Annotated in this window: 54 protein-coding genes and 7 tRNA genes (2 of these 61 only partly in view); 20 read left to right on the top strand and 41 right to left on the bottom strand. The window is 71.1% G+C overall.

The window, feature by feature from the left end:
* Both ACIQVL_RS24490 and ACIQVL_RS24485 read left to right on the top strand, forming a co-directional pair.
* On the top strand, positions 1-585 hold the final stretch of the coding sequence (locus ACIQVL_RS24490) for an elongation factor G-like protein EF-G2 (protein WP_403476349.1). It extends 1,614 nt beyond the left edge of the window; 585 of the gene's 2,199 nt are visible here — the last part of the coding sequence; the start codon falls outside the window, past its left edge; its stop codon occupies positions 583-585.
* Between the two features lie 151 nt (positions 586-736).
* Positions 737-2,380: a hypothetical protein gene (locus tag ACIQVL_RS24485; protein ID WP_403429585.1), complete on the top strand. Its 1,644-nt coding sequence runs from the start codon at positions 737-739 to the stop codon at positions 2,378-2,380.
* Positions 2,381-2,503: 123 nt separating this feature from the next.
* Here ACIQVL_RS24485 and ACIQVL_RS24480 read toward each other — a convergent pair whose 3' ends face one another.
* On the bottom strand, positions 2,504-3,067 hold the full coding sequence (locus ACIQVL_RS24480; RefSeq protein ID WP_403429583.1) for an HIT family protein: 564 nt from the start codon (positions 3,065-3,067) through the stop codon (positions 2,504-2,506).
* A gap of 67 nt (positions 3,068-3,134) precedes the next feature.
* Between ACIQVL_RS24480 and ACIQVL_RS24475 the strand changes: the two genes are divergently transcribed.
* Positions 3,135-3,794 carry a potassium channel family protein gene (locus ACIQVL_RS24475; protein WP_403476348.1) on the top strand — a complete coding sequence of 220 codons (660 nt, stop codon included), beginning with the start codon at positions 3,135-3,137 and terminating at the stop codon, positions 3,792-3,794.
* A 27-nt stretch (positions 3,795-3,821) separates the two neighbouring features.
* Here ACIQVL_RS24475 and thrS read toward each other — a convergent pair whose 3' ends face one another.
* The 3 genes from thrS to ACIQVL_RS24460 all read right to left on the bottom strand — a co-directional run bounded on the left by thrS (position 3,822) and on the right by ACIQVL_RS24460 (position 7,708).
* Complete coding sequence (gene thrS / locus ACIQVL_RS24470) at positions 3,822-5,798, bottom strand: threonine--tRNA ligase (protein ID WP_403429579.1); 1,977 nt, start codon at positions 5,796-5,798, stop codon at positions 3,822-3,824.
* Positions 5,799-5,909: 111 nt separating this feature from the next.
* Complete coding sequence (locus ACIQVL_RS24465; protein ID WP_403429577.1) at positions 5,910-7,145, bottom strand: hypothetical protein; 1,236 nt, start codon at positions 7,143-7,145, stop codon at positions 5,910-5,912.
* Positions 7,142-7,708 (bottom strand): DUF4365 domain-containing protein, encoded by a 567-nt coding sequence (locus ACIQVL_RS24460; RefSeq protein ID WP_093505297.1) that lies wholly within the window; start codon positions 7,706-7,708, stop codon positions 7,142-7,144. Before ACIQVL_RS24460 ends, ACIQVL_RS24465 begins: the two co-directional genes overlap by 4 nt.
* Positions 7,709-7,877: 169 nt before the next feature.
* On the opposite strand from ACIQVL_RS24460, the gene ACIQVL_RS24455 reads away from it, so the two are divergent.
* Entirely contained in the window at positions 7,878-8,603 is a 726-nt protein-coding gene (locus tag ACIQVL_RS24455) for a 3'-5' exonuclease (protein WP_403429575.1), read from the top strand.
* 33 nt (positions 8,604-8,636) lie between these two features.
* Here the strand turns inward: ACIQVL_RS24455 and ACIQVL_RS24450 are convergent, their stop codons facing one another.
* The 10 genes from ACIQVL_RS24450 to ACIQVL_RS24405 form a co-directional block, all read right to left on the bottom strand.
* Positions 8,637-9,041: a nuclear transport factor 2 family protein gene (locus ACIQVL_RS24450; protein ID WP_403476347.1), complete on the bottom strand. Its 405-nt coding sequence runs from the start codon at positions 9,039-9,041 to the stop codon at positions 8,637-8,639.
* 145 nt (positions 9,042-9,186) lie between these two features.
* Positions 9,187-9,261 (bottom strand) — tRNA-Val (locus ACIQVL_RS24445).
* 39 nt (positions 9,262-9,300) lie between these two features.
* A complete protein-coding gene (locus ACIQVL_RS24440; RefSeq protein WP_403429572.1) occupies positions 9,301-9,747 on the bottom strand; it encodes an SRPBCC family protein in 447 nt (148 codons plus the stop codon).
* 120 nt (positions 9,748-9,867) lie between these two features.
* On the bottom strand, positions 9,868-12,606 hold the full coding sequence (locus ACIQVL_RS24435) for a Tat pathway signal sequence domain protein (RefSeq protein WP_403476346.1): 2,739 nt from the start codon (positions 12,604-12,606) through the stop codon (positions 9,868-9,870).
* 95 nt (positions 12,607-12,701) lie between these two features.
* Positions 12,702-13,283, bottom strand: coding sequence for a hypothetical protein (locus ACIQVL_RS24430; RefSeq protein WP_403429568.1), 582 nt, complete (start codon positions 13,281-13,283; stop codon positions 12,702-12,704).
* A gap of 7 nt (positions 13,284-13,290) precedes the next feature.
* On the bottom strand, positions 13,291-14,148 hold the full coding sequence (locus ACIQVL_RS24425) for a carbohydrate ABC transporter permease (RefSeq protein WP_403429566.1): 858 nt from the start codon (positions 14,146-14,148) through the stop codon (positions 13,291-13,293).
* On the bottom strand, positions 14,145-15,107 hold the full coding sequence (locus tag ACIQVL_RS24420; protein WP_403476345.1) for a carbohydrate ABC transporter permease: 963 nt from the start codon (positions 15,105-15,107) through the stop codon (positions 14,145-14,147). The genes ACIQVL_RS24425 and ACIQVL_RS24420 overlap by 4 nt, the downstream gene beginning before the upstream one ends.
* A gap of 11 nt (positions 15,108-15,118) precedes the next feature.
* Positions 15,119-16,405, bottom strand: coding sequence for an ABC transporter substrate-binding protein (locus ACIQVL_RS24415; RefSeq protein ID WP_403476344.1), 1,287 nt, complete (start codon positions 16,403-16,405; stop codon positions 15,119-15,121).
* Between the two features lie 661 nt (positions 16,406-17,066).
* A tRNA-Val gene (locus ACIQVL_RS24410) sits at positions 17,067-17,138 on the bottom strand.
* A gap of 75 nt (positions 17,139-17,213) precedes the next feature.
* Positions 17,214-17,678, bottom strand: a complete 465-nt coding sequence (locus ACIQVL_RS24405) for a TIGR02611 family protein (RefSeq protein ID WP_403476343.1) — start codon at positions 17,676-17,678, stop codon at positions 17,214-17,216.
* 191 nt (positions 17,679-17,869) lie between these two features.
* Here ACIQVL_RS24405 and ACIQVL_RS24400 point away from each other — a divergent pair, with 191 nt between their 5' ends.
* Positions 17,870-18,283 carry an SsgA family sporulation/cell division regulator gene (locus tag ACIQVL_RS24400; protein ID WP_004002642.1) on the top strand — a complete coding sequence of 138 codons (414 nt, stop codon included), beginning with the start codon at positions 17,870-17,872 and terminating at the stop codon, positions 18,281-18,283.
* Positions 18,284-18,553: 270 nt separating this feature from the next.
* Positions 18,554-19,114 carry a CGNR zinc finger domain-containing protein gene (locus ACIQVL_RS24395; RefSeq protein WP_403429558.1) on the top strand — a complete coding sequence of 187 codons (561 nt, stop codon included), beginning with the start codon at positions 18,554-18,556 and terminating at the stop codon, positions 19,112-19,114.
* A gap of 126 nt (positions 19,115-19,240) precedes the next feature.
* On the opposite strand, the gene ACIQVL_RS24390 is transcribed toward ACIQVL_RS24395, so the two are convergent.
* Positions 19,241-19,393, bottom strand: a complete 153-nt coding sequence (locus tag ACIQVL_RS24390) for a hypothetical protein (RefSeq protein ID WP_167450005.1) — start codon at positions 19,391-19,393, stop codon at positions 19,241-19,243.
* Between the two features lie 257 nt (positions 19,394-19,650).
* Positions 19,651-20,106: a hypothetical protein gene (locus tag ACIQVL_RS24385; RefSeq protein WP_403429556.1), complete on the bottom strand. Its 456-nt coding sequence runs from the start codon at positions 20,104-20,106 to the stop codon at positions 19,651-19,653.
* 231 nt (positions 20,107-20,337) lie between these two features.
* Between ACIQVL_RS24385 and ACIQVL_RS24380 the strand changes: the two genes are divergently transcribed.
* Entirely contained in the window at positions 20,338-20,856 is a 519-nt protein-coding gene (locus tag ACIQVL_RS24380; RefSeq protein WP_403429554.1) for a DsbA family protein, read from the top strand.
* A 21-nt stretch (positions 20,857-20,877) separates the two neighbouring features.
* On the opposite strand, the gene ACIQVL_RS24375 is transcribed toward ACIQVL_RS24380, so the two are convergent.
* The 3 genes from ACIQVL_RS24375 to ACIQVL_RS24365 form a co-directional block, all read right to left on the bottom strand.
* Positions 20,878-21,702, bottom strand: coding sequence for a GNAT family N-acetyltransferase (locus ACIQVL_RS24375; RefSeq protein WP_403429553.1), 825 nt, complete (start codon positions 21,700-21,702; stop codon positions 20,878-20,880).
* Between the two features lie 65 nt (positions 21,703-21,767).
* The gene (locus ACIQVL_RS24370) at positions 21,768-22,589 is read right to left on the bottom strand and encodes an aminotransferase class IV (protein ID WP_403476342.1); all 822 of its coding nucleotides are present in this window, start codon (positions 22,587-22,589) and stop codon (positions 21,768-21,770) included.
* A 101-nt stretch (positions 22,590-22,690) separates the two neighbouring features.
* Positions 22,691-23,755, bottom strand: coding sequence for a chorismate-binding protein (locus ACIQVL_RS24365; RefSeq protein WP_403476341.1), 1,065 nt, complete (start codon positions 23,753-23,755; stop codon positions 22,691-22,693).
* 178 nt (positions 23,756-23,933) lie between these two features.
* Between ACIQVL_RS24365 and ACIQVL_RS24360 the strand changes: the two genes are divergently transcribed.
* From ACIQVL_RS24360 to ACIQVL_RS24340, 5 genes are all read left to right on the top strand, one after another.
* A tRNA-Gly gene (locus tag ACIQVL_RS24360) sits at positions 23,934-24,006 on the top strand.
* 38 nt (positions 24,007-24,044) lie between these two features.
* Positions 24,045-24,118, top strand: a tRNA-Cys gene (locus ACIQVL_RS24355).
* Position 24,119: 1 nt separating this feature from the next.
* Positions 24,120-24,191, top strand: a tRNA-Val gene (locus ACIQVL_RS24350).
* 34 nt (positions 24,192-24,225) lie between these two features.
* Positions 24,226-24,297, top strand: a tRNA-Val gene (locus ACIQVL_RS24345).
* 34 nt (positions 24,298-24,331) lie between these two features.
* Positions 24,332-24,403, top strand: a tRNA-Val gene (locus tag ACIQVL_RS24340).
* Positions 24,404-24,452: 49 nt separating this feature from the next.
* On the opposite strand, the gene ACIQVL_RS24335 is transcribed toward ACIQVL_RS24340, so the two are convergent.
* The 4 genes from ACIQVL_RS24335 to ACIQVL_RS24320 form a co-directional block, all read right to left on the bottom strand.
* Positions 24,453-24,761 (bottom strand): zf-TFIIB domain-containing protein, encoded by a 309-nt coding sequence (locus ACIQVL_RS24335; RefSeq protein ID WP_403429547.1) that lies wholly within the window; start codon positions 24,759-24,761, stop codon positions 24,453-24,455.
* A gap of 121 nt (positions 24,762-24,882) precedes the next feature.
* A complete protein-coding gene (locus ACIQVL_RS24330; RefSeq protein ID WP_403429546.1) occupies positions 24,883-25,815 on the bottom strand; it encodes a phosphotransferase family protein in 933 nt (310 codons plus the stop codon).
* 459 nt (positions 25,816-26,274) lie between these two features.
* Entirely contained in the window at positions 26,275-26,451 is a 177-nt protein-coding gene (locus ACIQVL_RS24325) for a hypothetical protein (RefSeq protein ID WP_403476340.1), read from the bottom strand.
* Between the two features lie 207 nt (positions 26,452-26,658).
* Entirely contained in the window at positions 26,659-26,934 is a 276-nt protein-coding gene (locus tag ACIQVL_RS24320; RefSeq protein WP_093505273.1) for a hypothetical protein, read from the bottom strand.
* Between the two features lie 196 nt (positions 26,935-27,130).
* On the opposite strand from ACIQVL_RS24320, the gene ACIQVL_RS24315 reads away from it, so the two are divergent.
* On the top strand, positions 27,131-28,480 hold the full coding sequence (locus ACIQVL_RS24315) for a protein kinase (protein ID WP_403429816.1): 1,350 nt from the start codon (positions 27,131-27,133) through the stop codon (positions 28,478-28,480).
* Positions 28,481-28,486: 6 nt separating this feature from the next.
* Here the strand turns inward: ACIQVL_RS24315 and ACIQVL_RS24310 are convergent, their stop codons facing one another.
* The 10 genes from ACIQVL_RS24310 to ACIQVL_RS24265 form a co-directional block, all read right to left on the bottom strand.
* Entirely contained in the window at positions 28,487-29,305 is an 819-nt protein-coding gene (locus ACIQVL_RS24310) for an RNA methyltransferase (RefSeq protein WP_093505269.1), read from the bottom strand.
* Positions 29,306-29,384: 79 nt separating this feature from the next.
* Positions 29,385-30,617, bottom strand: coding sequence for a uroporphyrinogen-III C-methyltransferase (cobA, locus tag ACIQVL_RS24305; RefSeq protein WP_403476339.1), 1,233 nt, complete (start codon positions 30,615-30,617; stop codon positions 29,385-29,387).
* Positions 30,618-30,870: 253 nt separating this feature from the next.
* Positions 30,871-31,119, bottom strand: a complete 249-nt coding sequence (locus tag ACIQVL_RS24300; protein WP_403476338.1) for a hypothetical protein — start codon at positions 31,117-31,119, stop codon at positions 30,871-30,873.
* 41 nt (positions 31,120-31,160) lie between these two features.
* Positions 31,161-34,754 carry a nicotinate-nucleotide--dimethylbenzimidazole phosphoribosyltransferase gene (gene cobT / locus ACIQVL_RS24295; protein WP_403476337.1) on the bottom strand — a complete coding sequence of 1,198 codons (3,594 nt, stop codon included), beginning with the start codon at positions 34,752-34,754 and terminating at the stop codon, positions 31,161-31,163.
* A gap of 344 nt (positions 34,755-35,098) precedes the next feature.
* Positions 35,099-36,325 carry a precorrin-6y C5,15-methyltransferase (decarboxylating) subunit CbiE gene (gene cbiE / locus ACIQVL_RS24290; protein ID WP_403476336.1) on the bottom strand — a complete coding sequence of 409 codons (1,227 nt, stop codon included), beginning with the start codon at positions 36,323-36,325 and terminating at the stop codon, positions 35,099-35,101.
* A gap of 105 nt (positions 36,326-36,430) precedes the next feature.
* Positions 36,431-37,069 carry a GNAT family N-acetyltransferase gene (locus tag ACIQVL_RS24285; protein WP_403476335.1) on the bottom strand — a complete coding sequence of 213 codons (639 nt, stop codon included), beginning with the start codon at positions 37,067-37,069 and terminating at the stop codon, positions 36,431-36,433.
* Between the two features lie 199 nt (positions 37,070-37,268).
* Complete coding sequence (locus ACIQVL_RS24280) at positions 37,269-38,099, bottom strand: MetQ/NlpA family ABC transporter substrate-binding protein (protein WP_403476334.1); 831 nt, start codon at positions 38,097-38,099, stop codon at positions 37,269-37,271.
* A 72-nt stretch (positions 38,100-38,171) separates the two neighbouring features.
* Positions 38,172-38,897 (bottom strand): methionine ABC transporter permease, encoded by a 726-nt coding sequence (locus tag ACIQVL_RS24275; protein WP_382724163.1) that lies wholly within the window; start codon positions 38,895-38,897, stop codon positions 38,172-38,174.
* On the bottom strand, positions 38,894-39,928 hold the full coding sequence (locus ACIQVL_RS24270) for a methionine ABC transporter ATP-binding protein (protein ID WP_403429534.1): 1,035 nt from the start codon (positions 39,926-39,928) through the stop codon (positions 38,894-38,896). The genes ACIQVL_RS24275 and ACIQVL_RS24270 overlap by 4 nt, the downstream gene beginning before the upstream one ends.
* Positions 39,929-40,305: 377 nt before the next feature.
* Positions 40,306-40,953, bottom strand: coding sequence for an HAD family hydrolase (locus ACIQVL_RS24265; RefSeq protein ID WP_403476333.1), 648 nt, complete (start codon positions 40,951-40,953; stop codon positions 40,306-40,308).
* A gap of 69 nt (positions 40,954-41,022) precedes the next feature.
* Here ACIQVL_RS24265 and ACIQVL_RS24260 point away from each other — a divergent pair, with 69 nt between their 5' ends.
* The gene (locus ACIQVL_RS24260) at positions 41,023-41,382 is read left to right on the top strand and encodes a hypothetical protein (protein WP_403429530.1); all 360 of its coding nucleotides are present in this window, start codon (positions 41,023-41,025) and stop codon (positions 41,380-41,382) included.
* A gap of 1 nt (position 41,383) precedes the next feature.
* Positions 41,384-41,803 carry a hypothetical protein gene (locus ACIQVL_RS24255; RefSeq protein WP_403429529.1) on the top strand — a complete coding sequence of 140 codons (420 nt, stop codon included), beginning with the start codon at positions 41,384-41,386 and terminating at the stop codon, positions 41,801-41,803.
* Positions 41,804-41,889: 86 nt separating this feature from the next.
* Here ACIQVL_RS24255 and ACIQVL_RS24250 read toward each other — a convergent pair whose 3' ends face one another.
* The 3 genes from ACIQVL_RS24250 to ACIQVL_RS24240 all read right to left on the bottom strand — a co-directional run bounded on the left by ACIQVL_RS24250 (position 41,890) and on the right by ACIQVL_RS24240 (position 44,194).
* Positions 41,890-42,387 (bottom strand): GNAT family N-acetyltransferase, encoded by a 498-nt coding sequence (locus tag ACIQVL_RS24250; RefSeq protein ID WP_403429527.1) that lies wholly within the window; start codon positions 42,385-42,387, stop codon positions 41,890-41,892.
* Positions 42,388-42,431: 44 nt separating this feature from the next.
* Positions 42,432-42,938 (bottom strand): RNA polymerase sigma factor, encoded by a 507-nt coding sequence (locus tag ACIQVL_RS24245; RefSeq protein ID WP_403429525.1) that lies wholly within the window; start codon positions 42,936-42,938, stop codon positions 42,432-42,434.
* Positions 42,939-43,012: 74 nt separating this feature from the next.
* Positions 43,013-44,194 carry a glycerophosphodiester phosphodiesterase gene (locus ACIQVL_RS24240; protein ID WP_403476332.1) on the bottom strand — a complete coding sequence of 394 codons (1,182 nt, stop codon included), beginning with the start codon at positions 44,192-44,194 and terminating at the stop codon, positions 43,013-43,015.
* A gap of 321 nt (positions 44,195-44,515) precedes the next feature.
* Here ACIQVL_RS24240 and ACIQVL_RS24235 point away from each other — a divergent pair, with 321 nt between their 5' ends.
* Positions 44,516-45,187, top strand: a complete 672-nt coding sequence (locus ACIQVL_RS24235) for a lysophospholipid acyltransferase family protein (RefSeq protein ID WP_351700587.1) — start codon at positions 44,516-44,518, stop codon at positions 45,185-45,187.
* A 181-nt stretch (positions 45,188-45,368) separates the two neighbouring features.
* Entirely contained in the window at positions 45,369-47,045 is a 1,677-nt protein-coding gene (locus ACIQVL_RS24230; protein ID WP_403476331.1) for a multicopper oxidase family protein, read from the top strand.
* 97 nt (positions 47,046-47,142) lie between these two features.
* On the opposite strand, the gene ACIQVL_RS24225 is transcribed toward ACIQVL_RS24230, so the two are convergent.
* From ACIQVL_RS24225 to ACIQVL_RS24205, 5 genes are all read right to left on the bottom strand, one after another.
* On the bottom strand, positions 47,143-48,669 hold the full coding sequence (locus ACIQVL_RS24225; protein WP_403476330.1) for an MFS transporter: 1,527 nt from the start codon (positions 48,667-48,669) through the stop codon (positions 47,143-47,145).
* Entirely contained in the window at positions 48,666-49,217 is a 552-nt protein-coding gene (locus tag ACIQVL_RS24220) for a TetR/AcrR family transcriptional regulator (protein WP_403429518.1), read from the bottom strand. Before ACIQVL_RS24220 ends, ACIQVL_RS24225 begins: the two co-directional genes overlap by 4 nt.
* A gap of 85 nt (positions 49,218-49,302) precedes the next feature.
* Positions 49,303-50,274: an aldo/keto reductase gene (locus ACIQVL_RS24215; RefSeq protein ID WP_403429516.1), complete on the bottom strand. Its 972-nt coding sequence runs from the start codon at positions 50,272-50,274 to the stop codon at positions 49,303-49,305.
* Between the two features lie 184 nt (positions 50,275-50,458).
* Positions 50,459-51,892: an argininosuccinate lyase gene (gene argH, locus ACIQVL_RS24210; protein WP_403476329.1), complete on the bottom strand. Its 1,434-nt coding sequence runs from the start codon at positions 51,890-51,892 to the stop codon at positions 50,459-50,461.
* A 49-nt stretch (positions 51,893-51,941) separates the two neighbouring features.
* The gene (locus ACIQVL_RS24205; RefSeq protein ID WP_403476328.1) at positions 51,942-53,159 is read right to left on the bottom strand and encodes an argininosuccinate synthase; all 1,218 of its coding nucleotides are present in this window, start codon (positions 53,157-53,159) and stop codon (positions 51,942-51,944) included.
* Between the two features lie 189 nt (positions 53,160-53,348).
* On the opposite strand from ACIQVL_RS24205, the gene ACIQVL_RS24200 reads away from it, so the two are divergent.
* From ACIQVL_RS24200 to ACIQVL_RS24190, 3 genes are all read left to right on the top strand, one after another.
* The gene (locus ACIQVL_RS24200) at positions 53,349-54,218 is read left to right on the top strand and encodes a hypothetical protein (RefSeq protein WP_403429511.1); all 870 of its coding nucleotides are present in this window, start codon (positions 53,349-53,351) and stop codon (positions 54,216-54,218) included.
* 63 nt (positions 54,219-54,281) lie between these two features.
* Positions 54,282-54,869 carry a pyridoxamine 5'-phosphate oxidase family protein gene (locus tag ACIQVL_RS24195; RefSeq protein WP_403476327.1) on the top strand — a complete coding sequence of 196 codons (588 nt, stop codon included), beginning with the start codon at positions 54,282-54,284 and terminating at the stop codon, positions 54,867-54,869.
* 3 nt (positions 54,870-54,872) lie between these two features.
* A protein-coding gene (locus tag ACIQVL_RS24190; RefSeq protein ID WP_403476326.1) for a L,D-transpeptidase crosses the window boundary here: on the top strand, positions 54,873-54,910 show its 5' portion. 667 nt of this gene lie beyond the right edge of the window; only the first 38 of its 705 coding nucleotides appear in the window; it begins with the start codon at positions 54,873-54,875; its stop codon lies beyond the right edge, outside the window.

Genomic DNA, 54,910 nt, shown 5'->3' with positions numbered 1-54,910 from the left:
GGGCACGGGCAGTTCGCGATCTGCGAGATCGAGGTGGAGCCCCTGCCGGGCGGCTCCGGCATCGAGTTCGTCGACAAGGTGGTCGGCGGCGCGGTGCCCCGGCAGTTCATCCCGTCGGTCGAGAAGGGCATCAGGGCCCAGGCCGTCAAGGGGGTCGCCGCCGGCTACCAGTTGGTCGACGTGCGGGTCACCCTGCTCGACGGCAAGGCGCACTCGGTGGACTCCTCCGACGCCGCCTTCCAGACGGCGGGCGCACTGGCCCTGCGGGAGGCCGCCGCGGACGCGAAGATCCACCTCCTGGAGCCGGTGGCCGAGGTGTCCGTGCTGGTCGGCGACGACTACGTGGGCGCCGTGATGAGCGACCTGTCCGGCCGGCGCGGCCGGGTGCTCGGCACCGAGCAGACCAGCGGCGGGCGCACCCTGATCAAGGCCGAGGTACCGGAGTTCGAGATCGGCCGGTACGCGGTCGACCTGCGCTCCCTGTCGCACGGCACGGCGCGTTTCAGCCGGTCCTACGCCCGGCACGAGCCGATGCCGCCGCAGATCGCCGAGAGGATTCGCGAACAGGCCCAAGTCGCCTCCTGACCGGGCGGCAGAGAGTGTTCGGCGGACGGCTTCGGCCGTCCGCCGACGGTTGTCGGTGGCTGGAGATACTCTGACTACTTGATCAACAGGTGTGCGGAGTACGGAAGTCGGGAAGGCCGCAGAAGCGGGACGGCGGCAAGTGGGGGCGGGAATGAGCTTCGAGGACTTCTTCGGGCCACAGGTGCCCAGGCCGGGCGGCGAGGCGCAGGCACCGACCTACGCCCTGGCCTCGGCGGCCTACCGGGACACGCCGATGGAGGAGATCAAGAAGGCCGACAACGAGTGGCACCAGTCCACGGTCACCGAGGGCCGCAAGTGGGCGAAGATATTCCGGCCCAACTTCGGTGAGGCGTACTCCCAGGCGGTCATCGACCGCATGCTGGGCGTCGGCCGCAAACCCCTCGTCCAGTCCTTCGGCAGCGAGCCGCAGGTGGTCGTCGAGCACTGCCTCGCCGCCAACCGCATCCGCCGGGAGCGCGACAACCGGCTCACCGCCGTCATGTTCCTGTTCGGCGTGCTCTTCCTGCCCGGACTGCTGGTCTGGCTGGGCGTCTTCCAGCTCCGGGCCACCATGCTGAAGGCCGACAACAAGCGGGTCTCCGGGCTCGGCAGCGCCCTGCTGGCCGCCGTCGGGGTCCTCGCGATCGTCTTCCTGATCCGGATGCCCCTCGCCGGCTTCTGGGGCTGGTACGCGCGCGGCTGCATCGTGCTCCCCGTCGTCGGCTGGTACCTGGCCAAGCGGCTGTGCGAGCGCACCGCACGGGACCTGCGCGAGGCCTGGGACGGCCTGCTCTCCGGCGGCAGCGTCGGCGCGAAGGTCCCCGAGGCGGTGCCGACCAGCCCCGACCAGGCAGCGGCCGAGCAGCTGCGCCAGTCCCTGGCCCGGCTCAGCGCCGAACAGCAGTCCAACTCGGTCTTCTACGCCGGCCCCAAGGGCATACTCGGCATGGGCACCCGCTGGGGCTCCTGGCACCTCGCCGAGGAGCTGGTCCCGCTCGACCCGGTCAAGGGCATCCACGAGTTCCGCGCCTGGACGGTCGTCCGGGAGATCGAGAAGGAGCTGAGCGTGCTGCACCGGCAGCACCTGAAGACCGGCGGCTTCCCGACACCCCAGGTCAAGCACTGGATCGTCACCCATGTCGGCGAGGGCGCCAAGGCGGTGTCCCGGCCCGAGGGCACCGACTACCAGGTGGGGCCCGCCGACGTGGAGCGGATCTGCAACAGCAACCACTTCGGCAAGGGCGAACGGCACTACCTGGGCGTGCAGTGGCCGCACCTGTGGGACGGGGGCCTCATCATCACGATGATGGCCACCGTGACCGTGCTGAAGGAGACGCTGCGGATCGAGGTCACCGGACACGCCCTCGGACCGGTCAACGGCCTGTTCAGCGGCAAGCCCGAGGCTCCCACCAGGACGGTCGCCAAGACCGTCCGGTTCTGGGAGACGCGCACGATCAAGCTGCCCCTGGTCACCCCGGACGAGGTGGTGCGGCTCGCCGCGCGGGCGTCGATCAGCTGGTATCCGCCGCTGCTGAAGTGGCTCGGCGGTTCCATAGGCCTGCCCGAGCCGTTCGGCCTCCGGCACGCCTGGGCCGACCAGCCCTGGAAGCACCGCTTCATGGCCGACGACGCGCTGCGCGCGGCCACGCCGGTGCTCCGGGCGGTGCACCGGGCCGCGTTCACCGTGCTCAAGGAGCACGACGTCAACATGGACAAGTTCAACGCACGGGCGGGAGCGCTCAGCGGGTCGGTCCAGGAGGCGTCACCGAAGAAGGCCGACACGTACGACGCGTGAGCCTCCGGCGGTTCGGCCGAAGTGGGCGGGCGCGGGCACCGGCCCCCGGACCCCCGCCTCGGCTTGGACGGCCCCGACCCCGTCCTCGATCTCCCTCAGAGGGGGCACCCCCGGACGGGCTGCTCAGGGTGACGTCGGCCAGGCCTCGGCCAGCATCTTGCGGGTGTCCGCCAGGAGCTGGGGCAGTACCCGGGTGTGGCCCACCACCGGCATGAAGTTCGTGTCGCCGCCCCAGCGCGGCACGATGTGCTGGTGCAGGTGGGCCGCGATGCCGGCGCCTGCCACCGTGCCCTGGTTCATGCCGATGTTGAAGCCGTGGGCGCCGGACGCCGTGCGCAGCGCGGTCATGGCCTGCTTGGTCAGCTCGGCCAGTTCGACCGTCTCCGGGCCGGTCAGGTCCGTGTAGTCGGCGACGTGGCGGTACGGGACCGTCATCAGGTGGCCGCCGTTGTACGGGTAGAGGTTGAGCACGGCGTAGACGTGCTCGCCGCGCCGGACGATCAGCCCGTCCTCGTCGGACTTGGCCGGGATCGAGCAGAAGGGACAGCCGTCGTCGGCGCCCGGACCGGTCGGCTTGTTCTCACCCTGGATGTAGGCCATCCGGTGGGGCGTCCACAGGCGCTGGAACGCGTCCTGCGTCCCCACTCCGATCTGCTGCTCCGGCTCACTCGTCATGCTACGCAGCATATGGCTTCGCCCGTTCGCGGCGTGTCGCCGGGGCCGCGGGAATGCTCCCGGCGGTGAAGCTGGGCGGATGGACGACGACAGCCGGCTGAACCGCTGGGACCGGAGGACCGACCTGGTGCTCGGCATCGCGTCGCTGGTCTTCCTCGGCTCGTACGCGGTGCACGTGCTGCTGCCCCGGCTGCCGGACGCCGGGCACGTCTTCTTCCTGGCACTGCTGTACACGGCCTGGGCGATGTTCGCCGTCGACTACGCGGTGCGCTGGCGGCTCAGCGGCGAGGGACCGGGGTTCGTCAGACGGCACTGGCTGGACACGCTCGTCCTGGTGCTGCCCCTGCTGCGACCGGTGCGGGTCGTGCGGACCTACGAGTCGATCCAGCGGCGGCGCGGGGAGCCCCGGCTCTCGTTGCACGCGCGCGTGGCGGCCTACTCGACGCTGTCGATCTCGCTGCTCGGCTTCTCCGGCGCCCTCGCCGTCTACCAGGTCGAACGCTCGGCCCCGCACGCCAACATCCGCACCTTCGGCGACTCCCTCTGGTGGACCTGCTCGACCCTCTCCACGGTCGGCTACGGCGACTACGTCCCGGTGACCACCCTGGGGCGGTTCATCGCCGCGGGGATGATGGCCTGCGGTCTGGCCCTTCTGGGTACGGTCACGGGGGCGTTCTCGTCCTGGATGCTGCAGCGGTTCGCACTGAGCGAGAACGGGCGAAGGCCCCCGGAGAGCTGATCTCCGAGGGCCTCCCGAGCAGCCGGATCAGACCTGGGTCCGCTCCTCGACCACCTTCACGATCTTCGCGATGGCCTCGTCGAACGGGATGCCGTTCTCCTGCGAGCCGTCCCGGTAGCGGAAGGAGACCGAGCCGGCCGTCATGTCCTCGTCGCCCGCGATGACCATGAAGGGCACCTTCTGCTTCTGGGCGTTGCGGATCTTCTTCTGCATCCGGTCGGAGGAGGCGTCCACCTCGACCCGCAGGCCCTTCTTCTTCGCCGCGGCGGCGAACTTCTGCAGGTACTCGACGTGTCCGTCGCCGATCGGGATGCCGACCGCCTGGACCGGCGCCAGCCATGCCGGGAAGGCGCCCGCGTAGTGCTCCAGGAGCACCGCGAAGAACCGCTCGATGGAGCCGAACAGGGCGCGGTGGATCATCACCGGGCGCTGCTTGGAGCCGTCGGCGGAGGTGTACTCCAGGTCGAAGCGCTCGGGCAGGTTGAAGTCGAGCTGGACGGTCGACATCTGCCAGGTGCGGCCGATGGCGTCCTTGGTCTGCACGGAGATCTTCGGGCCGTAGAAGGCGGCGCCGCCCGGGTCCGGGACGAGCGGGAGGCCCTGCTTCTCGGCGACCGAGCGGAGCGTCTCGGTGGCCTCCTCCCAGACCTCGTCGGAGCCGACGAACTTCTCCGGGTCCTTGGTGGACAGCTCCAGGTAGAAGTCGGTCAGACCGTAGTCGCGCAGCAGGTTCAGGACGAAGGTGAGCGTCTTGTCGAGCTCCTCCGCCATCTGCTCCTTGGTGCAGTAGATGTGCGCGTCGTCCTGGGTGAAGCCGCGGGCCCGGGTCAGGCCGTGCACGACGCCCGACTTCTCGTAGCGGTACACGGTCCCGAACTCGAAGAGGCGCAGCGGCAGTTCACGGTAGGACCGGCCGCGCGCGTCGAAGATCAGGTTGTGCATCGGGCAGTTCATGGGCTTGAGGTAGTAGTCCACGCCCTCGTCGAGCTGCATGGGCGGGTACATGCCGTCGGCGTACCAGTCCAGGTGCCCGGAGGTCTCGAAGAGCTTCCCCTTCGTGGCGTGCGGGGTGTAGACGAACTCGTAGCCCTCCTCCTCGTGCCGGCGGCGCGAGTAGTCCTCCATCACGCGGCGGACGACGCCGCCCTTGGGGTGGAAGACGGCGAGGCCGGAGCCGATCTGCTCCGGGATGGAGAACAGGTCCAGCTCGCTGCCGAGCTTGCGGTGGTCGCGCTTCTCGGCCTCGGCGAGGAAGTCGAGGTACTCCTTCAGCTCGTCCTTGGACGGCCAGGCGGTGCCGTAGATGCGCTGGAGCATCGGGTTCTTCTCGCTGCCGCGCCAGTAGGCGGCCGCGTTGCGCATCAGCTTGAACGCCGGGATCAGACGGGTGGAGGGCAGGTGGGGACCGCGGCAGAGGTCCTTCCAGCACAGCTCGCCGGTCTTGGCGTCCAGGTTGTCGTAGATCGTCAGCTCGCCGGCGCCGACCTCGACGTCCGCGCCGTCGTCGCTGGACGCGGAGCCCTTGAGGCCGATCAGCTCCAGCTTGTACGGCTCGTCCGCCAGCTCCTCGCGGGCCGCCTCGTCGGTGACGACTCGGCGGGAGAACTTCTGCCCGCGCTTCTGGATCTCCTGCATCTTCTTCTCGATGGCCTTGAGGTCATCGGGGTGGAAGGGCTTCTCGACGTCGAAGTCGTAGTAGAAGCCGTCCTTGACGGGCGGCCCGATGCCGAGCTTGGCCTCGGGGAACAGCTCCTGCACGGCCTGGGCCATGACGTGCGCGGTGGAGTGCCGCAGGATGTTGAGACCGTCCTCGGAGGAGATCTCGACGCCCTCGACGGTCTCGCCGTCCCGCACCTCGTACGCGAGGTCCTTGAGCTCACCGGCCACCCGGGCCGCGATGACCGCGCGCTCGCCGGCGAAGAGCTCGGCGGCCGTAGTGCCCGTCGTCACCACGCGCTCTTCCCGCTCGGAATCGCGTTGGATGATCACACGGACGTCTGACACCGGTCTCTCCTGACTGAAGACGAATGCGGGCGCCGTACCAGGAGCGCACGCCATACCGGATCGTACCGACCCGGCACCGTCGATCGCTAAACGGTTACCCGCCGTCCCCGGTCAGTCGCAGTCGTCGCCGCTGCACGCCTCCTCGAAGAAGTCGAGGTTCTCCTGGAGCGACTTCATCAGCCGGTCCCGTTCGGCCTCGTCCACCTGGACCGGCGCGACCCCGAAGGCGCCGGACAGCCGCCGGAAGCCGCCCCGGCTCTCCAGCCGCCCGTGCACCCGCACCGGAAGACCCACCAGATGGGCCTGCCCGGCGATCCGGTAGTCCTCCTCGTCGAGGGTGACCCGGACGTACGGCACCTCGGCCCCGGCGATCACCCGCAGCCGTACGGCGCCCTCGCCGCGCGGCTCGGAGCGGCGCATGCGGACGACGGTGCCGGTGACCCGGACCGCGACCGAGGGTTCGTCGCGCAGGTAGCGGGCACCGGCCTCGCGCAGCACCGGCAGGTCGCCGGGTGAGAACTCGATGGGCTCCGGGGTGGCCGCGCAGTCGTCGGGGACCCCGGCGCCCGGCGCCCACGCCACGGAGACGCGGGCGCCTTCCGTGCCGCGCACGAGCGTGACGAGGGCGTCGGTCAGCTCCCGGCTCACGCCCGCCTCGACGGCGCCGTCGAAGGCGTCCATGCCGCCGGTGGCCCGCTGGTAGTCGATGGCCTCACGGGCGGCGTACAGGGCCTGGTGGAGGCGTACCGCGAGGGACCGGCCGGTGCCGACGGGCACGAAGGCGGCCAGGCCGCGCCCGCCGTCCGCCGAGCCGACGAGGACGGACTCCAGCATCGCGGCGGCGGCGCGCTTGTGCCGGGCGCCGTAGTAGCCGGCCCGCGCACGGGTGGCGAGCGCGCCGGCCAGCAGGGTCTGCCGGGCGGCGGTGCGCAACTGCTCCTCGACCGTCCAGGACGCGGCGTCCGCCGGTCCGCTGGGCACGTCCCGCCACCAGCGGATCTCGTCGCTGGGCACGGCGAGTCCGACCAGCACGTCACGCGCGGCGGGCGTGCCGCTGCGCACGAGAGCGGTGAGCGCCTCCCCGAGCAGGTCGTCACTGTCCGGGAAGGCGCGGCTCTCGGGTACCAGCAGGCTGGTGCCGGTGCTGCCCGGCCCGGGTGGGGTCCAGCGGCCGTAGCGCCCCGGTGCGCCCCCGCGCCGCTGCCAGCCGTGCCGGCGCAGCAGGGCGCCGAGCACGGCGGGGTCGACCTCGGCGGGCTCGGGGGGACGGTTCCAGTGGGGCCCGTGGAGATCGTCGGGATGCGGCCGGACCTCCCGCAGCTGCTCCTCGTACGGACGGTGCCTCATGGTCTGCCTCCCGTCCCGACCCGCGTCATGATCTCGCAGAGCGCCCGGTCGTCGAAGATGCGCGAGGTCGGAACGCGCACGGTGGTCCGGTGCCGGCCGGTGATCGGGTGCCCTGCCAGGTTGACCCAGTAGCAGCAGTGGCGCAGATCGAGCCGGTCGTGGCTGGCGCGCAGCCAGTCGTCCTGGGAGCGCGGTACCAGCATCACCACCAGGATCTTGTGCACCGACACCGGTGTGCGGGCGAGCTTGCGCAGGTGGTCGTTGTCCAGCGTGAAGGAGAAGAAACGTCCCGGCGGGTTGGGGGCGATCTGGTACGTGCACTTGAGCTGCACCTTTATCGTCACCTCGTCGTCGACGGTGTGACCGGGCGAGCCGTGGCTGACGTGCCAGTCGATGCCGTTGTCCGGGAACGGCTGCGACAGCGAGCAGCCGGCCGCCGCCGCGACGGCATGCAGATAGCCCACCTGCAGTGTCTCCATGCAGGCGGTGGTCGCGAGTGTGCCGCGATGGGGGCCCGTACGTTCGGGCAGCAGCCCGCCCCGTTCGGGCTGCGCTATCGCCATGACCAAAAGCCTTCCCAGCCAAAGAGTTTCCCCGTGGCGGGCCGCTGAACTGCAAAGACCCGCACTCCTGTTGTGTCCTTCCGGCGTACGCCGCAAACGGCCCGGGTATCACCAAACGGGCAGAAGACGGAACGTCACCTGCCGTGGGTGAACGAGGAGTTGTATTGGCATGACGTGCTGGTACGAGGGGCCCCTGGCGGCCTTCGACACGGAGACCACGGGCGTGGACGTGGAGACCGACCGCATCGTGTCCGCCGCGGTCGTCGTCCAGGACGCCCCGGGCACCCGACCCCGGGTGACCCGCTGGCTGGTCAACCCGGGTGTGCCGGTGCCGGAAGCGGCGACGGCGGTGCACGGGCTGACGGACGAACACCTGCAGCGCAACGGCCGCTGGCCGGCGCCGGTGATGCATGAGATAGCCGAGGAACTGGCCGAGCACGCGGCGATGCACCGCCCCCTGGTGGTGATGAACGCGCCGTTCGATCTGACGCTGCTGGACCGGGAGTTGCGCCGGCACCGGGCGTCCGCACTGGACCGCTGGTTCGAGGCGAGCCCGCTGCTCGTTCTCGACCCCCGGGTCCTGGACAAACATCTGGACCGCTACCGCAAGGGCCGCCGGACCCTGACCGACCTGTGCGCGCACTACGAGGTCACCCTCGAGGGCGCGCACGACGCGGGCGCGGACGCGCTCGCGTCCCTGGAGCTCGTACGGGCGCTGGGCCGCCGTTTCGCGGCCCGCCTGGAGCGCCTGACCCCGGCCGAGCTGCACACCCTGCAGACGACCTGGCACGCGGCGCAGGCCCGCGGCCTCCAGGCGTGGTTCACCCGCAGCGGCACACCGGAGACGGTGAACCAGGACTGGCCGCTGCGGCCGGAACTGCCGGCGGCGGCGTGACGGGCGGGGCGCCGGCGACGGCGCCCCGCCCGATCAGGCGCGCGTGATGGTCCGTCCCGGCATCGGCTCCGCGAGCGCGACCCGTCGGGCCGGCGCGCCGAAGGGGTCGGCGAAGTACTGCGTCTCGTGCGCCACGTGCAGGCCGGCGAACTCCATGATGCTCACCGAGTACGACGGCACTCCGTCGTAGGTGATGACGCATTCGCTGACCCACAGCGTCGCGTGGCCGGTGATCCGCAGGACGGTGAAGTGCCGGTCGGCCGGGTGGCCGCCGCGCTGTGCCGCGATGGCCGCACGGCCCCGGAAACGCTCGCCCGACTGCGGGTAGTCCAGGATCGCGTTGGCGGCGTAGACGGCGTGCTCGGCCTCGATGTCCCCGTGTTCCGATGCCCGCCAGTGCTCCTCGATCGCGGCCCTGACCCGGGAATCAGCATCCATGGCACCGCCCTTCCTCGGGGCCAGCCTAGGCACACCCGACACGGCCGGCCGAGAGGCGGACGGGCACGGGCCGCGGAGTCCACCGTTCGGCCGGATCGCGGAACGGCAAAAAGGCCGGTCCACTGATGTGGACCGGCCTTCCCGGTGGTGGGCGATACTGGGTTCGAACCAGTGACCTCTTCGGTGTGAACGAAGCGCTCTCCCACTGAGCTAATCGCCCGGGAACGGAGAGAACGATACAGGTACCGGCGGGTTCCGTTCAAACCGCTTGGAGGTGCCGGAGCAGTCCGCGCCGTCCCGACCGCATCATCAACCGGTGGTTGGCGCGGAAGAACGGCCGCCCGGGGACGGCGAGTCGGCGCAGCAGCGGCTTGTTCACGTCGACGACCTGGTCGTAGCGGGCGAGGGTGCCGGCGCCGGCGGCGGTGACCGTCCAGCGGGACCAGCCCTCGATGTCACCGGTCATCGCCGCCTCCAGCACGCCGGCCTCCGGATCGTGTCGCGTCTCCCGTGCCGTGAACGTCATGTCGTACGGAAGGACGGAGCGGATCGTGATGACCCCCGTCGTGTCGTTCAGCCGGTTCACCGACCGCACCTGTGGCCACCAGCCCGGATAGTCCTCGACCCGCTCCAGCGCGTCGTAGACGACGGTGTACGGCACCGGCAGGGACCACAGGCTGCGGAAGCGATAGTGGGTCCAGTCCATGGCCAGAGTCTGCCCGCCCGGCCGAAGTGAGTACGCGTACTCATGCCCGTATGGAGTGACCTGGACCACACTCACCGGTACGAGCGCCGCCGCCCGTGCGACGGCGCTCCCCCACCCCCGTTACGAGGGCATCTTGTCGCCGAGCAGGGCCAGGTTCTCGATGGCGGCGAGCCCGTACAGCGCGGTGTCGTTGGAGGACACCCAGCTCGCCTCGCTGCCCGCGACGAGCGTGACCGGGCCGGAGAGCGGCTCGGTCTGCCACGGCGAGGACTCCATGTAGCCGTCGGAGCTGTAGAACTTCGTCCACGCGCGCTTGGCGAGCGTCGCGTCGCCGGTCTGTACGGCGGCGTACGCGTCGAGCCGCGAGTGGCCCTGGAAGAGCAGCAGGGTGCCGAAGTTGGTGCCGTAGCGTGCCGCCTGTTCGGTCTTGGTGGCGTTGAAGTAGCGGCAGTAGTCGAAGTAGACCTCGTTGAACTTCGGCATGTCGACCAAGTAGATGAGTTCCGCGCAGAGTTCGTTGAGGCCGAAGACCGCGGAGAGGTGGGATACCGAGACCACCGGGGTGTCCGCGGTGGCGAACTTTCCGGTGTCGAGGTCGTACAGGCCGCTGCCCTGGACGAAGCCGTTGGGCTGGGCGGCGATGCCCTCCATGGTCGACAGCACGCGGGCCTTGGCCTTCTCCCACTTGGGGCCCTTGCGTTCCCACTCGGTCAGCCAGGCCGAGACCAGGCCGCTCCAGTCGGTGCCGAAGCCGATGGAGAGGGCGTGGCGGTCGGGGGTGTAGGGGTCGGTGCGGACCTTGCGCTGCGGGTCGAGGACGAGGAAGGTCTCGTCGGAGTCGACGTTGGCGGCCATGAGGTCGCCGACGCGTTCGTCGGCGGTGAGGAAGTAGTAGAAGCGCCGGTAGGTGGTGTTGGAGATGCGCTGCTGCTTGGCGCTGTCGGCGTAGTGCTGGATGCCGTGCCGGGTGCCGAGCCCTGCCCACTGGCCGATGTGGTAGACGTCGACCTCGCCGGTGTGCCGGGTGAGCGCCTCGGCGAACCGGAAGATGTCCGAGCGGCCGCTTCTCAGGTACGCGTACCAGAGCCACAGGTCGGGCGAGAGCTCGGAGTTGTCCCAGGCGTAGCCGCCGACGTCGTACCGCCACTGGTGGCGCACGGTGTCGTAGGTGTGCATGAAGTCGCCGTAGTCCCAGAAGCCGTACCAACGGCGTTGCTCCACCTGGTCCTTGTAGTAGGTGAAGAGGAAGTCGAGGTGGTCCTCGATCTTCGCCTTGGCGGCGGTGGAGCGGTCGGGTTCGGAGAACAGGCCGGGGCCGAAGACCTTGGCCTTGATCAACTGCTTGGGAGGGGCGGTGAGTTGCGGGAGCACCCGGACCGCGTCGACCTGGTCGGCCAGCGCCTCCGGTGTCGGGGTCGTCTCGTTGGCCCAGAACAGCAGTTCCGAGGTACGGGCGATGCCGTAGGGGGTGCCGAACTCCGGCTCGTAGTCCTCGTAGGTGATGTTGAGGCCTTCGAGCTGCTCGGCGTAGGTGTCCTGGCCCATGCCGTCGTGGTAGAAGCGCAGGTCCATCGGCTGGGCCTCGGGCGACCAGAGCCAGAGGGTGATCTCGGCCTCGTCGGTGTGGGCGTCGCGGATGTCGAGCTGGGCCGGGAACTTCTGCCAGAAGTCCCGGAGCCCGAAGGAGAATCCGCCGCTCGCCCCGCCGACGTACCCGAAGCCGGAGGCCCGCTTGCCGCCGCCGGCCGGGATCCAGCCGTACCCCTTCTTCGTGCGCTTGCGCAGGGTGAAGCCGTCGGCGGAGAGCTGGGAGAGGGTGTAGTCGCCCCAGTTCGGGATGTACTGGAGGCGGGTGGTGACCCGCTGGTCCCAGGTGGCCGGGTCGGGCAGCTTCTGGCCCGCGTACTGGGCCGCCTGCACGGCCGCACCGGGGTCGCGGCGCAGCCCGGTGATGCCCTGGACGGCCTCCCGCAGCAGGCCCGTCCCCTCGCCGCCGATGCGGACGTGCCGGTCGTAGGCCGCATCGCGCATCGGCACCGCGAAGCGGACGCCGAGCCCGCGGATGAAGTCGCCGCTCGCCTTGCCCGGCTCCTGGGTGCCGTCGTAGGTGATCGTGTGGACCATGCGGAAGGAGTCGGCGCCCGCGTAGAAGTAGAGCCGGATCGAGAACGGCAGCCAGCTCCGGCTTCCCTTCCGGTGCTTGCCGTCGATGCGGACGACCGCGCGGACCGGGCCGTCCTGTTCGACGGTGACGGAGCCGATCGCGCCGTCGAACCGCTCGGTCCTGACCGCGCCCTGGTCCTCGTCCTCGACCTCGGGCTGGCGGATGAGGACCAGCCGGCCGTTCCTGGCGATCTCGGTGGAGCCCCGGGTGACGGACTTGATGATCGTGGAGCCGTTCTTGCCGATCTTCACCGCGATCACGCCGGTCGACACGTCGATGGTGCCGCCGCTCCTGTCGACGGTGACCTTCTTGTCGGGCGCGGCCGCGTCGCCCGCCGCGAGGGTGAGCTTCCCGCTCCCCGAACTCACCGCGTGGGCGGTCCACTTGAGGGAGCCGTCCGGCCAGTAGGCGAGCGGCCAGGACTGGACGGGCACGTCCTTGCCGTCCGCGTCCGTCAGCGCGAAGGTCTGGTCCTCCTGGAACGCGCCCATCGGCCAGGGCACGCCGACGGTCGAGCCGGGCGCGGCGCCGAGGCCGCCGTCCTCCAGCCAGTCCAGGGTCACCGGGTCCGCGTCGGCGGCCTCGGCTCCGGGCGCGGCCTGCGCGTCCTTCGCACCCAGCACCCAGCTGAACTGGGCGGCGGCGCCGGCGACGGCCGCCGCCTTGAGAAGGGACCTGCGAGGGATGGGAGACATGTTTCCGCCTTTCCTTTCCGTGCGAGTGCAAGATGGTCAGGGGCATGACAGAGAGAGGAACGGCGCCGGAGGCGCCGCCCCTGACAAGAGGCTGGTCAGCGTCGCCGGTGCCGCTCCTCGACCGCGACGGCCGCCGCCGTCACGGCGCCCAGCACAGGCACCGCCAGCGGCGCGATGAGCAGGGCGGAACAGACCACGAGGACCGCTCCCCCGACGAGCAGGAAGGATCCGCCCGGGTCCAGGACGGTACGGCGGCCGGCCGCCGCGAGCAGGGTGCGCCAGCGGTCACCGGGCGCCCAGACGGCCGCCGCGCGCAGCCCCGTGACCACGAGGCCGATCACCGCGAACAGGCCCACGGCACCGACGAGCGGCCCGCCGGGCAGCCCGGCGCGCACCGCCTGGACGTCCACCCAGGCGGCGGCGACCGCACCCCAGCCGGCGAGCCCGACGACCCACCCGCCCGGCAAGGCGGCCCGGAAGTCGGCCACGAACTCCCGCCGGCCACCGGCCACCTGCCCGGTACGGCGGCGCAGGTGCCGGGCGCCGGCCGCGAAGGCCGCCGGGTAGGTGACCACCCCCAGGGACGCGACCGCGATCCACACCCCGGTGAGCAGGCACTCGGCGAAGACCCCGAACCGCTCCGCGAAGACGGACGGCTTTGCGCGCACGTCGGCCACGACGTCATCAGCCCTTCAGTCCGGAGGTCGCCATTCCGTCGATCAGGTAGCGCTGGAAGGCGAGGAAGAACAGCAGCACGGGCAGCAGCGCGACGAGGGACATGGCGATCATCCCGCCGTAGTTGGCGGCGACGCCGTCGGAGTCGCGGAACATCATCAGGCCCAGCGAGACCGTGTACTTGCCGGGTTCGTTGAGGTAGATCAGCGGGCCCATGAAGTCGTTCCAGGCGTTGATGAAGGTGAAGATCGCACTGGTGATGAGGGCGGGCCGGCACAGCGGCAGCACGATCGACCAGTAGATGCGGAAGTGCCCGCAGCCGTCGAGCCGCGCCGCCTCGTCCAGTTCCCGGGGCAGGTTCCGCATGAACTGCACCATCAGGAAGACGAAGAACGCCTCGGTGGCGAGGTACTTGCCGATCAGCAGCGGGATGTAGGTGTTGATCCAGCCGAGCTTCTGGAACATCACGTACTGCGGGATCAGCAGCACGTGGTACGGCAGCAGCAGGGTGCCGATCATCAGGGAGAAGAGCAGGTTGCGGCCGGCGAACCGGATACGGGCGAAGGCGTAGGCGGTGAGGGAGCAGGAGACCAGCACGCCGACGACGGCACCGACGGCGTAGAAGAGGGAGTTCTGGAAGAACGTCCAGATGCTGATGTCCGCTATGCCGTCGGCGAGGCCCTTGAAGTTGGACAGGATCGGGTGGGCCGGGAACAGCTGGAGGCTGTTGACGATGTCCTTGCTGGGCTTGAAGGACGCGCCGATCACCCAGACCACCGGGTAGAGGATGACCGCGAGGATCAGCAGGGCGCCGAGGTGCCAGCCGAGGGAACCGGTGCGTCTCCGGGAGAGGACGGGAATACTCATCGGGCGTCCTCCTCGTAGTGCACCCACTTCTTCTGGGACCAGAAGAGGATGGCCGTCACCAGGGCCACGGCCAGCAGCAGCATCCAGGCCATCGCGGCGGCGAAGCCCATCTGGGCGTTCTTGAAGCCCTGCTCGTAGAGGTAGCAGGTGTAGACGAGCGTGGCGTCGGCCGGTCCGCAGCTGCCGTTGGAGACGACGTACGCCGAGCCGAAGATCTGGAAGGAGTGGATGGTCTCCAGCAGCACGTTGAAGAACAGCACCGGGGAAATCATCGGCAGGGTGATGTTCCAGAACCTGCGCAGTGGTCCGGCGCCGTCCATCTCGGCGGCCTCGTAGAGCTCCCTCGGTACCTGCTTCAGGCCCGCCAGGAAGATGACCATGGGCGCGCCGAACTGCCACACGGTCAGGGCGACCAGGCAGTACAGCACCCAGTCGGCGTTGCCGACCCAGCCGCCGACGTGCCAGCCGAAGAGGGACTGGGTCCGGTCCACGATCGCGTCGTCGGAGAAGAGGGACCGCCAGACGAAGCCGACCGAGACGCTCGCGCCGATGAGCGAGGGGGCGTAGAAGGCGGCCCGGTAGAAGGCCTGCCCGCGGCGGCTCTGGGCCAGCAGCATCGCGACCCCGAGCGCGAGCAGCAGCTTCAGCGGGGTGCCGATGACCACGTACTTCGCGGTCACCTCCACCGACTTCTGCCAGCGGGGGTCGTCGAACATCCTGGTGAAGTTGTCGAACCCGACCCACTTCGGGGTGTTGAAGAGGTTGTAGTCGGTGAACGCGAAGTAGAGCGAGGCGACCATCGGGCCCGCGGTCAGCAGCAGGAAGCCGGCGATCCACGGGGACATGAAGAGGTAGCCGGCGAGGTTCTCGCGCCGGCGGCCGGGCCGCCGCCCCGTGGTGGCGGAGGCGGCCGAACGCGTCCTGCGGGCGGCGGGCAGGGAGTCCTTGACGAGCGTCACGGCGGGTCCCATCAGGCCTGGAAGGCGGCCTCGGACTCGGTGAAGAACTGCTTCACCGAGTCGGAGACCTTGGTCTTGCCCTGGCCGAGGTCGCCGCCGATGCGCAGGAAGGCGGCCTCGATGGTGTCGGCACCGGAGGGGTGCGGAGTGATCGTGCCGAGGACACCGGCCTTGGCGGTGTCGTCCTCGTACTGGGCGATCTCCTTGTTCACCGCGTCCGTCGGCTTGTACGCCGTGTACTGCTCGGTGCTCGCGAGAATGCCCCGGTCGTAGCCCATGATCGTGCCGACCTCGGGGTCGTGGACCATGAAGTCGATGAACTGCGCGACCTCCTTCGGGTGGGCGGTGCGGGCGGAGGCGCTCAGCATCAGGGAGGCGAGGTACTGCCCGGTGTGCTTGCCGTCCATGGTCGGGATCGGGGCGAGGCCGTAGGTGCTGTCGCCCTCCGCCGAGTAGCGGACGGTGAAGTTGTCCCAGGTGAACTCGGAGGCGCCGTGGCCGGCGGAGAGGGAGGACTTGGGGAAGTCCTGGGCCACGGTCTTCGGGTCGGTGACGATGCCGGCCTTGACGCGGTTGTAGCCGTCGGTCCACCACTCCGTCAGGTCGGCCTTGTCGAAACCGAGTCCGTCGTCGGTGTAGAACGCCTTGCCGTTCTGGCGGAGGTAGAGGTCGTACAGGTACATGATCGTGAAGTAGCCGGTGTCCCCCGCGACCTTCGTCCTGTCGTGGATGGTCTTCAGGGCCTTGAAGTAGTCGTCCCAGGTCCAGCCCGTGTGCGGCTCGACACCGGCTTTCTCGTAGACCTTCTTGTCGATGACCAGCGCCATGGTGTTGGAGCCGACGGGGATTCCGAGCTGCTTTCCGTCGACCTCGCCGACCTTGGTCACCCCGGCCCGGAAGTGATCCAGGCTCAGATTTCCTGCCTGGACCTGTGACTTGAGGTCGAGCAGAATTCCGCGCTTGTCGTACTTCCGGAGAAAGGTGACGGCATTTTGGAAAACGTCCGGGGGATTTCCGCCGGCCGCCTGGGTCTGGAACTTCTCCCAGAACGACGCATACGTCTGAAAGTCGGTCTTGACCTTGATCTTCGGGTGCTTCTTCTCGAAGAGCGCGATGGTCTTGTTGATCTTCTGTGCGCGTTCCTCGGCACCCCACCACGAGTAACGGATCGTCACCGTCCCGTCCCCGGCGCCGGTGCCGCCTCCGCACCCGGCCGTCGCGGCGAGCCCGAGCGTCGCCGCCGAGGCCCCGGCCGCCTTCAGGATGGTGCGTCTCTCCACATTCCTGCTGGTTCCCACAGTCGGGCCCCTCCCCGCAGCGTCGCCGACGCCTGCATGAATCGTTTCAAGTAAGCGCTTGCTGGCACAAGTTACGGAGGGCCCGGTGAGGCGTCAATGATTCGGACAGGATTTTCTTGCGGGCGGGGCCGGCGGGGCGGGGCCGGGCGACGCGACCGCAGGAGGGCGGGGACAGGCGACGTCGCAGGTGAGAGACGCGCGGCCGAGGGGTCGAACATGGAGTGGCGCACGGGAGGCGACGGTTACGGGTTGGCTTCGGTGGCTTCGGCGAGAGGGGTGGAGGGATGGGCCGGGGCAGGTAATGGTCGGAGGTATGGGCTCCCGGCGGGCGGCGCCGGTTCCCGCCGCACGGCGCACGACGGAGCCGCTGGTCCCCGGTCCACGCCCTCGGCCGCTCGGACAGCGGTCGCGAGCACCTGGCACTCCAGGCGCCGGAAGAGCGGGACCCCGAGGGCGGGCGCGGGATCCTGAGAGCCGGCCGCTCGCGCCCCTGCGGAGGCATCGTCGCGCCCTGCGCACGCCACCGCCGCCGCACGGCCCCGGCCGCCCTCGGACCGCCGGAGGCGGCCGTCGCCGCCACGAACGCGGCCCGGCGGCCCTCCCCGCGGCACAGAACAACCGCGGCCCACCTGCCGTCTCGCAGGTGGGCCGCGGTTTCGGGTGGGCGATACTGGGTTCGAACCAGTGACCTCTTCGGTGTGAACGAAGCGCTCTCCCACTGAGCTAATCGCCCGGGTGCAGGAAGAACATTACCCCATGTCAGGGGGTGCCCCCGACCAGTCGCCGGGGGCCCGCGCCGTCGTCCGGATCACTCCTCGATCCTCCACGGCATCACGATCCCGAACCTGGAGAGGTAGACCCCGGCCCCGGCGGCCACGACCACCAGGCCGATCGTCGTCAGCGTGATGTTGCGGCGGCGCACCCTGGGATCGAGGGCCTTCTGGGCGGCCTCCGTGACCTTGCGCTTCGTCCAGCGCAGCACCAGCTGGGCCCAGACGAACTCGGTCGCCCAGATCGCCATGCCGGCGAAGATGATCACCCAGCCGGGGCCGGGCAGCGGCAGCAGGACGACACCCACGGCCACCACCGCCAGGCCGATCACGAAGACCCCGACCTGCCAGCTCAGGTGCAGCATCCGGCGCGCCCTGACGAACTCGGGCGCCCGTGATCCGAGCCCCCGCTCGTCGCGCGCCCGGTCCGCCGCCGTCCCGTCCGTCCCGCTGCCGCCCGAGGCCACGGTGGTCTCGCCCGTTTCGTCACTCCCCGTATTCATACGACCAAACCCTACCCGAGCGATTCCGGTCACCGGAATGGTCGTAGATCGCGTCCAGGTTCTCGGCCGGAAGAGTTACGTAAACACACGCAAAACACTCAGAGGGGTTTACAACGGCACCGTAGGTGGCATGTCGATTTCGCCGACGTGCGAATCCCCGAGCGCACACTGAGCGAAAGGCCCTGGCGCTTATGAACACCACGGTCAGCTGCGAGCTGCACCTGCGCCTCGTTGTGTCGAGCGAGTCATCCCTGCCTGTCCCCGCAGGCCTGCGGTACGACACGGCCGACCCCTACGCCGTGCACGCCACCTTCCACACCGGAGCCGAGGAGACCGTCGAGTGGGTGTTCGCCCGCGACCTCCTCGCCGAGGGGCTGCACCGCCCCACCGGCACCGGAGACGTCCGCGTCTGGCCGTCCCGCAGTCACGGTCAGGGCGTCGTGTGCATCGCCCTGAGCTCTCCGGAGGGAGAGGCCCTGCTGGAAGCCCCGGCGCGGGCTCTGGAGTCCTTCCTGAAGCGGACGGACGCCGCCGTGCCCCCGGGCACGGAACACCGCCACTTCGATCTCGATCAGGAGCTCTCCCACATCCTGGCAGAGAGCTGAGGGCACGCCCCCTGCAAGCCGCCCGGCGCCGTCCACTCGGGGAGACGGCTCGGGCCTAGACAACCGCATACGGCAGCACCGGCGCCGCCACCGTGTTGGGTCACGGGGCGGCGCCGGTGCGTCCGCGTGCCCGTGGAACCGCCGGGGGGCGGTGCGCGTTGTACCCGTCAGTCACGAGTGGGACAGGGCACGCTGCGGGGCCGCCGTATGTCGCTACCATCGGCCACCATCGGCGGGCGCCCGCCCGACCCTCAGGCCAGGGAGCGAAACGTGCTGATCACCCACGACACCCGGTGTTCTCTCGACGCCGTGGTGGATCTGGTGAACACCGTGCCGGAGGACGACGCGGCGGCGGACGGACTGCCCGATGTCGCCACCCTCCAGGATTTCGTACGAAACCACGACATCAGCGATGTGGGTGCGCTGTCGGAGTTCGATCTGTCGGCGGTGCGCAAGATCCGCGGCCGGTTCGCGGGCATCTTCGCCGCTCCGGATGCCAGGACCGCAGCCGGGATGATCAACGAGCTGGTCGCGGCCGCGGGCACCACGCCCCGGCTCACGGACCACGACGGCTACGACTGGCATGTTCACTACTTCGCGCCCGGCGCCTCGGTGGCCGACCACCTCGCCGCCGACTGCGGGATGGCGCTCGCGTTCTTCGTCGTCGCCGGGGAGCAGGAGCGACTGCGGCGCTGCGAGGCCCCGGACTGCCGGCGCGCCTTCGTCGACCTCTCCCGTAACCGTTCGCGCCGTTACTGCGACAGCCGGACCTGCGGAAACCGCCTGCATGTCGCCGCCTACCGGGCACGCCGCAAGGAAGCGGCGGGCTGACCGGGGAGACGTCGGGCCGACCGGGGAGATGTCGGCGCCAGGTGCCCGTGGCGGGAGTACCGGCGGGGCGTGGGGCGGATGCCGACGCCGGTCCCGGCGGGTGGCGCCGGGACTGACGGGTACGGCTCATAGCCACAGCAGGTCGTGCAGCGCAGCCATGAGGAGCAGACACCCGATCACCGCTAGGAAGATCATCAGCGGTGGCTGGGAAAGGGCGAAGAGGCACCCGCGGGGCTCGTCCTTCGGCGGCGCGGCCTCGCTCTGTTTCGTGTCCAGCATCTCGCGGCGATGATGTCCCAGAGGGCACCCGCCACGCGATCAACACACCCGGAATGGGCGGGAGTTCGCCGAATTCCACAATGTCCGTTTCACTTCCGCCCGCCCTCTGACCACTTCCGGGCGGGCCGTGGGCGCACTGTGTCGTTTCAATGCCTCATGCGATTGTCATATGCATGCGCCCGCGACCCGGCTGAACTGCGCCGCGCCCGGCGTGCTGCCGGGCGCCGCCCCCGCGCCCCGTCCGGCACCGCGGTGTGTCATATCCCGTGCTTCTTGAGGATGGCCTCGATGTCGCTGAAGTCGTCACCCGAGCCGGTGCCGCGGGACGGCGCCGCGGGCCTGGTCGCCGGGCGGGTGGCCGGACTCAGGGACGGTGCCGAGGCGGCGGGCGCGACGGCGTCGCGCTGCTCGCCCCGGGAGGCCGCCTTCCGCTCGGCACGGGTGGCACGGGTGCCGCCGCGCCGGCGCTCCACGGCGCGGGTGGTGGCGAACAGGGCCCAGGCCGCGCCGAGCACGCCGAGGCCCGCCCACGCGGTCGGGCTGAAGGCGGTGTCGGCGAGCCAGCCGACCACGCCGGTCATCACCAGGCCGACGGGAACGAGTGAGTAGGCGGCGATACGGGCCGCCGCCAGGTACCGCTTGCGGTAGGCGGTGACCACGGCGATGCCCAGGCCTGCCGCGGACACGGCGGAACAGACTGTCTCGGCGATCATCCGGTCCTCCTGCGGGCTGGGTCGGGCGGGGTGCGTGCGCTGCTCCGCCCCTTCCATCGTGCACCGCCCGGCCCGTGCGATCCATGTCCAGGCCCGACAATCAGGGGCATCTCGGGGTCCTCTCCGGGACACCTCCACCCCAGGGACGAGCCACGGCCGCACCCACCGTCACCGGCCACCCCCGCCCGGCTCAATTGGGTGGACGGAGCGTGGCCTGGAAGACTGGCCGGCATGAACGACTCCCCCGCACGTGCCGACGCCCCGGTCCTCGACGTCTGGTGTGAACTCCAGTGTTCCGACTGCCGCAGTGCCCTGGAGGACCTCCGCGCCCTGCGTGCCCGGTACGGTGACCGGCTGGAGCTGCGGCTGCGGCACTTCCCGCTGGAGAAGCACAAGCACGCCTTCGCCGCCGCGCAGGCCGCCGAGGAGGCCCTGGTGCAGGGCAAGGGCTGGGAGTACGTCGAGGCGGTCCTCGGCCGGGTCGAGGAACTGGACCGCCAGGGCGAGCCGTTCCTGGTCGAGGTGGCCGGCCAACTGGGCCTGGACGCCGAGGAGTTCGACACCGCGCTGATCGACGGCCGGCACATCCTGATCGTGGACGCCGACCAGGCCGAGGGCAAGGCGATCGGCGTGACCGGCACCCCGACGTACGTCATCGGCGGCGAACGCCTCGACGGCGGCAAGAGCCAGGATGGCCTGCGCGAGCGCGTGACCGAGATCGCCGACCGACTGCTGGCCGAGCAGGGGTGACCCGGCGGGAGTGACCGGGCCTCAGATCAGGTTCTTGTAGAGGATGCGGGAGACGGTGACGTACCCCAGCGCCTCGTAGAGCCGTTCGGCCGGGGTGTTGCCGGCGAACACGTTCAGGCCGAGGACGGGTCTGCCGGCGGCGACCGTCTGGTGCTCCGCCAGCAGCATGAGGGTGCGGCCGTGTCCCCGGCCGCGGTGGGCGGCGTCGGCTTCGACGTCGTACACCCAGGCCCGGTCCTGCCTGAGGGCCAGCCACAGGGTGCCGACGCGCGTCCCCTCGTGTTCGAGGACGCTGAACCGCATGTCCTCGGTGGCCCGCCCCCGGGGCAGCAGCCGCTCGTGGTCGCGCCGCGCCTTCTCGTGTGCCTCGGCCTCGGGCACGCCCCGCTCGATCCACATGCGCGCGTGCGCCCCGGCCTCGTACGCGAGCCACCCCTCGAACTCTTCCTCGGTCATGGCACGGCCGAGGCTGCCGGCGGGCAGGGCGGGCGGGGTGTCGCCGAGGTGCTTCTCCATCCTGCGGTTGCGCGGGACGTACCCGAGCGCCGTGACGAGCCGCAGCGCCGGCTCGGCGGTGGCCGGGACACTCACCTCGATCTGACGGCAGCCCCAGCCCCGCGCCACCTCCTCCGCGGCGAGCGCGGCCACGGTGCCCCGGCCCCGGTGGCGGTCGGGCTCCTCGATGCGCAGGTCGGCGATCCGGGCCACGCGGGCCCCGAGATGCGGTGAGGTGCCGAGATGGAGGGCGCCGACGGGCCTGCCGTTCACGCAGACCTGGAAGTGACGGGACGGCGCCCCGTCGGCGCCGTGCTGGAGCGGCTCGGTCGGCCGCAGGGTCGTGGTCATCAGCCGTGTTCTACCCCGCCCGGGAGGGTGACGTCAGCCCGACAAGGCCCCGTCCGGCAGGGCGCTCAGGGATCCAGGTCCTCACCCGAGCGCTCGTCGAAGATGCGCATGGCCTTGGCGGTCACCGGGCCGGGTGCACCGGGGAGTTCACGGTCGTCGACGCGGTGCACGGCCTGGACGTCGCGCAGAGTGGAGGTGAGGAAGATCTCGTCGGCCCGCTCCAGGACGTCCAGGGGCAGGTCGGTCTCGCGGGCGCCGGTCCACTCGACGGTCAGGGCGCGGGTGATGCCGGCCAGGCAGCCCGAGGAGACCGGCGGGGTGTGGATCTCGCCGTCGAGGACGACGAAGACGTTGGAGCCGGTGCCCTCGCAGAGCTGCCCGACCGTGTTGGCGAACAGGGCCTCGGAGGCGCCGTGCCGGTGGGCGCGGGCCAGGGCGACGACGTTCTCGGCGTAGGAGGTGGTCTTCAGGCCGGTGAGCGCGCCGCGCTCGTTGCGGGTCCAGGGGACCGTGATCACGGCGGTGGAGTCGGCGCGGCGGCCGGTCTCGCCGAGGGCGACCACGAGGGTCGGGCCGCGGTCGCCGCGGTCGGAACCGAGGGGACCGTGGCCGCCGGTGTAGGTGATGCGCAGCCGGCCCAGCTCCATCGGGTTGGCCGCGAGGACCGCCTCGCAGGCCCGGCGGACCTCGCCGTGGTCGGGGTCGGGCAGGCCGAGGCCCCGGGCCGAGCGGGTCAGCCGGTCGAGGTGGCGGGTGAGCGCGAAGGGCCGTCCCCCGGTCGCCTTCACCGTCTCGAAGATGCCGTCCCCCACGGTCAGCCCGTGGTCGAAGACGGAGACACGTGCGGACTCCACGTCCTGCAACCCGCCGTCCAGCCAGATCTTCACTGCTCCCTACCTCTACAAGTCAGCGCCCGCCGCGTCGGATGCACCTGGTGCATCCGACGCGGCGGACCGGCCGGGGTCCGAAGGTCGTCCGCCGGGCCGGCTCAGCACCCGGGATCCCCTTCGTTCACGTCGTACGTACCCGACGCTACCGCGAGCAGCCGGGCGGCCTTCAGCTCGGTCTCCCGCCATTCGCCGTCCGGGTCGGAGCCCCAGGTGATCCCGGCGCCGGTGCCGAACCGGAGCGCGTCACCGTCGCCGGACCGGTCGATCCAGAAGGTGCGGATGCCCACGGCCAGCTCGCCGACGCCCCGGTTCGCGTCCACCCAGCCGATGCCACCGCAGTACGGGCCGCGCTCCACGGTCTCCAGGGCCTCGATGATCCGCAGGGCGCTCGACTTGGGCGCGCCGGTGACCGAGCCGGGCGGGAAGGCCGCGGCGAGCAGGTCGGGCCAGCCGGCGTCGGCGCGCAGCTCGCCCCGGACCGTGGAGACGAGATGGACCAGCCCCGGGTGCTTCTCCACAGCGCACAGGTCGGGGACGGTCACGGTGCCGGTGGCGCAGACGCGCCCGATGTCGTTGCGGACCAGGTCCACGATCATCACGTTCTCGGCGTAGTCCTTCTCCAGGAGGTCCGCCTCGGTACGGCCGGTCCCCTTGATGGGCCCGCTCTGCACAATCCGCCCGGTCCGGCGCAGGAACAGCTCGGGCGAGGCGGTGGCCGTCTCCACCCCGTGGGCCGGGAGGCGAATCGTTCCGGCATACGGCGCCGGGTTGCCGCGGGCCAGCAGCGCGGTCAGGGCGTCCACGTCCGCGTCCGGGTCGATCGGCGCGGACAGCACGCGGCAGAGGTTGGCCTGGTAGACCTCGCCGGCCGCGATGTGCGCACGGATCCGCCGCACCGCCGCCGTGTACGCGGCGCGGTCGAGGGACGACGTCCAGTCACCTGCCGCCGGGCCCCGCCACTGCCCCGGCACCGGCGCGGGCACCGGCTCCTCCCGTACGTCACCGAAGCGGGCGCAGGTCAGCCGGCCCTCGAAATCGGCGCAGACGGCCCAGAAACCGGACGAGTCGAGGGCCGCGGGATCACTGGTCACGTCGAGGAGGCCGGTGGCGACACGGTCGCCGAACCGGGCGAGAGGAGGGTGATGAGCAGGACGACGAAGCACGTCGTCGAGTCTATGGCGGGTGTCCTGGGGATGACCCGGGCATGTCGTCAAGGGTGCCCTGACCACCTCGCCCACCGGGACCGGCGCAGCACGCTGCGCAAACGCGTTTTTGTGCTGGCCCGGGAATCCGCTAGAGTTCAACACGTCGCCGGGACGCGAGAGCGGACCGAAACGACAGGCGGACGTAGCTCAGTTGGTAGAGCGCAACCTTGCCAAGGTTGAGGTCGCGAGTTCGAGCCTCGTCGTCCGCTCGAAGGAACGAGGGGTCTTCCCGATCCCCTACACTCCTGGTGGAGTGGCCGAGAGGCGAGGCAACGGCCTGCAAAGCCGTCTACACGGGTTCAAATCCCGTCTCCACCTCCAAGGACGATTAGCTCAGCGGGAGAGCGCTTCCCTGACACGGAAGAGGTCACTGGTTCAATCCCAGTATCGTCCACTGGATCTTGGCCGGAAGGCTGTGGATCTGCCCCGCGCGATTAGCTCAGCGGGAGAGCGCTTCCCTGACACGGAAGAGGTCACTGGTTCAATCCCAGTATCGCGCACGCAGTGCCCGTGATCCTCGGATCATGGTCCCGAGGACGATTAGCTCAGCGGGAGAGCGCTTCCCTGACACGGAAGAGGTCACTGGTTCAATCCCAGTATCGTCCACACAGCAAAGAGCCCCGGCCGTCTCGACGGCCGGGGCTTCTTCGTGGGCTCAGCTGGAGAAGAGCATGTGCGCCCAGCTCTTGTGGCCGTGGTGGCCGTGGCCGCCGTAGTGCCCGCCGTGACCGCCGCCGTGGTGGCCGCCGCCGTGCTGCGGGGCGCCCCAGGCCGGCGCGGGCGGGGCCGGGTACGCCTGCGGAGCCTGCGGCGGCATGGGCTTGGACCACTGCGACTCCAGCTGGGTCAGCGCCTCCAGCTCGCCGTAGTCGAGGAAGATGCCCCGGCAACCGCTGCACTGCTCGATCTGGACGCCGTTGCGGTTGTAGGTGTGCATCGGCGCATGGCACTTCGGACACTGCATGGTCGGCTCAACTCCTCGCCGGTAAAAACTGCTTCACGTTCTTCCAGGACAGACTCCGTCCGACCCTGGCCGGTTGCAGCCTACTTCGGGAAATCGTGCGTCAACCGGGGCGGACGAAGGGTCATTCCGGTGCCATCCGGGCACAAGCGTCGATCAGGGACTGCTGCACCTCGTCCAGGGCACGGTCCGCCGCGATCGCCTTCGCGAGGTAGCGGGCACCGGTCTGGACGGTGAGGGCGCGGGCCGGGACGTCCAGGGCGGGCCAGGGGTCGCCGTCCGCCGGTACGGCCGGACCGCCGGCCTCGCGGTAGGCGCCGAGGAAGCGGGTCCACTCGTCGGGCGGGAGGAGCCCGCAGGCATACCAGGACGCGGGGCGGGCGAGGTCCCAGGCGGGGTCGCCCACGCCGAGATCGTCCACGTCGATGAGGCGCCACGGGCCGTCCGGTGCCGGGTGCCGGACCAGCTGGCCGAGGTGCAGGTCGCCGTGGCAGAGGGTGCGGGGGCGGCCGGGCACGGGGGATGCCTCGGCGCGGGCCCAGGCGGGCAGGGCGGACCAGGCGCGCAGGACGGGCGCGGCGGCGGGATGGGCGCCCGCACCGGCGAGGGCCTCCCTGAGCCGGGCCATCGCGTGGGCCGCCTTGGCGGGGCCGCGCATCGGGGGTGCGGCGGCGGGGGTGTGCGGGGTGCGGTGGAGCAGGGCGAGGAGGGTGGCGGCGGCTTCCCAGGGCGCGGTCTCCGGGGCGTCCGGGTCGACGGGAGCGCCGTACGGCCAGAGGGTGACGGGGCGGTCGTCGACGAAGGCGGCGGGGGCCGGGGCGAGGGGCGGGAGGAAGACGTCGGGGAGGCGGGCGGCGATGGCGAGGCGGCGGGTGAGGGCGACGGGGTCGGTGCCGGGGGCGTGGGCCTTGGCGACCGTTGCCGCGTGGCGGAGGACCGTGGTGTCGGGGCGGTCGGCGAGGGTGGCGGTGCCGCAGGTGCAGCGGCGGGGGGCCGCGTCGGGGTGGGCGGCGGCTCTGACCTCGGCGGTCAGCTGCGGCAGTACGTCTGCGGTCATGAGATCCCCCGGGATGTGCGGCTGTGCTGGGGTGAGGGTACGTGGGTGCGGTGGCCGGGCTTCACAGACGGCCGGGGTGGGGGTTGGGGTACCGGGGTGTCGCTCGCCGCGCTTGCTGGGTGCCGCTGCGCCCACCCGTGCCGCCCTGGGGGCACCTCCCAGGCCCTTAAGGCACTGGGGGAGGCACGACTGCCCGCAGCCATGTATGCAGGACACGGCTGGGCAGCGCCCCTGTAAGGGGCGCTGGGGGTCCCTCCGGCCGGAGGCTGGGGGAGGAACTGCGTGATCAGCCCCCACCGGCCCGCGGCCTGGCAACGGCCGTACGCCCCGGAAAAAAGCAATGCCGGCGCAGCTCCCCAGCTGCGCCGGCATTTTGCCGTCCGCCGCACCCCCGTCCCCACGGGGTTTCATGGGTGGATGTCCCCGCCCGGACCGCTCTTCCGGGCCTGGGGTCGCCGCTCAGCGCCCCAGCATCACTCCCACGGACGACGCCTGTGTGGCCACTGTCTCCCAGCCGTCGAAGACGACGAGGAGCAGGACCGCCAGGGGAAGGGCCATCAGCGTCGCCACCAGGGGGTGGCGGCGGCCCTGCCGGCGGGGGCGGGTGGTGCGTGTCCGCTGTGCCGTAAGAGCCATGGTCCCTCTCCTGACCGTTCAGTTGTCGTTGGCAGCGGCGGGTGTCTGACCTCGGGGGACGAGTGCTGCACCCGCCGCTTGACCTCAAATCTAGGCGCGTGCCACCTCGCGGACGTCATGCCCTCGTACCGAATCGCGGGCCTCCGAGAGGATGAGCCGTGACCTGCGGTCTACTCCCCTGGGTGGAGACGGGTCCTACGTCGGGTCCTACCCCTCGGGGTCTTCCCGGAGGGGGTGCCCGGTCCTTCCCGGTTTTTCCGAGCTGTCCTCTCGGGGCACCGGCTGCTCCACAAGGGCCAGGACCCGGGTCGCCATGAAGCGCGCGGTCCGGACGACGGTGCCGTTTCGCGTGACTTCGCTCACTTCCACCACCCCTCGCCGTACCGCTGTCTCCACCCGGCGGCCCGCCCGGCTCGCCACCACCTCGTACGTACGGGTCGTGTCGCCGGCGTCCACGACTATCTCCACGCGGTCACCCTTCACAGCATCAATCCCCCTTCTGTGACGGCTTGTTGGAGCAGACGGGTGCTCAAAGGCGCCGATAACGGCGCCTTCCTGACCACTCCTCAAGTCTCGCACCCGGCACTGACAATCCATCGGGCCGAGAGGGCGCGGCCTCTGCGCACGGGCGGCCGGGTAAACGTAAGCTGTGCCACGTCAGACGGACCGGGCAGCGGGGATGAACATGGCGATGATGCGCCTGAGGCGCGAGGACCCGCGCGTCGTCGGCTCGTTCAGGCTTCACAGAAGGCTCGGCGCCGGCGGCATGGGCGTGGTCTACCTCGGTTCCGACAAGAAGGGGCAGCGGGTCGCGCTGAAGGTGATCCGGCCCGATCTGGCGGAGGACCAGGAGTTCCGGTCCCGCTTCGCCCGTGAGGTCTCGGCGGCCCGGCGGATCAGGGGCGGCTGCACCGCCCGTCTGGTCGCGGCGGACCTGGAGGCCGAGCGGCCGTGGTTCGCCACCCAGTACGTGCCCGGCCCCTCGCTCCACGACAAGGTCGCCGACGACGGCCCGCTGGGCGCGGCGGATGCGGCGGCGGTCGGCGCGGCGCTCTCCGAGGGCCTGGTCGCCGTGCACGAGGCCGGGGTCGTGCACCGGGATCTCAAGCCGTCGAACATCCTGCTGTCCCCGAAGGGCCCCCGGATCATCGACTTCGGCATCGCCTGGGCCACCGGGGCCTCCACCCTCACCCACGTGGGTACGGCGGTGGGCTCCCCCGGGTTCCTCGCGCCCGAGCAGGTGCGCGGGGCGGCCGTCACCCCGGCCACGGACGTCTTCTCGCTCGGCGCGACCCTGGCGTACGCCTCGACCGGCGACTCGCCCTTCGGTCACGGCAGCTCCGAGGTGATGCTCTACCGCGTGGTCCACGAGGAGCCGGCGCTGCACGGGGTGCCGGACGCGCTGGCTCCGCTGGTGCGGGCCTGCCTGGCGAAGGACCCGGAGGAGCGGCCCAGCACGCTCCAGCTGTCGCTCCGGCTGAAGGAGATCGCCGCGCGCGAAGCGCAGGGGCTGGCCGACGTACGGCCGCCCGCGCCGCGTGCCGCGGAGGCGGACCGGCCCACCGGGCGGCTCGCCGACACCTACTCGACCTACCCGGATCCGCAGCGCACCCAGCGCCGGCCACAGACCTCGCCGGGTACGTCGGGCGCTCAGGCGCGGGGCAACGCTCCCTCGCGCGGCGGCAGCGGTCCCCGACCGGCCGGCGGGGTACCGTCCCGGCCGAACGGCTCGCGCCCGACACCCGCCCCGCGCGGCAACGGCACCCGGCCCGGGAACGGGAGCGCGAGCGGGAGCCGGCCCGCGTCGCGCGGTGGCAGCGGACGGCCGGGGCCGCGTCCGACGGGTACCGGACGACGGCCGGCCAATCCGCGACTGCTCCGCCAGCGGCTCTTCGTGTTCGTCGTGGTGACCCTGCTGGTGGCGCTGGGGATCGCGCTGGCCCAGGGCTGTTCCGGGCCCGCGCACGGGATGGGCGTGCCCGGTACCGGCGCCGTACCGGCGAAGGCCGTGGCGGCCCTCAGGGAGTAGCGGGTCCTACGCCTCGGGGCGGCCGGCGGTCACCGCGTAGAAGGCGACCGCGGCCGCCGCGCCCACGTTGAGGGAGTCGACGCCGTGGGACATCGGGATGCGCACCCATTCGTCGGCGGCGACCAGCGCCTGGGTGGAGAGGCCGTCGCCCTCCGCGCCCAGCATCAGGGCGACCCTGTCCATCCGGTGCGGGGCCGCCTCGTCCAGGCTGCGGGCCTTCTCGTCCGGGGTGAGGGCGAGCAGCGTGAACCCGGCCTCGCGGACCGAGTCCAGCCCCTTGGGCCAGGTGTCGAGACGGGCGTACGGCACGGAGAAGACCGCGCCCATGGAGACCTTCACGCTGCGGCGGTAGAGGGGGTCGGCGCAGTCCGGGGACAGCAGCACCGCGTCCATGCCGAGGGCCGCCGCCGAGCGGAAGATCGCGCCGATGTTGGTGTGGTCGTTGACCGACTCCATGACGACGACCCGGCGGGTGGTGCGCAGCAGTTCGGTCGCCGTCGGCAGCGGTTTGCGCTGCATGGAGGCGAGGGCGCCGCGGTGCACGTGGTAGCCGGTGACCTTCTCGGCGAGCTCCGGGCTGACCGCGTAGACGGGGGCCGGGAGTTCGTCTATGACGTCGCGCATGACGTCGACCCACTTGGCGGACAGCAGCATGGAACGCATCTCGTAGCCCGCGTCCTTCGCCCTGCGGATGACCTTCTCGCCCTCGGCGATGAACAGGCCCTCGGCCGGTTCGCGCTTGCGGCGCAACTCGACGTCGGTCAGGCCCGTGTAGTCACGCAGGCGCGGGTCGTCGGGATCCTCAACGGTGATGAGATCGGCCACAGGGTGATACTGCCTTGTCCTGGGTGGGGTGCCAATGGTCTGGGGCGGGTTGTGTTACCCGGGGTTACGCCCATGCCCTTCAGGGCGCCGCCGGCGGGCCGACGTTCACGACCTCGCCGATCACGATGACCGCCGGGGGTTTCACCTCCTCCGCGCGGACGACCTCCGCCACCGTGGCGAGGGTCGCGTCCACCCGGCGTTGAGCGGCCGTCGTGCCTTCCTGGACCAGGGCGACAGGGGTGTCCGGGGACTTCCCGTGCGCGACCAGGGTCTCGGCGATCTTCCCGATCTTGTCGACGCCCATGAGGACGACGAGGGTCCCGGTGAGCTTCGCGAGGGACGGCCAGTCGGCCAGCGAGCGCTCGTCGTCCGGGGCGACGTGACCGCTGACCACCGTGAACTCGTGTGCGACGCCCCGGTGGGTGACCGGGATGCCCGCGGCGGACGGCACGGAGATCGAGCTGGAGATGCCGGGGACGACCGTGCACGGGATCCCGGCCTCGGCGAGCGCCTGGACCTCCTCCATGCCCCGGCCGAAGACGTAGGGGTCGCCGCCCTTGAGCCGTACGACCGACTTGCCCTGCTTGGCGTGCTCGATCAGGGCGTTGTTGATGGCCTCCTGGGCCATGTACCGGCCGTACGGGATCTTCGCGGCGTCGATCACCTCGACGTGCGGCGGGAGTTCGGCGAGGAGGTCGCGGGGGCCGAGGCGGTCGGCGATGACGACGTCGGCGGCTGCCAGCAGGCGGCGGCCGCGGACCGTGATCAGGTCCGGGTCGCCGGGGCCGCCGCCGACCAGGGCGACGCCGGGGGTGCGGGCGCGGTGGTGGGGGGCGACGAGAGTGCCGTCGCGCAGACCCTCGACGACGGCGTCCCGGATGGCGGCGGTGTGGCGGGGGTCGCGCCCGCGCGCGTCCGTGGTGAGGACGGCGACCGTGACGCCCTCGCTGTGGCCGGTCGCCGGGGTCCAGGCGGTGGCCTGGTCGGCGTCGTCGGAACGCACGCACCAGACGCGGTGGCGCTCCGCTTCGGCGGAGGCGGCGGTGTTGGCTGCGGGGTCGCTGGTGGCGATCAGGGCGTACCAGGCTTCGCCGAGGTCGCCGTCCTGGTAGGGGCGCCTTTCCCAGGTGATCTCGCCGGCGTCGGCCATCGCCTCGACGGAGGGGGTGGCCGCCGGGGAGACGAGGGTGATGTCAGCACCGGCCGCGATGAGGGCGGGGAGGCGGCGCTGGGCCACCTGACCGCCGCCGAGGACGACCACGCGGCGGCCTGAGAGGCGGAGGCCTACGGGGTAGGCGGGGTGTTCGGCCATGAGGTGCGGCTCCTCTGTCGGCGGCGGCGCGGTAGCCCTGACGTGCAGATTTTACGGGGCGGGGGTTTCGGGCGGCTCGGGTGTCCGGTGGCTGGGCTGCGCGGCCGGGTGCACGGCTGTGGGTGGTTGTGCCCACCCGTTCCGCCATGGGGGTCCCAGGCCCTTAAGGCACCGGGGGAGGAACGCCTGCCCACAACCACGGGTCCGACGAGAAGGAACCCGGCGCTGCCGCCCTGCCCGGCGACCCAGCAGCTCAGCAGCGCAACGGCGCAGGGACCAGCCACCAGCCACCAGCCACCAGCCACCAGCCACCAGCCACCAGCCACCAGCCACCAGCCACCAGCCACCAGCCACCAGCCACCAGCCACCAGCCAGAGGAAACCGGCGGAGTCGCCTCGCGGCAACCGGCGGCCGAGTTCGACTTCCAGCTGCCGTCGGCCTGCGGCAGACGACCGGCCACCGGCGACTCGCGGCCGATGACCGGCGGCAGGCAGCCGAGCACCGGCGACGAGCGACCCTCGGTCGTCGCCGGAACGGCAGTCGCTACTTCTCCGTGACGCCCGCCGAGTCGAACGTCGCCACCTCGTGCATGGCCCTGGCCGTGCTCTGGACCAGGGGAAGCGCGAGCAGGGCGCCCGTGCCCTCGCCCAGGCGGAGGTCGAGGTCGACCAGGGGGCGCAGGCCCAGTTTGTTCAGGGCTGCCACGTGGCCGGGTTCCGCGCTGCGGTGGCCGGCGATGCAGGCGGCGAGGACCTCGGGGGCGATGGCGCGGGCCACCAGGGCGGCGGCACCGGCGCTGACGCCGTCGAGGATCACCGGTGTGCGCAGGGACGCGCCGCCCAGCAACAGGCCCACCATCGCCGCGTGTTCGAAGCCGCCGATCGCGGCCAGCACGCCGATCGGGTCGGCCGGGTCCGGCTGGTGGAGTTCCAGGGCGCGGCGGACCACCTCGGTCTTGCGGGCGAGGGTCTCGTCGTTGATGCCGGTGCCGCGGCCGGTGACCTCGGCGGGGTCGGCGCCCGTGAAGACGGAGATCAGGGCCGCGGACGCGGTCGTGTTCGCGATGCCCATCTCGCCGGTGAGGAGCGCCTTGTTGCCGGCGGCCACCAGGTCGCGGGCGGTCTCGATGCCCACCTCGATGGCCTGCTTGGCCTCCTCGCGGGTCATCGCGGGGCCGGTGGTCATGTCGGAGGTGCCCGCGCGGACCTTGCGGGGCAGCAGACCCGGCGTGGCGGGCAGTTCGGCCGCGACGCCGACGTCGACCACGCAGACCTCGGCGCCCACCTGGCTCGCGAACGCGTTGCAGACCGCTCCCCCGCCGAGGAAGTTGGCCACCATCTGGGCGGTGACCTCCTGCGGCCAGGGGGTGACGCCCTGGGCGTGCACCCCGTGGTCGCCCGCGAAGATCGCGACGGCCGCGGGCTCCGGGATCGGCGGCGGGCACTGCCGGGACAGGCCGGACAGCTGGGCGGAGATGATCTCCAGCATGCCGAGCGCGCCGGCCGGCTTGGTCATCCGCTTCTGCCGCTCCCAGGCCTCGCCGAGCGCCTTGGCGTCCAGCGGGCGGACACTGGCGACGGTCTCGGCGAGCAGGTCGTGCGGGTCCTCGCCGGGCAGCGCGCGGCGGCCGTACGTCTCCTCGTGCACGACCCAGGACAGCGGGCGGCGCTTGGACCAGCCGGCCTGCATCAGCTCGGGCTCGTCCGGGAACTCGTCGACGTAGCCCACGCACAGGTAGGCGATGACCTCAAGGTGCTCGGGCAGGCCGAGGGCGCGGACCATCTCGCGCTCGTCGAAGAAGCTGACCCAGCCGACGCCGAGGCCCTCGGCGCGCGCGGCGAGCCAGAGGTTCTCGACGGCGAGGGCGGCGGAGTAGGGCGCCATCTGCGGCTGGGTGTGCCGGCCGAGGGTGTGGCGGCCGCCGCGCGTCGGGTCGGCGGTGACGACGATGTTCACCGGGGTGTCGAGGATCGCCTCGATCTTCAGTTCCTTGAACTGCTTCGCGCGGCCCTTGGGAAGGGACTTGGCGTAGGCGTCGCGCTGGCGCATGGCCAGTTCGTGCATCGAACGGCGGGTGTCGGCCGAGCGGATGACGACGAAGTCCCAGGGCTGGGAGTGGCCGACGGAGGGCGCGGTGTGCGCGGCCTCCAGGACGCGCAGCAGCACCTCGTGCGGGATCGGGTCGCTGCGGAAGCCGTTGCGGATGTCACGGCGCTCGCGCATGACCTTGAGGACGGCCTCGCGTTCGGCGTCGTCGTAGGCGGGCGCGGCCGGGCCGGTGGACTGACGTGCTTCTGCCACGGGGGCCGTGCTCTCTTCCTGGTCGGCGGCCCTGGTGTCCAGGTCCTCCGCTTGCTGTACGACATCGGGGGGCTCCGGCAGCGGAGCGGGTTCGGCCTCACGCGGGGCGGGGACCGTCGCGACCTGTTCGGGCAGGGACGGCCCGCCCTGGTCCTGGGCGGGGAGGATCAGCGGGTGGGGCGGGGTGGGAGCGAGGTGCGGGGTGGTCGGCACCTGGCCGTCGACGGGGACGAACTCGCCGAGCGGGTGGTCCGCGGCCGGTTCCGCCGGGGCCTCCCCGGCTGCGGGCGCCGAGCCCTGGGTCTGCGGGCCCGCGAGGGGGGCTTCGACCGGCTGGGCGGATTCGGCCGGGGGCGCCTCGGGGGTCTCGGACAGCGCCGGTACGACAGCAGCGGCGGGTACGTCGGCCGCGGCGGGCGGGACGACCTGCTCGCCCTCCGGGACGGCGACGACGGGCGCGGGGGCCACCGGGCCGGCCGCCTCAAGGAGGGCCTCTTCGGGCTGTACCGGCCCGGCGGGCACCGGCTGGACGGCCGGAACGGGCTCGGCCAGGACGGGCTCGGCCACGACGGCTTCCGATACGCCGACTTCCGGTACGACGGCTTCCGGTACGACGACTTCCGATACGACGACTTCCTGCGCGACAGCCTCCGGTGCCGGACCCGGCTCGGGCACCCCCGGCTGCGCGGCCACCACGAACTCGGCGACCGCCTCCGGCTCCTGCTCCGCGAACCGGTGGCCGGTCTGCTCCGGTACCGGCGGGACACCGTCGCCCGCGGTCACGTCGGCGCCGGGAGTCTGCGCGGACTCCGGACCCACCGCCGCCACCGGAGCCGCCTGCACCGGCACCGCGTCCGGTCCCTGCGGAGCCTGCGGGACCTCGGCGGTCGCGGGAGCGTCCGGGAACTGCCGTACCTGCGCCGTCTGCGCACCGTCCGGCACATGCACGGCCTGCGGCGCCACCGGTTCGGTCACCGGCGCCGGAACGCCCGCGTCGACCGGCTGGACGGCGCCCTGCGGCTCGCCCGTGGTGCCGGCCGCCGTGGCCGCCGTGGTGAGGCGGGCGACGGCCGCCTGGGCGGCGCCGGCCGGGTCGGGAACGCCGGGTTCGTGGACGGCCACGGGCAGCGGCTGCGGCTCGGGTTCCGGGGCAACGGGAGCGGCGGGGGCCGCGACGGCAACCGTCTCCGGTGCCGCAGCGCCCACCGGAGCAACCGTTTCGGCAGCCGGGGCCTGTGCGGCCACCTGAGCCACGGGAACCGCCACCGGAGCGACCTGCGGGGCGCCGGTCTGCGCCCCTGTCTGCGGCGCACCCCAGGGCGCGGCGGACGGCGGTACCGCCTCGTGCAGCGACTGGACGTCGAGGTACTCGGGACCGGCCGCCGGCACCCCCGGCTGCCGTACCGGTGCGCCGGCCGGACCGCGGTCGGCGAGGGAGCGGACCGGGCTGGTGGAGGCGTCGGGGATCGGCGGACCGAGGTGCAGCGGGCGGCGCGGGGCCGGGGCGGCCGCCGGGTCGTGCGGCACGGAGAGGATCGGGGACGCCGGTACCGAGCTGGGCAGCCGGACGGCGATGAGGTCGACCGCGCCGCTGTCCCGGCCGCCCGTCTCGTGCGGGCCGGGCTCGTGGACGGTCTCGACGACCGGCTCCGGGGCCGGCGGCGGCACCTCGTTGCCCCAGGCGCCCTGGGCGCCGGGGAGCAGCAGGTCCTCTTCGTCCTCGGCAGGCGACTCGGAGAGGTAGGTGTACGCGCCGTGCGCGGTAACGCCCGGCTGTTCCACCATGCCTGCGCTCTCCGGCAGTCCCTCGCCCGGGACCTGGCCGGTGTCCGTCATGCGTACCCCTCGCCCATCGGTTAGTGCCTTCTACGACCAGCTCGCCCGGGACGGCGCACCGACCGCCCCGCAGTGAAGAACGAGCGTGCGTGCCCAGCGGCACGAACGACCCGCCGGAAAAGGCGACAAAGCCATTCAGTGGCATTGTCCCGGCCGTTCGACCGTCGCGACAGCGTGATCCGCGACAGCCCGCTGTGGACTGCGCCACGTTGCGCGTCCCCGGTTCTGCCGTACCACACCCGCCCCAAAAGGAGCGTGTTTTCCGGACATTGACGAACAGATTTCCGGGCCACCGGTGCGGTGCAGCGATCGGCCAGCCTACCGCGCGCAGTATGACAACAGGATCACGGGGCGCGCTCGGGGAGAACACCGCTGAGCAGGAACGCGACGTTCCGCTCGGTCTCCGTCCAGGCCCTGGTGTCGAGTTCGACGGACTGCAGCAGGGCGCACTCGACCTGGTATCCGTGCTCGGTCAGGTCGCGTCCGACGAGTTCGGCGGCGTCGCGGGTGGCGGCGTGGGTGACGATGCGCTGCGGGCGGCGGTCGGCGACGGCGTTGACGACGGCCGCTCCCCCGCCGCCGACCCGGACGACGTCGGGCTCGGGCAGGTTCTCCAGCACGTGCGGGGCAGTGCCGTGCACGATCTGGAGCTGGACGCCGAACTTCCGGGCGGCCGTGTCGCTGCGCACGCAGGCCGCCAGGTCCCGGTCGACGGCGATGACGGCGGCTCCGGCGCGCGCGGCCTCGGTGGCGAACGCGCCGCTGCCGCAGCCGATGTCCCAGACGAGGTCTCCGACCCGGGGACCCAGCCGGGCGAGTTGGGCGGCCCGCAGCAGATCCGTTTCCCCTTCGCCGAGCGGGGCGCCGTCGCCGTACTCCGCGTCGGGCAGCACCCAGCCTCGCGGGCCGGCCGCCGGATCGCGGCCGGCGATCCAGCCGCCGCCCTCGGGCACCGGCACCGCTGCGGTCGTGCCGCCGATGACGATGACGACGTTGGGGTCGCGCCAGGCGTGGTCGGCGGCCTTGTCGGAGGTGACGACGTGGACCTGTTCGCGTTCGGTGCCGAGTTCCTCGCAGATGACGAAGGTGCGGTGCACGCCCTCCATCAGCAGCCCGAGTTCGGCGGGTCCGGCGCCGGGTGAGGTGAGGACGGCGACCTTGGTGTGGGCGCGGCACACATTCACCGCGCGTCGCAGGGTGCGTCGGTGTGCGACAACCACCTGTGCGTCGTCCCAGGGCATCCCGGCGCGGGCGAAGGCGGCGGCCACCGAGGAGACGGCGGGGACGACCTCGACCTCCAGGCCGAACTCGGGTGCGCGCAGGGTCCGTACGACGCCGAAGAAGCCGGGGTCGCCGTCGGCGAGCACCACGGCGGTGCCGCGGTGGCCGGCGATGCGGCGGGCCGCGAGGGCGACGCTGCCGAGGCGGATGCGTTCCGCGCCGGGCGGCACCTCGGGGAGGGCGAGATGGTGGGCCGCGCCCGCGACGAGCGTGGCGGCGCCGAGGGCGGAGCGTGCCGTGGCTGTCAGCGGCGAGCCGTCCCAGCCGATCACTGTGACGCGGTCGGCCATAGTCGTCGGTCTCCAGAGGGTTTACGCAGGTAGGGCTCCGTGAGGTTACCTGGCGGAAGGTGCCGTCGTCGTGACGCCGGTCGTTCCTCCATGGGCCCCGAAGTGTCAGTTCCAGTCGTTGAAGGAGGTGAAACCACCGGTGTCGGCCAGTTGTTCGCTGACCTCGGCGAGATCCTCCGGCAGCAGGCTCCAGACGATGACATCGGTGCGCACGTCGGTCCACTCCCCGTTCTGCGCCCGGGTCCGCGCTATCCAGGCGTTGCGGAGCACACCCTCGCTGATACAGCCGATCTTCTGGGCCACCTGCTGGGAGGCGGTGTTGTCGGCGGCGGTGCGCAGTTCCATCCGCTCGAACTTCTGATCGTGGAACAGCCACTGGGCGGTGGCGAGGGCCGCTTCGGTGGCGTACCCTTCACCGCGCGCCCAGGGGGCGACGACGTACGCGATCTCGCTGGCGCGCACGCGCCAGTCCGTGTTCTGCAGGTGCACCATGCCGACGAGTCGCTGGGTGAGGAACTCGGTGACGGCGAGCACGATGCCGCGGCCCTCGGCACGCTCGGCGGGGGCGTTCTCGGTGATCCAGGCGCGGGCGTCGCCCTCGGTGTACGGCTGCGGCACGGACGTCCAGGCCCCGACCTGCTCGTCGTTCATCATCTCGGCCAGCGCGGGCACGTCGTCCTCGTCGAGGGGCCGCAGCACCAACCGCTCCGTGCTGATGGAGATGTTGGGGAAGGTGCTAGTCATGCGCCGCTCCGTAACCTTCGGAAATCCTTCAGGGCCAACCCGGCAGACCGTCAGGGCCTGCGAACTGCCCAGCATGCAGCATGAAACCACTGAACCGCACGACGGGGTCCACCCGTGGTGACCGAGTGGACCCCGTGCGTGGCGATACGCCGTATACGTGCCGCCGCAGGGGCGGGAGGGCCCGGAAGGGCGGGGTGGCTCAGAAGGACGGGATGACCGAGCCCTGGTACTTGTCCTCGATGAACTTCTTCACCTCGGGCGAGGTGAGCAGCTTGGCGAGCTTCTTCACCCGCGGGTCCTTCTCGTTGCCCTTCTTCACCGCGAGGAAGTTGCCGTACGGGCTGTTCTTCGCGGACTCCAGGACGAGAGCGTCCTTGGCGGGCTTGATGCCGGCCGAGATGGCGTAGTTGCCGTTGATGACCGCGGCGTCCACGTCGTCCAGGGAGCGCGCGGTCTGGGCCGCCTCGACCTCCTTGAACCGGAGGTTCTTCGGGTTCTTGGCGATGTCCTGCGGGGTCGCCTCGCTGCCGGCGCCGTCCTTGAGGGTGATGAGGCCGTTGGCGGCGAGCAGCTTGAGGGCGCGCGCCTCGTTCACCGCGTCGTTGGGGACGGCGATCGTCGCACCGCTCTTCAGCGCGTCGACGCTCTTGACCTTGTGGGAGTAGAGGCCGAGCGGCTCCAGGTGCACCGTGACGACGGGCACGATGTGGGTGCCGCGCTTCTTGTTGAAGTCGTCGAGGTACGGCTTGTTCTGGAAGTAGTTGGCGTCCACCGAGCCGTCCTCGGTCGCCGTGTTCGGCACGATGTAGTCCTGGAACTCCTTGACCTCCAGGTCGAGTCCGGCCTTCTTCGCCAGGTTGTCCTTGATGTAGTCGAGGATCTCGGCGTGCGGGGTCGGGCTCGCGGCGACGACCAGCGGTCCGCTGTAGTCGGAGGAGGCGGAGTCCTTGTCCGAGCCGCAGGCGGTGAGCCCGAAGGTGAGGGCTCCGGCGGCGAGGACGGCGGTGGTGAGCTTGGCGGTGTTACGCACGAAAAGTGCCTTTCCTTAAGGGTGGAGCGGCCCCGCGGCGGGTGGTGCGGGGAGTTCTGGGGAGGGGTGGGCTCAGACGGTCTTGCTCGTCGCGGTGGACGCCTTGAGCAGCCGGAGCTTCGGCACCGGGCCCGACTGACCGCCGCGGCGGTGCAGCGAGCGGGCCGCGTAGTCGCCGGCGAACTGGATGACCGAGATGACGACGGCGAGGATCGCGACCGTGATCCACATCAGTTCGGTCTCGAACCGCTGGTATCCGTAGCGGATGGCGATGTCGCCGAGCCCGCCGGCGCCGACCGTGCCGGCCATCGCGGAGTAGCCGATGAGCGCGACGATCGTGGTCGTGGTGGAGGAGATGAGCGAGGGCAGCGACTCGGGTACGAGGACCTTGCGTACGACGGTCCAGGTGTTGCCGCCCATCGCCTGCACGGCCTCCACGAGCCCACCGTCCACTTCGCGGACAGCCGTCTCGACGAGGCGGGCGAAGAAGGGGATGGCGCCGATGGCGAGGGGCACGATGGCGGCCTCGCGGCCGATGGTGGTCCCGGTGATCCAGCGGGTGAAGTTCATCAGCGCGACCATCAGGATGATGAACGGCATCGAGCGGGCGACGTTCACGATCTGCCCGATGACCTTGTTGGCCAGCACGTTCTGGAGCAGGCCGCCCCGGTCGGTGAGGACCAGCAGGACGCCGAGCGGAAGGCCGCCGACGACGGCGATCAGCGTGGACCAGCCGACCATGTAGAGGGTGTCCCAACACGCCTGGGACAGCAGCGGCTGCATCTCGGACCAGGTCACTTGGCACCGTCCTTCACCAGCGCGGGCTCCTGGCCCAGTACGTCGATCTGCAGGCCCTGTTCGCGCAGGAAGCCGATGGGCACCACGTTGTCCTCGTAGCGGCCGGGCAGTTCGATGCGCATGCGGCCGATCTGGAGGCCGCCGACGGTGTCGATGGCCGCACCTAGGATCGATATGTCGATGTTGTAGGTGCGGGAGAGCTGGGAGATGACCGGCTGGGTGGCCGCCTCGCCGTGGAACGTGACGTCCAGGACGGTGCGGTCGTCGGCGGATGCGTCGCCGCCGACCGGGAAGAGCGCGGCGGCCAGTTCGGAGCCGGGGGTCGCGAGCAGTTCGCTGACGGTGCCGTGCTCGACGATGCGGCCGCGTTCCATCAGCGCGGCGGAGTCGCAGATGGTCTTCACGACGTCCATCTCGTGCGTGATGAGCAGGACGGTCAGGCCCAGCTGCCGGTTCAGGTCGCGCAGCAGCTGGAGGATGGAGCGGGTGGTCTCCGGGTCGAGGGCGCTGGTGGCCTCGTCGGAGAGCAGCACCTTGGGGTCGCCGGCCAGGGCGCGGGCGATGCCGACACGCTGCTTCTGGCCGCCGGAGAGCTGGGCGGGGTAGGCCTTCGCCTTGTCGGCGAGCCCGACGAGGTCGAGCAGTTCGAGCGCCTTGCGGGAACGTTCCTTCCCTGACTTCCCGAGGATTTCCAACGGCAGCTCGACGTTGTCCTGGACGGTCCGGGAGGACAGCAGGTTGAAGTGCTGGAAGACCATGCCGATCCGGCTGCGCGCCTGCCGCAGCTCCCGGCCGGCCCGGGGGCCGCGGCCGGCGAGGGCGGTGAGGTCCCGGCCGTCGACCGTCACGGTGCCGGTGGTGGGGCGCTCGAGGAGGTTGACGCAGCGGATCAGCGAGGACTTGCCGGCGCCGGACTGGCCGATGACGCCGTACACCTCGCCTTCGCGGACGTGCAGGTCGACGCCGTCGAGGGCGGTGACCTCTCGGCCGCGTGAGCGGTAGACCTTGGTCAGGCCCGTTGTGGTGATCACGTGGGTTTCCGTCACTGTCGAGTGCGCGGGCGTGGGTGTGCCCGGGCGCACGGGTGCGTTCGTTCAGGGACGCGGCACGGTTCTCGCAGCAGCGCTGAACCGGGGAGAACATGTGCGCGGGGGGGGCGGCTTGCGTCACATACGCGCGTCGTCGCGTCGTACGGACATGCCACCTGTCTCGCTTCGGGGCGCGAGCTCGGGGGTGGTGCGGGGGCCCTCTAGAAGGCGCACATTCGACACATACAACGAGCACCGGGCGTCAGGGTCGCCTCGGTCGCAGGGGTGCGGTCGCTCGTCGTGGTCATGCGATCAGTAAACCAGACCTACGGTCCTGACAGGCCGCCGCTGTCCGCATGGTGAACAGCGGCGGACACCTTTCAGCCGCGGGTCGATATCTCGATGCCGCGGTCGGTGACCAGCGCGGACAAGGCCGAGAGGTCCTTCACCACGAGGTCGGCGGCCAGCTCGTGCGCCTGGTGGGTTGTGGCCAACGCCACGGTGGTCATCCCGGCCGCGCGGCCCGCCTGGAGTCCGGCGGGGGCGTCCTCGAAGACCACGCAGTGCGCCGGGTCGACGCCCAGTTGGCGGGCGGCGAGGAGGTAGGGCTCGGGGTCGGGCTTGCCGCGGGTGATGTCGTCGGCGCAGACCAGCGTCTTCGGCCGGATCCCGACCGCTTCCAGGCGGGCCTCGGCGAGGCGGCGGGTGGCGGAGGTGACGACGGCCCAGCGGTCGGCCGGCAGGGAGTCGAGGAACGCGGCGGTGCCGGGGAGCAGGTGGACGCCGTCGTTGGGGACGTCCGCCACCTCCAGTTGCTCGACCCGGGCGACGGCTTCCGCCACGAGGTCCGGCGGGAGCAGGTCGGCGACGATGTCCGCGGCGGGCCGTCCGTGCAGTTCGACGCGGGCGAACTCCTCGGTGACGCCGTACTCCGCCGCCCAGCGGGCCCAGCAGCGGTCGACCGATGCGAGGGAGGAGACCAGGGTGCCGTCGTTGTCGAACAGGAGGGCTTGTGCGTGGATCGTCATGGTCTCGACCCTACGGTGTACGGCAGGGGCGACGGCATCGGGCCGTTTCGGCCGTAATAAGGTCACCGCATGCTCAATGCCCTGCTGACGGTGACCGGAGTCGCCGCGCTGCTGCTCGCCGCGTGGTGCGGCTGGGCGGCGTACCGGGACCAGCCGACGAAGGACTGGCACTTCATCGGAATGGCCGTGGTGTCGGTGCTGGCGTTGGTCCAGCTGGTCGCCGGGATCGTGCTGCTGGCGCGGGGCGGGAAGCCGGACCAGGGGACGACGATCTTCGTCGCCTATCTGCTGGGCGCGTTCGCGTGCGTGCCGGCCGCGGGGTTCATGTCGCTCGCCGAGCGGACCCGGTGGGGTTCCGTGACGGTTGCCGCGGGCGGTGTGGTGCTGGCCGTGCTGGAGGTGCGGCTCTATGACATCTGGGGAGGGTGAGATGACGGCCGTGGACGAGAGGCCGAAGCGGCTGACCAGTGGGCCGGGGACGCTGCTGGTGTGGTTCTACGGCGTGATGGTCGTCGGGGCGGTGTCGCGATCTGCCTACCAGATCGCGACCGAGTTCGACCGGGCGCCGCTCGCGTACTCGCTGTCCGCCGTTGCCGGGGTCGTGTACGCGTTCATCACGTACACGCTGGTGCGGGGCGGCGAGACGGCCCGCAGGGTGGCGCAGGTGTGCTGCGCCGCCGAGCTCGCGGGGGTGTTGATCGTGGGTACGTGGACGGTCGTCGACTCCTCCGCGTTCCCGGACGCGACCGTGTGGTCGGACTACGGGATGGGGTACGTGTTCATTCCCGTGCTGTTGCCGCTTTCCGCGCTGTACTGGTTGCGGAAGGGCGCCAAGGGGGCGGAGGCCTGAGCCCTGTGCGCGGCTGCGGGTCCGATGTGGCCTGTCGCGCAGTTCCCCGCGCCCCTTTCGGGGCGCTCGGCATGGGGCGTTGAAAGCTAGGCCGTCGTTGCGTACGTGCTCGCCGGCTTCTCCAGGACGATCATCGGCACGCCGTCTGCGCCCTTCGACGTGCCTACCGTTTCGTAGCCGACGCGGCGGTACAGGCGGAGGTTGCCCTCGCTGCGGTGGCCGGTGAAGAGGCGGAACCGCTTGGCGCCGCGCTCCTCCTCCAACGCGGCCTCGGCCGCGCCGAGCAGGCGGGCGCCGATGCCGTGGCCCTGGAGGCGGGGGTGGACGCAGAGCTTGCCGATGGCGGCGGCGCCGTCCTCGGTGACCGAGCCACGGACCGAGCCGACGACCTCCTCGCCGAGGCGGGCGACGAAGACGCAGTCGGTGGCGAGCTCCTCGCGGACCGAGTCGAGACTCTGGACGAGCGGGTCGATGCGGTAGTTGCCGTACAGCGCCGCCTCACTCTGGAAGCACAGGTACTGGAGCCTGAAGATCTGCTCTGCATCCTGCTCGGTCGCCACCGAGATGGTCACGCTCATGCCCATGTGCGCACGCCTCCCGCTCACCTGATCGCCTGTCGTTCTCACTCCTATCCCCGCGCTTCGCGGGGCGCAACCTCCGGCGTCAACAATCGGCGCAGACAACCCAGACATCTGGAACGTTCCGGGCCGAGACTGCCCTGTGAGATACCCAACTCCCCCGCGATTTCCCGGTATGTCAGGTCCCTCGGGGAAAGCAGGGCCTGCAGGAGGCGGGGGCAGCGGCCGGGGAGGCGGGCGACCGCCTCGCGCAGGGCGCGGTGGCCGGCGGTGGCGAGGACGCGCTCTTCCGGGGTGGCGGCGCCGGGGTCGGCGGGGTCGGTGGCGTAGGAGGGTTCCCGGCGGGCGGTGCGCCGGGCGCGGCGGGACTCGGTGCGCACGGCCCGGCGCAGCCAGTCCTCCGGGGCCCTGGGCGGTCCGTGGGTCGCCAGGCGCTCCAGGAGGCGGAGCAAGACGGTCTGCTCCAGGTCGCGTGGGTCGCTGCCGCAGGCATGTGCCTCGGCGGCGGCCTCCGCGGCGAGCAGCGGGCGCAGGGCGGCGACCAGGTCGTTCGTCATATGCGGAACGACGCGGCCGCCCCGGCACGGGTTGCCGGGGCGGCCGGGAGACACCCCGAACGGGGTGCGGGGGCTCAGCCGTTGACGAAGTCGGCGCGGGCCAGCAGGGCGGTGTCGGCGTTGTCGGTGAAGACACCGTCGATGCCGGTCTCGAAGTACTTCTGGAAGACCGGGAAGACGTTGCCGTAGGCGTCCGCGTCGCTGCCGATGCGGTAGGCGGGCGGCAGGAAGGGGTTCTCGTTGCGCATGGTGTACGGGTGCAGGATCAGACCGACCTTGTGCGCGTCCGCGACGAGGGTGCTCGGCGTGGTGAAGTTGCCGTTCGCGTCCTTCGGGATGATCAGGTCCACGGTCGGGCCGATGCCCTGCGCGTAGCCGGCGATCTCCCGCAGGCCCTTCGGCGTGATCAGGTCGGCGACCGTGCGCGGGTCACCCGTCGCGACGAAGTCGTAGGGCTGCGTGTTCGCGGCGGAGAGCAGCACCACCAGCGGGTTGTCTATCAGCTTGTTGAGGCGCTGGATGCTGGTCGGCTCGAAGGACTGGACGAGGACCGGCGAGTTCCGCTTGTCCTTGCCGTACTTGCGCAGCAGCTTGGCGATCCGCTCCTCGACGCCGAGGCCGAGCCGGCGGAAGTAGGTGGGGTGCTTGGCCTCCGGGTAGATCCAGACCTGCTTGCCGCGCTTGCGGGTCTGCTCGTCCTGCCACTTGAGGACTTCCTCGAAGGTCGGGATCTCCCAGCGGCCGTTGTAGAGCATGTTGTGCGGGCGGTTGGCCGGGATGCGCTCGATCGCGCGCAGCGTCTTCAGCTCGGCGAGCGTGAAGTCCTCGGTGAACCAGCCGGTGGTGGGGACGCCGTCCAGGGTCTTGGTGGTCTTGCGGCCGGCGAACTCGGGGTGGTCGGCGACGTCCGTGGTGCCGCCGATCTCCGGCTCGTGGCGGCAGACCAGGTGGCCGTCCTTGGTGGGGACTAGGTCGCCCGCCTCGACGATGTCGGCGCCGAGGTCCAGGGCGAGGTTGTACGAGCCGAAGGTGTGCTCGGGACGGTAGCCGCTGGTGCCGCGGTGGCCGATGATCGTCGGCTTCGGCAGGCTCTTCAGGCCGCCGCCGTGACCGGCCTGAACGGCCTCGGCCGCTCTGGCCGCGCCGGGCAGTCCGAGGACCGCGCCGCCCGCGCCGAGCACCGCGGCGCCGAGCAGCGCCCGCCGTCCGGTCGTACCGTTCATCTGCGTCCGCTCGTTCGCCTCATGCGTGTTCATGAGCGCCCTCCTGACCTTTCGCCCTGTGATGCCGGCCGATCGTAGGGCTGCGGACGTGACCGAAGGGAGACCGCCGACCCAACGGCCGGGTGACGCCGTATGGCTGATGAAGGGCGGGTCATGACGGTCCGTCGGCGACATCCGTCACATCGTCGCCGGCCTGTTACGAGCTGTCTCCCGGACGTCACCGCAGGTAAACCAGCGTCAACAGTACGTAAGACCTCGGTGAACCGGCCGCACCCGATGTGCGCTTCCCGCGGAGCCGCGAGTAATGTCCTCACCTGCACAGACTCATACCGCCCCTCGACATCGGAGGACCCGTTGTCCCGCTTCGCGCTCATCAAGGCAGTGCTCGGACCGATCATGCGCCTGATGTTCCGCCCCCAGGTGGAGGGCGTGGAGCGCATCCCGGGAGACGGGCCGGTCATCCTCGCCGGCAACCACCTCACGTTCATCGACTCGATGATCCTGCCGCTCGTGAGCAAGCGGCAGGTGTTCTTCATCGGCAAGGACGAGTACGTCACCGGGAAGGGCTTCAAGGGCCGCCTCATGGCCTGGTTCTTCACCGGTGTCGGCATGATCCCGGTGGACCGGGACGGCGCGAGCGGCGGTGTCGCCGCGCTGATGACCGGCAAGCGGGTCCTGGACGAGGGCCGGATCTTCGGGATCTACCCGGAGGGCACCCGCTCCCCCGACGGCCGGCTCTACCGGGGCCGTACCGGCATCGCCCGGCTGACGCTGATGACCGGCGCGCCGGTGGTCCCCTTCGCGATGATCGGCACGGACAAGCTGCAGCCGGGCGGCGCGGGCATCCCGCGGCCCGGCAAGGTCACCGTCCGGTTCGGCGAGGCCATGGAGTTCTCCCGGTACGAGGGGATGGACCGGGACCGCTACGTGCTGCGGGCCGTGACCGACTCGGTGATGGCCGAGGTGATGCGGCTGTCCGGGCAGGAGTACGTGGACATGTACGCCACGAAGGCGAAGGCCGCCTGACGAGGAAGAACGGCGCGACACTCGTTCGGCGCAAGGGCGTGGACCGGTGGTCCGCGCCCTTCTGTCTGCCATCCGCCTGACACCCGTCCGGCGTCCGCCTGCCGGTGGAATCTGCCCCGACACATCGTCCGTTCATCCACATTTACCGCCCATATGAGCACACAGCATGTCTTATTCAGACATGCAGAAACCTTCTCGGCGTACCCTGCTCCGTGCTCCGTTCGCTGCCGCCGGCGCGGGACTCCTCGCGGCATGTACCGACTCGGGCTCCGAAGCCCGTTCCGGCCCGCAACACACGGCCGGCACCTCGGCGTTCGTCCCGCAGGGGCCCAAGGGGTTCGTCAACCCGTCGGACCCGGAGGTGCTCGCGACCGAACGGAAACGCGGGTCCGGCCCCGTCCGCATGATCAGGTTCACGGCGGCCAGGAGCATGCTGGACCTGGGCGGGCGAACGGTCCACAGCTGGGCGTACAACGAGTCGGTCCCCGGGCCCCTGGTGCGCGTCACCGCCGGTGACGTCCTCAGCCTGACCCTCTCCAACCAGCTGGCCGAGAAGACCTCGCTGCACGCGCACGGGGTGCGCCTGCGCTGCGACATGGACGGTGTTCCCGACCTGACCCAGCCGGCCATCGAGCCGGGCACGGACTTCATCTACCGCTTCGTCGCCGCCCACCCGGGCACGTACCTGCTCCACTCGCACGTCGGCATGCAGCCCGACCGGGCCCTGTACGCGCCGTTCATCGTCGACGACCCGAAGGAGCCGCTCGCCTACGACCAGGAGTGGGTCGTCGTCCTGGACGACTGGGTCGACGACATCGACGGCTCCAACCCCGAGCAGGTGCTGGACCAGCTCAAGCCGGGCGGGTCCATGGCGATGCACATGGGGATGGGCATGGGGCCCGGCCCCGGCAGCCCGAGCCCGCACGGCTCGGCGCACGCCTCCGCGTCGCCGTCCAGGTCCGCGTCCAGGTCCGCGTCCAAGTCCGCGTCCAAGGGCAAGGCGAAGGCGCCGACGGGCCCCGACCGGGTGCTGCGCAACTCCCACAGCCAACTGCTGCACGGTGAGGGCGGCAACGTCGCCTACCCGCACTACCTGGCCAACGGGCGGCTGCGCACCGACCCCTCGGTCTTCCGCTGCCGCCCCGGCGACCGGGTCCGGATCCGCATCATCAACGCGGGCTCCGAGACGGCGTTCCGGGTGGCGCTCGGCGGCCACGAGATGACCGTGACCCACACCGACGGCTACCCCGTGCAGCACAAGAGGACCGACGCGCTGCTCATCGGCATGGCCGAGCGGTACGACGTCCTCGTCACCGTCAAGGACGGCGTCTTCCCGCTGGTCGCGCTCGCCGAGGGCAAGAAGGGCAAGGCGCTCGCGGTCCTCCGCACCGACAAGGGGAGAAACCTTCCGTCGCCGGATGTCAGGCCGGCCGAGCTGGACCGCGAGATCGTGCCGGCGCGCCGCCTGCTGCCGGCCGAGTCGGTCGCCATGGACGACCGGATCCCCGACCGCGACCTGCTCATCCGGATCACGGGCACGATGCAGCGCTACGACTGGGGGTTCGACCACACGCAGTACGACGTGCGGCAGCGGCATGCGGTGCGGGCCGGCGAGCGGGTGCGGCTGACGCTCGTCAACGCGACCGACATGTGGCACCCGATGCATCTGCACGGGCACACGTTCTCGGTCACCGGGATCAGCTCGGCGGGGGCGCGCAAGGACACGACGATCGTGCTGCCGCACCGCAAGCTGGTGCTCGACTTCGATGCCGACAACCCCGGGTTGTGGATGCTGCACTGTCACAACCAGTACCACTCGGAGAGCGGGATGATGACGGTGCTCGGTTACAAGAAGTGACCTCCTGAAGGGTTCTGTGGTTCCTCGGGCGCGGGTGCGTCGTGGTTGGTCGCGCCCACGCGGCGGTAGCCGCATCTCGGATACGGCCCCGCGCCCCTTACGGGGCGCTCTCCAGCCGTTGGTCTCGGAGCAGGAACCAGGCCGCCACCGCCGTTGCCAGGAGGACCGCGGCGCCTGCGCCCGAGGCCAGGTGGAGGCCGTGGGTGAAGGAGTCGCGGGCCGCTGTCAGCATGTCGGCCGCCGTGGGTGCGGGCATGGTCCTGGAGGCCTCCAGGGCCGCGCCCAACGACTCGTGGGCGGCGGCCGGGGTGCCCGGCGGGGCCGTGAAGCCGCGGTAGACGCCCGTGACGATCGAGCCCAGCAGGGCGATGCCCAGCGCCGCGCCCAGTTCGTACGCCGTCTCGGAGACCGCCGAGGCGGCGCCGGCCTGGTCCTTCGGGACGCTGGACAGGATGACGTCGGCCGTGACCGTGAAGGAGAAGCCCGCGCCGACGCCGACCACCAGGAGGGCGGCGCCGAGGACCGGGTAACCGGTGGACTGCGAGAGGGTGGTCAGGGCCGCGAGGGCCACGCCCACGGCCGCCAGGCCGCCGGAGACCACCGCCCGTACCGAGTAGCGGCGGGCCGCCCGGGCGGCCACCAGGCCCGCCGCCACCGCGCCGACCGCGGCCGGGACCTCGGCGAGGCCCGCCTCGAACGGGTGCCTGCCCTGGACCAGTTGCAGGAACTGGGAGAGGAAGAACACCAGCCCCGACATGCCGAGCACGGTCAGCAGGTCGGCCAGGACCGCGCCGCTGAAACCCCGGTTGCGGAACAGCCGCATGTCCAGCAGGGGCCTGGGCATGGTGAGCTGGCGGCGGACGAAGCCGCAGAGGGCCGCGACACCGAGGAGCGCGGCGGCCGCGGTGACCCCGGTGAGGCCGTGGGTCGCGGCCTCCTTCACCGCGTACACGACGGCGATCATGCCGACCAGGGACAGGACGACGCTGATCAGGTCCCAGGGGCCCGGGGCGGGGTTGCGGGACTCCGGGAGCGTCCTGAGGCCGACGAGGACCAGGACCACCATCACCGGCAGGTTGATCAGGAAGACCGAGCCCCACCAGAAGTGTTCGAGCAGGAAGCCGCCCGCGATCGGGCCGACGGCCGTGCCTGCGGAGGCCGCCGCACCCCAGATGCCGACGGCGAGGCTGCGCTCGCGCGGGTCGTGGAAGAGGTTGCGGATCAGGGCGAGGGTGGCCGGCATCAGGGTCGCGCCCGCGACGCCCAGCAGGGCGCGGGCCGCGATCAGCATTGCGGGGGTCGTCGCGTACGCGTTCAGGACGGATATCGCGCCGAACGCCGTCGCACCGACGAGCAGGATCCGCTTGCGGCCAATGCGGTCGCCGAGGCTGCCCATCGAGACCAGCAGGCCGGCGATGACGAACGAGTAGACGTCGCCGATCCAGAGCAGCTGGGTGCCCGAGGGGCTGAGGTCCTCGCTGATGTAGGGGGTCGCCAGGCCGAGGACGGTCGCGTCGACGGCGACGAGGAGCACGGCGAGCACCAGCACCGTGAGCGCAGCCCAGCGGCCCGGCCGCTTCTCCTCCGCCTCCGCGACGCGCGCCGGCTGCACGGTGCTGGTCATGATTCCTCTCTTCGTCGTGCGCCGCCGAGCAACAGCTCGACGATCATGTGGGTGAAGTCCTTGGGGGCGACGCGGCCTTCGGAGACCGCCCAGGCGGCGGAGGCCAGCAGGCCGTACAGCGCCTCGGTGAGCCAGGCGGGCGTGAGATCGATACGGAACTCGCCGGTCTGCTGGCCACGTCGGAAGAGGGCCGCGATGCGGTCGTCGATCCGCGTCCAGCCCTGGTTCTGCCCGTCGCCCTCGAAGAGCTGGTTCTCGGTGTAGAGGAAGGCGAGCAGACCGGCGGCCGGCTCGATCTCGCGGACCAGCCGGTGCACGGCGTCGGCCGCCGGGCCCTCGTCCAGGCGGGCCGCGTCCAGGGCCGCCTCGCACTCGGCGATGCCGAGCGCCTCCAGCGCACGGACGAGCGCATCGCGCCCCGCGAAGTGCCGGTGCAGGGTCGCCCGGCTGATCCCGGCGGCCTTGGCGACCTCGTCCATGGTCGCGGTGGATTTCCGGGTCAGCAGGGCGGCTGCGCTGCGCAGGACGTGGTCACGGTCGAGGGCCATGAGACAAGGTTAGCCCATGTGAGACATCTTTGTCTCACGGTGGGCATGTGTGATTCAGGAGAGGGAGATCAGGTCCGGTTTCGGATCAGTGCCACGGCAGGCTGCCGCGCCGCTCCCAGTAGACGTGCGGGTCCTCGGTCAGGGTGGCGAGGCGGGTGAGCTGGTCGTCGTCGAGGTCGGCCGCGGCCGCGTGCAGGTTCGAGGCGAGCTGGCCGAGCGTCGCCGCACCGGAGAGGACCACCCCGGCCCAGGGCTCGCGCAGGACCACCGCGAGGGCGACTGCGTCGGCGCCCAGGCCGGTCTCCTCGGCGACGGCCTTCAGGACGTCGGGAGCGTACGGGGCGGCCAGCCGGCCGTTGGCCATGCCCTCCTTCACGATCACCGTGAGTCCGGCGTCGTGCGCCTCGGCGAGGGCCGGGCCCGCCGAGGTCTCCAGGGCGTTGTACGTCGACTGGACGGTACGGAAGAGGGGCTCGCCGTCGACCGTCACGGCGAGGGCGGCACGGATCGCGTCGGCCTGGGCGGGGCCGCTGGTGGAGAAGCCGACGGTGAGGCCGCCGGCCGCGGCTTCGGCGAGGCGGGCGTGGAGTTCCTTGTCGGTGAGGGCGGGGCTGTCCGGGGTCACCGAGTGGATCTGGTAGAGGTCGAGACGGTCGCCGAGGAGTGCGTCGGACTCGGCGCGCTGGCGGTCGTAGGTCGCGAGGCTGTGGTCCTTGACCTCGTGCGTCTCCGCGTCCGCGGACCAGCCGGCGGTGTAGGTGTAGCCCCACTTGCTGCCGACGACCACGTCGGTGAGGTCGGGGTGGGCGGTCAGCCAGTCGGCGAGGAACTCCTCGCTGCGGCCGTAGGAGCGGGCGACGTCGAAGTAGCGGACGCCCTGGGCGTAGGCGGCGTCGAGGAGTTCGTGGGTGCGGGACCGGAGGGCGCCGACGCTGCGGTCTTCGCCGAGGTCCTCGTCGCGGCCGAGGTTGATGTAGCCGGGGCGGCCGACTGCGGCGAGGCCGAGGCCGAGGTGGCAGGTGGGGGTCGTTGCTGTTGCCAGTCGGGCGAAGGGCATCGCGGGTTCCGTTTCGGTCGGCTGCGTCGGGCTGTTGACCAACGTAACCCGCGATGACCTTTGGTTCGCCGTTCAGCTCGGGGGGTTCGGCGCGTTTGCGGGTGCGGGTGGGTGGGGGCTGGTCGCGCCCACGCGGCGGAGCCGCATATCGACTACGCCCCGCGCCCCTGACGGGGCGCTCCCCTCAGGCGTGCTTCTTTGCTGCCGCCCACTCGTGCTGGGCCGCCACGTTCGCCTTGACCTCCGTCAGTTGGATCGCCACCGCGCTGGGCGCCGTGCCGCCCCTGCCGTTGCGCGAAGCAAGCGCACCCGGGACGTCGAGGACGGAGCGGACCTCGGGGGTCAGGTGGGCGGAGACCTTGGCGAACTGGTCGTCCGTCAGCTCGTCGAGTTCCTTGTTCTCGGCCTCTGCCGCCTTGACGCACTCGCCGGCCACCTCGTGGGCGACGCGGAACGGGACGCCCTGCCTGACCAGCCACTCGGCGATGTCGGTGGCGAGGGAGAAGCCGGCCGGGGCCAGTTCCTCCATGCGCTCGCGGTGGACGGTGAGGGTGGCCATCATGCCGGTGAAGGCGGGGAGCAGGACCTCCAGCTGGTCGCAGGAGTCGAAGACCGGCTCCTTGTCCTCCTGGAGGTCGCGGTTGTAGGCGAGCGGGAGCGCCTTGAGGGTGGCCATCAGGCCGGTCAGGTTGCCGATCAGGCGGCCGGACTTGCCGCGGGCCAGCTCCGCGATGTCGGGGTTCTTCTTCTGCGGCATGATCGACGAGCCCGTGGAGAACGCGTCGTGCAGGGTGACGAAGGAGAACTCCTTCGTGTTCCAGATGATGACCTCCTCGGCGATCCGGGAGAGGTTCACGCCGATCATCGCGGTGATGAAGGCGAACTCGGCGACGAAGTCGCGGGAGGCCGTGCCGTCGATGGAGTTCGCGGAGCTGCCGTGCTCGAAGCCGAGGTCCTTGGCCACCGCCTCCGGGTCCAGGCCGAGGGAGGACCCGGCGAGGGCGCCGGAGCCGTACGGGGAGACCGCCGTGCGCTCGTCCCACTGGCGCAGCCGCTCGGCGTCCCGGGTGAGGGACTGCACGTGGGCCAGGACGTGGTGGGCGAAGAGGACCGGCTGGGCGTGCTGGAGGTGGGTGCGGCCGGGCATCGCCACGTCCGGGTGGGCCTCGGCGAGGCCGACCAGGGCGTCCTGGAGGTCGGCGATCAGGCCGCCGATGATGCGGGCGTGGTCCCGCAGGTACATCCGGAAGAGGGTCGCCACCTGGTCGTTGCGGGAGCGGCCGGCGCGCAGCTTGCCGCCGAGGTCGGGACCGAGGCGCTCCAGGAGGCCGCGCTCCAGGGCGGTGTGGACGTCCTCGTCGGCGATCGTCCCGACGAAGGAGCCGTCGGCGACATCGGCTTCGAGCCGGTCGAGGCCGGCGGTCATGCGCTGGAGTTCGTCCTCGGTGAGCAGGCCCGCCTTGTGCAGCACGCGCGCGTGGGCACGCGAACCGGCGATGTCGTAGGGCGCGAGCCGCCAGTCGAAGTGGACGGACGCGGACAGCTTCGCCAGGGCCTCGGCGGGACCGTCGGCGAAACGGCCGCCCCAGAGCCGTACGTCACCGCTGTTGCTGCTCACTTGCGTTGCTCCTAGGAAGGGTTGACGGGTAGCGCAGATCCTTGCAGATCTATGCCTGGTCTACGTCGGGCTGTGCCCGCAGATGGCGCTGCGCGGCGATCTTCGACGACAGGCTGTAGATGTCGATGAAGCCCTTGGCCGCGGCCTGGTCGAAGGTGTCGCCGGTGTCGTAGGTGGCGAGGTTGAAGTCGTAGAGGGAGGAGTCGGAGCGGCGGCCGGTGACGACCGCGCGGCCGCCGTGGAGCGTCATGCGGATGTCTCCGGTGACGTGCCGGTTCGCCTCGTTGACGAAACCGTCCAGGGCGCGTTTGAGCGGGGAGAACCACAGGCCGTCGTAGACGAGTTCGCCCCAGCGCTGCTCCACCTGCCGCTTGTAGCGGGCGAGTTCGCGCTCGACGGTGACGTTCTCCAGCTCCTGGTGGGCCGTGATGAGCGCGATCGCGCCGGGGGCCTCGTACACCTCGCGGGACTTGATGCCGACGAGGCGGTCCTCGACCATGTCGATGCGGCCGACGCCCTGGGCACCCGCGCGCTCGTTCAGCTCCTGGACGGCCTGGAGGACGGTGACGGGCCTGCCGTCGACCGCCACCGGGGCGCCCGCCTCGAAGGTGACGACCACCTCGTCGGGCTCGCGCGGTGTGGCCGGGTTCTGTGTGTACTCGTAGATGTCCTCGATCGGGCCGTTCCAGATGTCTTCCAGGAAGCCGGTCTCGACGGCGCGGCCGAAGACGTTCTGGTCGATGGAGTACGGGGACTTCTTGGTGGTCGCGATCGGGAGGTTCTTCGCCTCGCAGAAGGCGATGGCCCGGTCGCGGGTCATCGCGTAGTCGCGGACCGGGGCGACGCAGGTCAGCTCGGGGGCGAGGGCGACGATGCCGGCCTCGAAGCGGACCTGGTCGTTGCCCTTGCCGGTGCAGCCGTGGGCTACCGTGCCCGCGCCGTGCTTGCGGGCGGCGGCCACCAGGTGCTTGACGATGGCAGGCCGGGAGAGGGCGGAGACCAGCGGGTAGCGGTCCATGTACAGGGCGTTGGCCCTGATCGCCGGGAGGCAGTACTCGTCGGCGAACTCGTCCCTGGCGTCGGCGACCTCCGCCTCGACCGCGCCGCAGGCCAGGGCGCGCTTGCGGATGACGTCCAGGTCCTCGCCGCCCTGGCCGACGTCCACCGCGACGGCGATGACCTCGGCGCCCGTCTCCTCGGCGATCCAGCCGATGGCGACGGAGGTGTCCAGCCCGCCGGAGTAGGCGAGTACGACGCGCTCGGTCATGGGTCCCTCCTCACGTACATCCGCTCACTATGCATGAGTATGCAGACCTCTGCATGATTCGTCAATCCGGCCAGCTTCTGCCGACCGATGTGAAAAAGGTTTGAACAAACGAAACCGCTTACTCGTACCCATCCCTGAACGCTGGCGCCGCGTTTGTAAACCCACCTCTGACCCAAGTGAGGCATCCGCATGTCCAGGGCTCTTCCGAAGTACAACAAGCGTCGTGTCGTGTTCATCGGCGGCGCTGCCGCCGTGGCGCTGTCCGGTGCGGTCATCGCCGGTTCGGCCCTCGCCGGCACACCGGACAAGAGCAGCGACACCAGCAATGCCCGCACCCTCGCCGCCTCGCCCGGCACGATCACCTGCCCGGACGTGGCCTCCCAGCTGCCGGCGATCCCCGCGACCGCGAAGGCCGAGGTCGACAGAAACCTCACGCTCCTGCAGACGCAGATCCAGGAGGCCAACAAGCGGCTGGTCGACACCGTGGGCCAGGGTGGGCCGAACTTCGTGAACAACGCGATCCTCGGTCCTCTCAAGGACAAGCGTGTCGCGACCATCAACCGGATCGCGACCGCGATCGGCCGTACGGCCGCCAAGCCGACCGGCCTGGACTCGCTGGCACCGTGCACCCTGAACGCGAGCGGGACGAGCACGAACACGGGAAGCGGGACGGCGACGGGCACCGCCTCGGCCACCCCGAGCACGGCGGCGACCCAGCAGCAGTCGACGGGCAGCACCGGCAGCACGAACACGAACACCAGTGCCGTCGGCACGATCACCTGCCCGGACGTCGCCTCCCAGCTGCCGGCGATCCCCGCCTCCGCGCAGGCGGAGGTCGACCGCAACCTCACCCTGCTCCAGACTCAGATCTCCGAGGCCAACAACCGGCTCCAGACCACGGTCGGCCAGGGCGGCCCGAACTTCGTCCAGAACGCGATCCTCGGCCCGCTGGCGGACAAGCGGAAGTCCACCATCGACCGGATCGCCATCGCGATCGGCCGCACGTCGACCAAGCCGACCGGTCTCGACTCCCTGGCCGCCTGCACGCTCACCAAGTGACGTGACAGGCAGCTGTGGCCGCCCCGTGTACAGCGCCGGCCGGGGCGGCCACAGTGGAGTCTCATGGGAAAGACCTACGAACGCATCGACGGCAGGCTCCGTACGTTCATCGAGGAACAGCCCCTGTTCTTCACCGCCACCGCCCCGCTCGCGGGCGACGGCACGGTCAACCTCTCCCCCAAGGGCCTGACGGGCTCCTTCGCCGTACTCGACGAACGCACCCTCGCCTACCTCGACTTCGCCGGCTCGAACGCCGAGACCATCGCCCATCTGCGGGAGAACGGCCGCATCACCCTGATGTGGTGCGCGTTCCAGGGCCCGCCGAACATCGTGCGGGTCCACGGGCGCGGCGAGGCGGTCTTCCGCGACGACCCGCGCTTCGCGGAACTCCTCACCCGTTTCCCGGACATCGACCCGTCCCTGCACGGCCTGCGCGCGGTCATCGTCGTCCACGCCGAACTCATTCGCGACAGCTGCGGTTACGCGGTCCCCTACATGGCGTACGAGGCCGACCGTGAACTGCACGAAAGGCGGTTCGCGCGCGAGGACGACGCCTCGCTGAGCGCGTACTTCGAGAAGAAGGACCACATCGCGGTGAGCCTGGACGGCCTACCCGGGCTGCCGTTGCCGCTGCCTCCGTCTAGCGTCTGAGCCATGCGTCCACGCCTCGTCGCCACCCTCGTGTCCGCGTC

The sequence above is a fragment of the Streptomyces sp. NPDC090499 genome, assembly GCF_044769305.1.
Lineage (GTDB): Bacteria > Actinomycetota > Actinomycetes > Streptomycetales > Streptomycetaceae > Streptomyces.
The sequence above is the reverse complement of the archived record's forward strand: the minus strand, read 5'-3'. Positions and strand labels throughout refer to the sequence as shown.

Coding starts and splice junctions, on each gene's coding strand:
- ACIQVL_RS24485 (WP_403429585.1), top strand. CDS start 737: ATGAGCTTCGAGGACTTCTTCGGGCCACAGGTGCCCAGGCCGGGCGGC.
- ACIQVL_RS24480 (WP_403429583.1), bottom strand. CDS start 3,067: ATGCTGCGTAGCATGACGAGTGAGCCGGAGCAGCAGATCGGAGTGGGG.
- ACIQVL_RS24475 (WP_403476348.1), top strand. CDS start 3,135: ATGGACGACGACAGCCGGCTGAACCGCTGGGACCGGAGGACCGACCTG.
- ACIQVL_RS24465 (WP_403429577.1), bottom strand. CDS start 7,145: ATGAGGCACCGTCCGTACGAGGAGCAGCTGCGGGAGGTCCGGCCGCAT.
- ACIQVL_RS24460 (WP_093505297.1), bottom strand. CDS start 7,708: ATGGCGATAGCGCAGCCCGAACGGGGCGGGCTGCTGCCCGAACGTACG.
- ACIQVL_RS24455 (WP_403429575.1), top strand. CDS start 7,878: ATGACGTGCTGGTACGAGGGGCCCCTGGCGGCCTTCGACACGGAGACC.
- ACIQVL_RS24450 (WP_403476347.1), bottom strand. CDS start 9,041: ATGGATGCTGATTCCCGGGTCAGGGCCGCGATCGAGGAGCACTGGCGG.
- ACIQVL_RS24440 (WP_403429572.1), bottom strand. CDS start 9,747: ATGGACTGGACCCACTATCGCTTCCGCAGCCTGTGGTCCCTGCCGGTG.
- ACIQVL_RS24435 (WP_403476346.1), bottom strand. CDS start 12,606: ATGTCTCCCATCCCTCGCAGGTCCCTTCTCAAGGCGGCGGCCGTCGCC.
- ACIQVL_RS24425 (WP_403429566.1), bottom strand. CDS start 14,148: ATGAGTATTCCCGTCCTCTCCCGGAGACGCACCGGTTCCCTCGGCTGG.
- ACIQVL_RS24405 (WP_403476343.1), bottom strand. CDS start 17,678: ATGAATACGGGGAGTGACGAAACGGGCGAGACCACCGTGGCCTCGGGC.
- ACIQVL_RS24400 (WP_004002642.1), top strand. CDS start 17,870: ATGAACACCACGGTCAGCTGCGAGCTGCACCTGCGCCTCGTTGTGTCG.
- ACIQVL_RS24390 (WP_167450005.1), bottom strand. CDS start 19,393: ATGCTGGACACGAAACAGAGCGAGGCCGCGCCGCCGAAGGACGAGCCC.
- ACIQVL_RS24385 (WP_403429556.1), bottom strand. CDS start 20,106: ATGATCGCCGAGACAGTCTGTTCCGCCGTGTCCGCGGCAGGCCTGGGC.
- ACIQVL_RS24380 (WP_403429554.1), top strand. CDS start 20,338: ATGAACGACTCCCCCGCACGTGCCGACGCCCCGGTCCTCGACGTCTGG.
- ACIQVL_RS24375 (WP_403429553.1), bottom strand. CDS start 21,702: ATGACCACGACCCTGCGGCCGACCGAGCCGCTCCAGCACGGCGCCGAC.
- ACIQVL_RS24335 (WP_403429547.1), bottom strand. CDS start 24,761: ATGCAGTGTCCGAAGTGCCATGCGCCGATGCACACCTACAACCGCAAC.
- ACIQVL_RS24330 (WP_403429546.1), bottom strand. CDS start 25,815: ATGACCGCAGACGTACTGCCGCAGCTGACCGCCGAGGTCAGAGCCGCC.
- ACIQVL_RS24325 (WP_403476340.1), bottom strand. CDS start 26,451: ATGGCTCTTACGGCACAGCGGACACGCACCACCCGCCCCCGCCGGCAG.
- ACIQVL_RS24315 (WP_403429816.1), top strand. CDS start 27,131: ATGAACATGGCGATGATGCGCCTGAGGCGCGAGGACCCGCGCGTCGTC.
- cobA (WP_403476339.1), bottom strand. CDS start 30,617: ATGGCCGAACACCCCGCCTACCCCGTAGGCCTCCGCCTCTCAGGCCGC.
- cobT (WP_403476337.1), bottom strand. CDS start 34,754: ATGACGGACACCGGCCAGGTCCCGGGCGAGGGACTGCCGGAGAGCGCA.
- cbiE (WP_403476336.1), bottom strand. CDS start 36,325: ATGGCCGACCGCGTCACAGTGATCGGCTGGGACGGCTCGCCGCTGACA.
- ACIQVL_RS24285 (WP_403476335.1), bottom strand. CDS start 37,069: ATGACTAGCACCTTCCCCAACATCTCCATCAGCACGGAGCGGTTGGTG.
- ACIQVL_RS24265 (WP_403476333.1), bottom strand. CDS start 40,953: ATGACGATCCACGCACAAGCCCTCCTGTTCGACAACGACGGCACCCTG.
- ACIQVL_RS24260 (WP_403429530.1), top strand. CDS start 41,023: ATGCTCAATGCCCTGCTGACGGTGACCGGAGTCGCCGCGCTGCTGCTC.
- ACIQVL_RS24255 (WP_403429529.1), top strand. CDS start 41,384: ATGACGGCCGTGGACGAGAGGCCGAAGCGGCTGACCAGTGGGCCGGGG.
- ACIQVL_RS24250 (WP_403429527.1), bottom strand. CDS start 42,387: ATGGGCATGAGCGTGACCATCTCGGTGGCGACCGAGCAGGATGCAGAG.
- ACIQVL_RS24245 (WP_403429525.1), bottom strand. CDS start 42,938: ATGACGAACGACCTGGTCGCCGCCCTGCGCCCGCTGCTCGCCGCGGAG.
- ACIQVL_RS24240 (WP_403476332.1), bottom strand. CDS start 44,194: ATGAACACGCATGAGGCGAACGAGCGGACGCAGATGAACGGTACGACC.
- ACIQVL_RS24230 (WP_403476331.1), top strand. CDS start 45,369: ATGCAGAAACCTTCTCGGCGTACCCTGCTCCGTGCTCCGTTCGCTGCC.
- ACIQVL_RS24225 (WP_403476330.1), bottom strand. CDS start 48,669: ATGACCAGCACCGTGCAGCCGGCGCGCGTCGCGGAGGCGGAGGAGAAG.
- ACIQVL_RS24220 (WP_403429518.1), bottom strand. CDS start 49,217: ATGGCCCTCGACCGTGACCACGTCCTGCGCAGCGCAGCCGCCCTGCTG.
- ACIQVL_RS24215 (WP_403429516.1), bottom strand. CDS start 50,274: ATGCCCTTCGCCCGACTGGCAACAGCAACGACCCCCACCTGCCACCTC.
- ACIQVL_RS24205 (WP_403476328.1), bottom strand. CDS start 53,159: ATGACCGAGCGCGTCGTACTCGCCTACTCCGGCGGGCTGGACACCTCC.
- ACIQVL_RS24200 (WP_403429511.1), top strand. CDS start 53,349: ATGTCCAGGGCTCTTCCGAAGTACAACAAGCGTCGTGTCGTGTTCATC.
- ACIQVL_RS24195 (WP_403476327.1), top strand. CDS start 54,282: ATGGGAAAGACCTACGAACGCATCGACGGCAGGCTCCGTACGTTCATC.